We start from the raw sequence: 57,671 nt of genomic DNA, 5'->3' as shown, positions 1-57,671 counted from the left end.
GACATTAAGACGAATATTGTCGGAGACAAACATTTTGACCCACTTGAATCGAATCGGCATTTCAAAATCATGGCATCGGATTATGTTACAACCGTGTTTCTCAGCCCCTTATTTAACCATGTTCACCGCTTGGCCCCGAACATGACCTTCGACATTATTCCCAATAACAATCAATACAACGAAGCCATCGCGAGAGGTGACATTGATTTTCTCATTCAACCGAATCTCTACATGAAAAATGATCACCCCAAAGCACTCTTGTTTGAAGATTCTTATTCCTGTGTCGTTTGGCGGGATAATTCAATCGTTGGTGATACTCTCAGTAATGAAGAGTATTTAAATTTAGGTCATGTGGTCATCAATTTAGGTGAGATGCGAGCACCGAGCTTTGAAGAAGACTTCGCGAAAAAATACGGTCAAGATAGACGCATTGAAGTCTCCACCAGTGACTTTAATACCTTGCCTCACTTAGTTGTAGGCACTAACCGTATCACCGTCATGCAGACTCGTCTGGCTCACATTCATGCTAAAACGCTCCCCATTAAGATCATTGATACACCAGAACCTATTCCAAGCTTACGAGAATACATGCAATGGAATCGCATTCTCGACAGTGACCCTGCACACCAGTGGCTTAGAAGCCTGTGCAAGAAAATACTGTCCATAGAGTCGCCAACATAAAAAAGAGGAGGCAACAGCCTCCTCAAGTTCACAGGAAATCTAGCGGGCTATTCACCTTTAAAAGGCGTAACTAACACCTGTACCATAACTGGTTCCAGAAGATTGATCCGTTACCTCATCTTTCATTATGCGAGTAAACCACGTCGCTTGCTTAGAGAGCGCATAGTCATACCCTAATGTCATCGTAGTACGCTCCAGATCCTTCGCCCAGCTTCGTTCCATTGTACTGTTAGCCAAAGACGCTTTTACCACTCCAGGCCCCACGGGTGAGGACAGCCCAACTTGCAGCATATTAATCTGAAAATCTTGACTGACGCTGGCGCGCGTGCCTTCTACTTTACTCTGACTAACTTGTCCGTAAAATTTATAGGTTTTGACATCATAGGATAAACCTAATTGAGTATTCGAATAATCTTTCGCTGTAAAGGGCGGAGTCGCTTCCGGTAAAGAAGAGAACCCAAGGGGATACGTAAAAGTCGCGCCTTTTATCTCATCCACCGAGATGACAGCCGCAAACGGAAAACCACCCACAGTAACGCTCGCACCGTAACGTTCACCTGTCGTCCCACCCTCATCTGGTGCGGCCATAAGTGAGATGCTCATGCCGGACATGTTAGGCAAAGAATATTGTACGGCGTTATCCCATGCCGAATCAGTGCCGCCCAATCCAGTTGCCATAGGCTGCGCTGGGCTGCCCACAAAAGTATGTAAAAAGCTGGGGCTATAAGTACTTGATGCACCAAAAGGGTTAAAACGAATGGTATTGATAAAGCTCAATGACGTCAGTCGACCTGCTTTGATACTACCCAGAGAACCTTCCAAGCCCCCCCAAGCATAGCGACTGTAGAAGCTTTCATCAGTTAGTCCTCTGGTACTCTCACCTTTGTCAATTTGAATAAAGCTCGATATGCCCATTTTCGCTACTAAGCCAGCAGACAATTTGCTCTGCCCTGACAAACCAATATGAGATGTGTTCATCATATTGCTGTCCACCGACACATTGGCGTCGTCTTGACTACTCAACTGCCGGGACTGAACGCCTAAATTGAATACCCCAGAAAAACTTAACGAAGATGTGTCCGATGAATACAATTCGCCTGCCATGGCACCGCCAGTTACCAAAGCACAGGTAAGGCATATGCCTAGAGGTTTTAAAGCAATACGTAAAGAAGCAAAGTTTACATTAGAATGTTGCGTGACCCTGTTCATAGTTTGGTTTCCATATTGTTATTTTTGTTGAAATGGCTTTGAAGCTAAACAATAAATAAGGAAACTTATCTTTAAAAATCGATTATTCCGATATCTTCTATCTGTTTTTTTATATAAGAACTTATGGGGTTTTATTGTGTCCAATACTGAAGAGATGCTTGCATCTAAGGTTGGTTAGCATCAGCCTTAATGTAAATAAATGAAAATATACTTTATGGAAAATGCCTTTAAACCAATAATCTGGTGCAACTCAACACCTTTTAAAAGCAAACTTACTCTAGTACGAGCCACCAAAGTTCGCATTAGAAAATAATCAGGATTGATTCAATGACAAGCAAACCGTTCCGTTGTGCCGCTTTGTTATGCATCAGCACCGCTTTGGTCGCTTGTAGTAGCTCACAAGAAAGAGTGAATTACGCGGATCTTGCACAGCAAGAATTTGAGAGAACCGAAGTCCAAGCTAACCAATGGCAATCCTTGGATCAAGCGGGTGAGATCAGCTACCTGACGGATTTAATTCAAAGTGACGAACTGAATCAGCTTATTAAAGAAGCATTAGCAGCCAATCCAAGTTTGCAAAAAACGGCCCTAACCCTGCAAGCAAGTTTATGGGAACTGAAAAAATCCCATGGTGCGAACTTACCCTCAGTGGATGCGAGCGTCGGTGTCAATGAAGAAAAAGACAGCGATACCAGTTACTCTGCAAAAATCAGTGTCAGTTGGGAATTAGACTTATGGCAGAAACTCGCTAATGCTGAGTCGGCTTCGGCGAAGAGTCTCGCAAGCGATGAAGCCTTATACCAATCCAGTCAAGACACACTCGTGGCGAGTGTCATGAAGACATGGCTCTCTTTGACCGCCAAACAGCATGCCATTGAAATAGAAACGAAACGCTTAAACTTGTTAGAAGCCAACGAACAACTGATCGTTAAGCGCTTTAAAAGTGGCTTAGACAATTTAGAAGCGTTAGACGAAGCACGCACTTCAACGTCACAATCTCGTGCCTCCCTGGCGCAATATCGAGAAAATTTGGAAATTCAAAAACGTGAATTACAAACCTTGTTAGGACGTAACACGCCACTGATTTTATCCCCCCAACAAGCGTATCCAGAAGTCAGCTATTCCTTATCCGGTTTACCCGAGCAAAACCTACAACGCCGCCCGGATTTAAAATCCGCTTATTTGACCATAGAAGCCGCTGATTTAAATACTCAAGTGGCTTACAAAGATATGCTGCCTTCCATCAGCTTGAGCGCGGCCCTTTCTGATGCGGCAGAATCTCCTAGAATGGCCTTATTTACCTCCCCCATTTGGAGCTTGGCAGCGCAGTTAACACAACCTCTGTATCAAGGAGGTCAATTAAAAGCGGCTGCAGAAGTGGCCAAACTGCAAACGGCACAAGCCTTTCAAGGCTACCGAGATACATTATTAACCGCGGTGAACGAAGTCGAAGATGCATTGGGCCAAGAAAAAGTATTACAACAACGCTTAACCCATATCCGCAATGCGCTGCAAAGTTCGCGCAGCAATTTAACCCAATATGAAACCAAATATCGCAATGGTTTAGTGGAACTGAGTGATCTTATTTCCGCACAAACCACCATGTTTGATCTTGAAGCACAACTTGACGAACTGATCTACGAACATTTAGCAAACCGAATTACCTTAGGGCTGGCATTAGGACTTGGAGTAAAACCAGAATGAAGCATTATTCACGCTGGATCATACTAGCATTATCAATTGTTTTGGCGGTTGCCAGTTACTTTTACATTGACAGCAAATTAAATACCGACAAATTTGTAGGGCAAAGAGGCCATGACCAATCAGGCCGAGGGGGTCCAGATCGAGCAAGAGGCGCGCCAGGTCAAGGTCCACGAGCTGAGACATCGAATCGCCGCGTTCAAGCAGAAGCCGATGGCGAAACGGCGGTGAAAGTGTCCGTCATTAAGGTTCAAGCGGGCGAATACTCCCCCATTATTCAAGGTTCTGCCGTGACCGCACCGCGCTACTCTCTTACACTCACGAGTCAAGTAAGCGGAGAAGTAATTGAAATCTCGCCACAACTGGAAGCAGGAAAACGCGTTAAACAAGGAGACGTGTTAACCGTTTTACGTAATCGCGAATTAAACAGTGCCGTCGCCAGTGCTGAAAAAACCTTAGCCAGTGCAGAGCTCGCGTTGAAAGAAGAAGTTCGACAAGGCGATCAAGCCAAAGCGGAATGGCAAGCGGCAGGCTTTACCGACCAACCCGATTCCGATCTAACATGGCGTATTCCACAGCTAGCCGAAGCCAAAGCCGAAGTTAATTCAGCTAAAGCCGCCCTCATGGAAGCCAGAGATAACTTAAAAAACACCAAAGTGGTGGCCCCATTTAATGCGTTAGTCACAGCACGCAATATTTCACCTGGCTCTTATTTGAGCTCCAGCAGTGACATTGCCACCTTATACAGTACTGACCGTGTAGAAATCACATTGGAACTGGCTAACTCAGATTGGGCAAAATTGCCTGACGCAGACACGCTACTTGCGGGTAATTGGCCCGTCACCGTCAACAGTATTGACAGTCAAGCAAGCTGGTCAGGCAAGGTCATCAGTGTCGGTCAACACATAGACACCTCAACTCGTATGCGTAGTCTAACCTTGGCAGTAGAATCCCCCTTGGATCAAAGCACACCATTATTACCAGGCGCGTTTGTCACCGTTGAACTACAAGGTAAAACGCTACAAAACCTTTGGAAATTACCCAATTCAGCCTTGAGTCAGCGGGGCGATATTTGGTTTATAAACGCAGAAAACCGCCTCGATTATTTCCCTACAACCCCTTTATTCGTTGATGCTCAGTACACCTACATTCTGGTGCCAGATACGATGCGAGACAAACCCTACTCAGTACTAATTAAACCCTACAACAGTTATCAAAAAGGCACCCTAGTTGACGCCATGGAGCAAACTGAAAAATGAGTCCAAATGATCAACAAAGAGGCATCATAGCTTGGTTTGCAGGGAACCCTGTGGCCGCCAACTTACTGATGATTTTTATCATTACGCTGGGGGTAATTAACATAGGTTCGTTAAGTAAAAAAAGCTTCCCGACCCTACCGCCAAATGGTATCGACATTGATGTCAGTTATGACAGTGGCTCGGCCAAAGCGACCGAAGAAAGTGTCACCATTTTGATCGAACAACAGCTGGAAGGTTTAGAAGGCATCGACAATGTCATGTCAACGTCGACCAGCAGTCGCGGTTCCGTCAGTGTTGAGATCAAAGATGGTTATGACCTAGATGAAATCTTTAACAACATTAAAGACAAGGTCGACGAGATCTCCTCCTTCCCGAGTGACGCCGATCCTGCTGTGATCACCAAAGATACCCGCTCTGAATTGGCTATTATCATTCAGCTGTTTGGCGATACGGACCGTCGAACCTTGCAAAAAGCCGCTTATGATTTAAAAACTGACCTGTTACTGGATAAAGAAATCAACTCGGTTTCCATTTCTGGCTGGCGTGATCCCAGTATGCTAATTAAGGTCGATAAAAATCAGCTAGAAGCCTACAATCTGACCTTAGCGGATATCAGCACCGCAATAAACGCTGAATCTGCCAGTGCATCCGTCGCAACACTCAGCAATGAAGACTTATACCTCAAAGTCAGTACCTCAGAACAAGCCTATTTCAAGCAAGAGTTTGCTCGTATTCCGATCAAAACCAACGCAAGTGGTGCCGAACTGACACTCAGCGACATCGCCACTGTCCAAGATGCGTACGATGAAGACGACTTTGTCTTGTCGCGCTTCAATCAACAAAACAGCTTATCACTACGAGTGAATACCATCGGCAAGGATGACATCATTAACACGGTGGAGGCGACTAAAAAGCGTGTTGAAGACTGGCAGGCATCTGGAAAACTGCCTTATAAAGTGGAATTAACCACCTGGAATGACCGCAGTGAATCCATTAACCAACGTCTGGAACTCATGGTGAAAAACGCCTTAACGGGTGTGATTTTGGTGTTTGTACTGCTTGCCATATTCCTCAATATCACCGTCGCTTTTTGGGTGGCGGCCGGCTTGCCATTTATCTTCTTTGGCACCTTGTTTTTAATGGGCACCAGTCAGGTCGATTTAACCTTAAACATGATCACCACCTTTGGCTTTATTCTGGCCTTAGGCATCGTCGTAGATGATGCGGTTGTCGTGGGCGAAAACATCTATTCGGTACGAGCGCGAGACGGCGACACCCTCAACAACACCATCAAGGGCACCATGGAAGTCGCCGTGCCGACCTTATTTGGTGTCTTTACCACAGTGGCGGCTTTCTGGGCTTTGTCCAACATTGATGGTCGTTTGGGGAAAATTTATTCTCAATTTGCTCAAGTGGTGGCCATTTGTTTGGTGCTTTCTATTATTGAATCCAAAATCATTTTGCCTGCTCACCTATCACATCTAAATACCCACAAAGCGCCGGCGAAAAATTGGCTTGCGAAAGTTTGGGGGATGGTGCAAAAAGGCGCTGATGACGGTCTGCAGTTTTTCAGTCATCGAATGTATAAACCAGCCATTGAGTTTTGCCTGAGCCATCGCTATGCCATGAGCTTGGTCTTCATCAGCATGTTTGCTTTGGTGATTTCTATGCCGCTCACCGGTGAGATTCGCACCAGCTTTTTCCCTCGTATTCCGGGCGATACCGTACGAGCATCATTAACCATGTTAAGCGATGCCAGCTATGGTCAAACCGAAAAAGCCTTGATTGAGATAGAGCAAAAAGCCTATCAAGCGGACAAAAATCTTACCAAAGCAGTGAATGCCAAACAGCCCGATCAAACGGATTTACCCAACAGCTATTTAAAAAACATTGAAACCTATACCTCCAGTGATCAATCCGGCAGCTTCCGCGTCGAATTGGTGAATGGTGCGCCCTATTCATTGACTCAGTTTTCAACCGAATGGCAACGTTTAGCGGGCACGCCAGAAGGCATAAAAAGCTTACGCATTCGTAATGGCCAAGACGGCGCGGTGGACGCCTTGAACGTAGAACTCGCCAGTTCCAATGCCACCACCCTTGATGAAGCATTGAGCACGCTCGTCGACGCGTTAAACCAAGTACCCGCTGTGACAGGCATTGAAAAATACGATACGCCACCTGAATCACGCTTAGAACTCAGCTTGAGTGAGCAAGGTCGTTTACTGGGGTTGACCACGTCCGAATTGGCGAGCCAAGTCGCCAGTAACTTTGATGGTACAGAAGTACAGACATATCAAAGAGACAATGACGAAATGGAAGTGCGGATTGGCTACCCAGAAGCGCAGCAAGAGTCACCGGCAGCCATCATGAACACTAAGATTACACTCGACAATGGTTCACGTGTACCCCTAGACACAGTGGCCAAATTGGGACAGATTGAGGTGCAAACTGAGATCATTCGTATTGATGGTAAACGCTCTTACTACCTGTCAGCGGAAGTAGACAAAGACATCATGTCTTCTACCGAAGTGGTGGAATTATTACAGCAATCGGCCATGCCGAACATCAAAAAACAATTTTCAGAAGTGGATTTTAGCTTCTCGGGAGAAGCGGAAGAACAAGCGGAAACACAATCCTCTTTGTTTCAAATGTTTATGTTGGCGTTGTTGATTATCTATGCTTTGTTGGCCATTCCTTTGAAATCCTATAGCCAACCAATCATTATTATGATGGCCATTCCATTTGGTATCATCGGCTCTTTATTAGGCCATTGGATGAATGGACTTGCCTTGAGTATCTTTTCATTAAACGGCATTTTGGCGTTAAGTGGCGTCGTGGTAAATGACAGCCTACTGTTGGTCTCCCGTTACAATGATTTACGCCGAGAGACGATTCACATTCGCCGCGCTATTATCATGGCTTGCCAAAGTCGTTTGCGCGCCGTGTTATTAACCTCGTTTACTACTTTCGCAGGTTTAGCCCCCATTTTGTATGAAACATCACGTCAGGCCCAGGCTTTGATTCCGGCCGCCGTTTCCCTCGGATACGGTATCATGTTTGCGACCTTGATCACCTTGGTATTGATGCCTATCCTCTTGATGATCAAAGAAGATGTGGAAAACGTGATCAAGCGTATCAAAGGCAGAATCAAGCCAAAGTCGGATGCCCCCGTTTCGTTGTAACCTCTTTCCGGTTCGTCCTAAAACAGCGGAACAGATAAACAAAACCCCGATGCTGATAACAGCATCGGGGGTTTTTAGTGGTATCAAGAAAGGTGCTAGAGTTAGACTTTAAAACGTGCCACTAATTCGTCTAGACTGCTCGACAATTCACGCAGAGCACGGCTATTGTCTGACACATCATTTGCTGTCGTCACACTGGTTTCAACCGAATTCTGAATCCCCGTCACATGACTCGCCACATCTTCAATCGCCAGTAATTGCTGCTCCGTCGATGTGGCTACTTGCTGGTTAATGGCATTCATGGTTTTCACTTGCTCTGCAATGCTGTTTAATGAAGTTTGTGCTTCTTGCATCGACTCAACCCCTTCACCAGCAATTTGCTGTCCCGCTTGTGATGCCGCTAACGCTTTGCGAGATTCTGCTTGCAACTGATCAATCATCTCCTGAATTTCATCCGTCGATTGCGCCGTACGTTTCGCCAAATTACGTACTTCATCTGCTACTACAGCAAAACCTCGACCCGCCTCACCGGCTCGTGCCGACTCAATCGCCGCATTCAATGCCAATAGGTTAGTTTGTTCAGAGATGTTGCGAATAACCTCTAGAATGCTGCCAATTTGGTCAGAGTTTTTCGCCAATTCTTCAATGACCTGAGCGGTTTTCTGGCTTTCTGTGGCTAGATTTTCGACGGTTGCTTTGGCTGATGACACCACATTTAGACCAGATGTCACTTCATGTTCAACTTGGTTAGCACTTTCCGCCGCTTGCGCAGCATTACCTGATACTTCACGCACCGAAGCTTCCACTTCATGAATTGCAGAGGCGACCATAGAGGTTCGTTCACTTTGCTCTTTGGCATCAGATTGCATGGTGTTGGCCGAACTTAACATTTGCTCTGAGGCATTATTAAGCTGAGCGCTCGTTTGGCTCACTTGTTTCACCATGTTGTGAATGATGCTAACAAATTTATTGAAACCAGAACCAATATTGGCTAATTCCGCCGGACCTTGATCGCTTAATCTGTGTTTTAGGTCACCGTCACCCTCACCGATTTCGGTTAAGTTATTTGCCACAACTTGCAGTTGCTTAACTAACTTAGTGCCTACAAACAAAGCGGCAAAAACAGTGATCACACTTAAAATGATGCCCATAATAAGCAAGGCGTGTCCCATGGTAGTCACGCCACCAAACACGGCTTTATTTGGAATTTCAGCAACTAAAGTCCAACCCATAGCCGGAATGTATTCGCTGGCCAATACGGCATCATCAGACATAACGATGTTCAAGCCATCGCGCTTCAATAATGTCTTACCGACGTCATCGCCATATAAATCGGTGACTTTGGTGTTCTCCAAAAGAGACTCATCACGGTGAACTTTCAACGTACCATCACCGGATATTAGATAAACAAAGCCACTACCATTAAAGGTAAAGCTGTTTAAATAAGCCGTCATTTTGTCTAAGTTCATACCAAAACCCGCTAAACCACGGCCATTAGTATTTTGGTAGTTCACAAACAGCTTCACCTCACCAGAAGTCTGGCTACGATAGACACTGACATTGCGGTCATCTGTTGATTTAGTAAAATCAAAGAACCAAGTATCGCGCTCTGGCAGTAGCGTTCGTAAAAAGCCATCTTGGTTCCAATATTTAGCCGTTTCACGATCCGCCCAAGAAGCCGTATCCAAACCAAGCTGATTTTTAATGTTGCCCAATAGCTCAATGAGTTTTTCTTCCCCTTTAGGATCAAAACCGTTCTCCGCCCAATCAATGATTAACGGGTTGTTGGCCAGAGTTTGAGCAGTGGCAGCAAGGTTTTCAATTTGGTTTTCAACCTCACTTTTAATTTGTTTGATTTGCGCTGGAAGTTCTGTACCGGTAGTACGCTCCAACATGACGGAACGAGCTTGATAAAAGCTTAACAAGCCCATGGTAATGGTACTGATCAGTACCACAGCGACAAAGGCATAGATGAGTCGAAGTTTTAGTGACACCGAATTGAATCCTTTTTGGTTAGTGAGTTTTAATCTTGACTATTTGGTTAATTATTAAACTAAACGAACAAACTGTAAACTAATATAAAGTTATTTATCCATCCGATTGACCGAGAATAAATATGAAAAAACGTATTTTCACATCCATCAGCATTATTTTAGTCGCCATACAAACATCTTGCACAACAAAAGGGGCTTATGAAGCCTTTCAATATAATCATGCCTCGGCTTGCCGTGAATATCGTGGTCAACAACAAGATGACTGCTTAGCAAATTATAGTCAGTCGTTTGAGGACTACCAAAAAGAACGAACAGGTTACTCAGAATAAGGCCATTCATTTAATAAAAGTGATATTTAAAAAACTTTTTTCAGCGTCATTTTGGATTGATATTCCATAAACACCCAAAGATGAGAAATGTTGTTGCTTAAATGTATAAAACCATTACCCTAAAGAAATATTATTTCTTTTATATGTAAATATTGAGTACAAAATGCACTTAGATAGCATAGACTTGCAACTTCTTGCTTTAATACAAAGTAATGATAGTATTTCGACAGAATCCATGGCGCAACAAGTAGGCTTATCCAAAACCCCTTGTTGGCGACGTATTCAACGTTTAGAAAAATCAGGCTACATCAAACGTCACGTGGCCTTGCTGGACGCTGAAAAATTGGAACTGGGCGTGTCGGTTTTTGTTCAAGTAAAAACCAATCAACATGACGCCAATTGGGCCACCGAATTTGCCCAAGTGGTTTCACAGTTTCCAGAAGTCGTGGAATTTTATCGCATGGCGGGGGAATACGATTATTTACTGCGCGTTTTGGTAAAAGACATTCCAGCCTATGACCAATTTTATAAACACTTAATCAGTGCCACTGCATTAACAGACGTCACTTCCAACTTCGCTATGGAACAAATTAAATGGACCACGGAGTTGCCTTTACCTAAGCCCAAAGACAGCTGAATTAGCTGACCAAGAGCAGAGGTCGAGTCTGTCAACCAGGGCTAAGGACCTTTATATGTCATTGGTAGACTTACCTAATGTCAGTCATGCTGCTGAAGCTTGCAACACACCAACAGCCCCTTTAGATCCAGCGCCTTTGCCTTTGTTAGCAAAAATTCGACAGAGCATAATTGGCGCTCAACAAAACATAATGACGCCTTTCGGTGAACGCAAACTCACTTACGCAGACTACACAGCATCAGGTCGTAGTTTGGATTTCATCGAGCAGGCCGTACAAAAGGCCATGCCTTTTTACGCCAATACCCACACCGAAGCCAACGCTACCGGTATGCAGACCACGACATTTCGAGAACAAGCACGAGCAGAAATTCGTCAGGCAGTGAATGCCTCAGCAGAGGATCTGGTCATTTTCTGCGGCAGTGGCGCCACCAGCGCCATTAACTCACTGATTTCTCAGCTTGGCTTGAGACAGTTAGACGCCACCGAAAAAGCACAAATACGAATTTTTATTGGTCCCTATGAACATCATTCCAATGAGCTGCCTTGGCGCGAACTGGGTATTGCTGTGATTCGCATCAAGGAAGACAAACAAGGTGGCGTGAGTTTGCAGGACTTAGAAAACCAATTGCAGCAGCACCAAGGTAAGCGCCTTATTGGCAGTTTCAGCGCGGCCTCAAACGTCACCGGCATAATGTCGGATCAAGATGCCATTACCAGCGTATTACATGCCTATAACGCACTCTCCTTTTGGGATTTTGCCGCCGCCGCGCCCTATGTGAAGATCGATATGAATCCGGCGCAATCTAAACACCAGCATAAAGACGCCCTTTTCTTTTCGCCACATAAGTTTATTGGCGGCCCAGGCACACCTGGCATTTTAGTTGTCAAAAAAGCCGTCATTAAAAATTCTCAACCTAGCCATATTGGTGGTGGCACTGTGTCTTTCGTCACCCCCAAAGATCATACTTTTTTGCCGATTGGTGAACGTCGTGAAGAAGGTGGTACCCCGGCTATTTTAGAGTCCATCCGTGCTGGATTGGTCTTCAAACTCAAATCCTTGGTCGGTGACGATCTCATTCAACAACAAGAACACAAGTTCGTTGAGCTTATCCATCAACACTGGCAGAACAACCTTTTGATTGAGCGTTTAGGCCATCCTTCTGCTAAGTGCCTATCCATTACCGCGTTTCGCATCAAGACGCCACTTGGTTATCTGCATCATGGTTTTGTCACAGCATTATTGAATGACCTCTTTGGTATTCAGGTACGAGGCGGATGCTCATGTGCAGGGCCCTATGGACATGCCTTATTAAATATTGACAAGTCAAAATCCGAACAGATTCAACAGGCGTTGAAGGCGGGCGAAAAGCTATTAAAGCCTGGCTGGGTTCGCTTTAATTTGAACTATTTTATCAATCAACAAGAAGCCGACTTTATTCTTCAGGCCATCGACTTTATTAGCCAACAAGGACTCACCTTTTTACCTTTTTATGCCTATGATCAGCATAAAGATTTGTGGCGTTTTCAAAACCAAAGGCATGCCCCTATGGGGTTGGATGATCTCTTTCAGTTAGATAATGCGAACACAGAGCAATCGACTCAAAAGGAAACGCCGCAGTCTCAAGGTGAGGCTTATGAGTCCTATTTGGCACAAGCAAAACAGTTAGCCAAGACACTAAAGAACCCAAGCCAATCGGACTATACTTGGCAAGCACAACCGTTTAATCCCGCCTATGAGTCATTGCGAGATTTTGTGTTGGTCACAGACCTACCGGCTTAAAGTAATCGAAACCAGGGACAAAGACTTAGTCCAAAAGTTCCACTGGCGTACCCACACGCAATACGCCTGAGCGAATGACATCGGCCCGTAAACCACCTTTGTGCAGCCAAGCTTTAACCACTTGCGCGGCACTGATGTTGTCGTTCGCTAATCTGCGTCCTAACAAAGAACAAGGCTCGCACAACTCCACACCATAAAATTCCGCGTCGCCAATACGGAAGCGTTTACCAACTAAGTCATTCAAACTGACGCCATGGGTCACCACATTGCGACGCGTATCGGATAGCGTAATGTGTTGTTCAAAGTGTTGATTAAAAGCGTGAATTTCTTCCTGTGCAACAAAAGTGATATTGGGGCCGTCATTGCCTTTTTTACCATAATAACGGTCTCCAACAATGCCCTTTCCTGCATCGACCTTAACCGCCTCAATCGCCATTTGCGCTTGCTTGGCTTTTTTTGCCACAAAAATAGCTTGGATCATATGAAACTTTCCTTTATTTAAACGACACAGACATTCGACGATAAGGAATGTCTCCTTTATAGAAGCGCTCCCCCGAAGCCGTCATACCAAAACGTTGATATAAAGTGCCGGCACTTTCTCTCGCATCACACCAAAAGACCTTAACCCCTGCAGCTTGAAGATCCTCAATAATACGACTTAACACAAACTGTCCTATGCCCTGTCTTTGATAGGCAGCTAAGGTGGCGAATTTTCTTAACCTTGCGACATCTTGCTGAATAAAAATGGACGCCACACAGACCAAGATACCTTGTTGGTAAACGCCATAGTGCTCACCCAAATCATCGTCTTCGACACGGCATTCCTCTAAGGTTTTATCTGGCCATAGTACTTGCTGACGCAAGGGTAAGGTCATCTCGGCATCCATTTTTCGAATGGTCAAAAGTTCTTGTGACACGATAACCACTCCAAATCCTGATAGGGCATCTCCTTTAACGAGGCCAAACGCGATGACAAGGAGCCAAGGTGGAATTCCAATTGATGACCATCAGGGTCTCTTACATACAATGAATCCCCTTCACTTTGGTTTGTCTGCCAAATATCCAGTGTTGGATCATCACGCAACACCGCTAAGGCAGCGGCATCAATATTGAAAGCGTAATGGGTATACTGCTCACTCATCCCTTCTTTTTTATCCAAACACAAGGATAAGCAAAGCCAAGCCTCACCATAAGATAAATAAGCGCCATTTGCCCAACGAACCTCAGCGGTAAATCCCAACTGATTCCCATAGAATTCAAGTGAGCGGGTAAGATCATTCACGGCCAGTGTTAGATGATTAAAGCCTTTTAGAGAGGATTCAACACCTTTGTCATCATAGGCCTTAATCATGGCATAGATCTTAGTCGCTTTCTCAAAGTGATTAAGCTGATGTTTTTCAATCCACCAACGCGCCACGGACATTAAAGTGTCTGGTTGGTCGTTTTTATTGGCAAAAAAAGCATAAAATGACACCTGAACCTTTTCGCCTTTTTGTCGTATTTTTTCTTGGCAAACTGAAAGAATCTTTTGCCTAGTCTCTAAATTCATGTCTTTACTACCTTTTTTAATCTTTTCACTGCTTGATGCTTGCAGCCATAAGTTTCATAAATACTCTCTATGCGATTAAAGTCTGACTTCTTATTCAATTCGCCCCTGCTAGATTAGAGATGCGTAATAAAAATAATTATAAGGAGATCTACCGTGTCAGATCATAGCATTAATGCAGAAAAGTATTGGCAAGCCAACCTCCGGCTCATCCTCGGAAGTCTGGTGATTTGGGCCCTTGCCTCTTATGGTTGTGCCATCCTACTACGTCCCATGCTCTCTGGGATTCATATCGGAGGAACAGACTTAGGTTTCTGGTTTGCCCAGCAAGGTTCCATCCTCGTTTTCATTGCTTTGACTTTTTTCTATGCCTGGAAAATGAATAAGCTAGACGAAGAATTTGGCCTTCAGGAGTAAGTCGTATGGATCAGTTTACTATCAATCTACTTTTCGTCGGCGGTTCGTTCGCGCTCTATTTCGGTATTGCGTTTTGGGCACGAGCTGGATCAACAAAAGAATTCTATGTTGCTGGCGGCGGCGTTCACCCAGTATTAAACGGCATGGCAACAGCGGCCGACTGGATGTCTGCAGCATCCTTTATTTCTATGGCAGGCTTAATTGCCGCGGGCGGTTACGCCAACTCAACCTTCTTAATGGGTTGGACCGGTGGTTACGTACTTCTCGCTATGCTACTTGCTCCTTACCTTCGTAAGTTCGGCAAGTTCACTGTGCCAGACTTCATTGGTGATCGATTCTATAGCCGTACTGCACGTTTAGTCGCAGTGGCTTGTTTGATTACCGCGTCTGTCACCTATGTAATCGGTCAAATGACCGGTGCTGGTGTGGCTTTCTCTCGCTTCCTTGAAGTCGATAAAAACACTGGTCTTATGATTGCCGCTATTGTCGTGTTCTTCTACGCGGTATTGGGCGGTATGAAAGGCATAACCTATACACAGGTTGCACAATATGTGGTGTTGATCATCGCTTATACTATTCCAGCGGTCTTTATCTCCTTACAATTAACAGACACCTTCCTACCTGCTATCGGTCTGTTCTCAACTCATACTGAATCCGGTATGCCGTTGTTGCAAAAACTGGATGAGGTAGTACGTGAACTTGGTTTTAGGGATTACACGGCCGATGTGGACAATAAACTGAATATGGTTCTCTTTACTCTATCCTTGATGATAGGTACGGCGGGGCTGCCTCACGTTATTATTCGCTTCTTCACTGTACCTAAAGTGGCTGATGCACGCTGGTCTGCTGGTTGGGCATTAGTCTTCATTGCTTTGTTATACCTAACAGCTCCTGCCGTTGCGTCTATGGCTCGTTTGAACCTAATGACAACCATCTATCCATCAGGTCCGACTGAGCAACCAATCGAATACGCCGAGCGTCCAGATTGGATTCAAACTTGGGAAACCACCGGTTTGATCAAGTATGAAGACAAAAATGGCGATGGTCGTATCCAGTTCTATAACGATACGCCAACCTATGAAGCGGAAGCGACAGCACGTGGTTGGGAAGGAAATGAGTTAACGGTTAACCGTGATATTCTGGTATTGGCTAACCCTGAAATTGCTAACCTTCCAGGTTGGGTTATTGGTTTGATCGCAGCAGGTGGTCTCGCAGCCGCACTCTCCACCGCCGCGGGCTTATTACTGGCTATCTCTTCTGCCGTCAGCCATGACGTCATAAAAGGCTCGATTAACCCCGACATCAGTGACAAGGGGGAGTTGACGGTCGCACGGATATCCATGTTTGTCGCCATTATCGTCGCCACCTACCTCGGTATGAACCCACCCGGCTTCGCCGCACAGGTAGTTGCTCTGGCGTTTGGTATCGCGGCAGCGTCCATCTTCCCTGCGTTAATGATGGGCATTTTCTCGAAACGCGTAAACAGCAAAGGCGCTGTCTCAGGCATGCTGGCAGGTTTGATTTCCACTTTGGTTTATATCTTCTTATTCCTAGGTTGGTTCTTCATTCCAGGTACAGCTACCCTAGCCAACACACCAGATAACTGGTTACTTGGTATCTCTCCATTGTCTTTTGGTGCCGTTGGCGCAGTGATTAACTTCGCCGTTGCCTTTGCCGTATCATCGATGACAGAAGAGCCACCTAAAGAAATCCAAGAACTGGTTGAAAATGTTCGTTACCCACAAGGAGCAGGCAACGCAGTTGATCACTAACTGACGCTTCCCTGTTCAATATCGAGCCTTGCTTTCCGCAAGGCTCGATTTCCTTATAATAAGAAAATTAAATAAAGGAACACATCCATATGATTTGGGAATTGGTCGCAACTGTTTTTGCTGGTCTTGGCGGTGCTGGTATCGCCTTATTAATTCGTAAACTCTCTAAACAGGCTGCGCCTAAATGGTTAGTGCCAGCGTTTGCAGGTCTCTGTATGCTTGGTTTTCAAGTACAAGGTGAATACGATTGGTACGATCATCAAACGGGTTTATTACCCACTGGTGTTGTGGTCGTTAAGGCGGTTGAAGAAAAAGCCCTTTGGCGTCCATGGAGTTATGTCTTTCCTCAAACCACCCGCTTCATTGCCGCTGATGTCGCCAACTCGGCACAAAATAAAATTGACCCAAATTTAATTTTGGTGGATTTGTACTTTTTTGAACGCCGCTCTACGGCAAAACGAGTCCCACAAGTCATTGATTGCATACAATCGGCTCGAGCAGACTTTACCGATTCATTCAGTGCCGAAACCAATTCAACAACTCAATGGTATCCATTAGAGGATAACGACCCGTTAATCACGGCCGTCTGTAGTTGAAGAATTCCATCACTAGCTTGAATATAATTGCCTTGGCAGAGCTTCTTGCCCAAATCATAATAGGCTCTTTTAGTCTACTGAGTCGATGTTATGACCATTACCGAAAACGAGCGCGATGCCGTCTATAAAACCATCTTTAGCCGACGAGATGTTCGTCGCGAATTCAAGTCGACTCCTATTCCAAACGTAGTCTTAGAGCGCATACTGCTTGCAGCTCACCATGCTCCTAGTGTCGGTTTTATGCAACCTTGGGATTTTATTTTAGTCGCTAATAAAGAGACTAAAGCCAAAATCAAACAAGGTTTTTTACAAGCCCATGCAGAAGCGGCTGAGTTGTTTCAAGGGGAACGCCAGGAAAAATACAAAACGCTCAAACTGGAAGGCATAGAAGAAGCGCCTTTAGGCATATGCGTGACTTGTGATCGTAGTCGAACAGGTCCTGTGGTATTAGGCCGAACAGCGAAACCTGAAATGGATTTATTTAGTTCAGTTTGTGCCATTCAAAATTTATGGCTGGCCGCAAGGGCTGAAAATATTGGACTGGGTTGGGTGAGCATTTTGCATGATCAGGTGCTTCGAGATCTTCTAAAAATACCAGATAACATTGAGATTATTGCTTACCTTTGTATTGGCTACGTAGACGCCTTTCAAGACACGCCGGATTTAGAAAAAGCGGGCTGGTTAACACGTCGTCCTGTTGAATCGGTTATTCATCACGATGTCTGGCAAGAGAAAAATTAGTGAATAAAATTCACCTTTGAGGGTATTTTTTATCGTTTGTCTTCTTTGCTGGCACTTCTTATCATAAACACATCGAAAAAATTCACCATAGACCAGCCAAAAGCGGGTCACTTGATAAAGAAGGAAAACATTATGAACAATTCAAAGTCTGTCTCTGAACTAATCAATAACGTAAACGCTGCTTACCTATCTGACGCTGACGTTCGTATCGCTGTTGCTCGTGCTGAACGCGCTGAATTCATCGTTGCTTCATTCGCAGCCGCTGGTAAAGCCATCAAATCTGTTGTTGCTAAAATCAAAACAAGCCTAGTATCTTCTTCTGCACAACACGCTTAAGATTTGCTAAAAAGAGCTTAGAGTAAGCACTGTTCTTGGGCGTCCTCTCACGACAGTTCATTAGCTTACTCATTACGGAAAAGGCGCTAAAATAATAATTTATGGCGCTTCCCCGCTTCTTCCTGCTTTAATCATTTCCTAGTAATCATCAAACACCGTCTGTCAGCTCATTTTGTTGATTTTTAAGATCGCAAAATTGGTTTATCTGTTGCTGCCATTCATCCTTTACTCCCAAGACAAAAAGAAACTCAACAAAGACAAACAATGGCCCAATGATCAGACCTATGACATCATCCAAAAAAGCGGGTTTCTTACCCTCAAAGTAATGCCCAATAAATTGAAAAATCCAGCCAACAATAAATAAGCCTAACCCACTCACTAACCACACTATGGTCGTTTGTGCGGCAAGATAGTCAGCAATAAACAAACAAAGTATCAAGAGGCCAGACATAGCGAGCCCGACCCAAAAATGTAATAACAAATAAAATAAGCCACTCAGTACCACCGCGATAATTGCTGGCGTAAGAGAGACATCAGAAACGGAAAAACTCGGACGAGATAATAATATTGCAATGGCTAACACAATCATTGGAATACCAATGAAATGCGTGGCGACATTACGTCTATCTTGATGGTAGTAAGCATATTGGGATAAATGCTCCAGTAGGCTCTTCATGGTGTGACCTCTTTTTTTATTATTGTTCAGGATATTAGTTAATCGTATAACTACATTAATAGTCAATACCATTTACTAATACCACAATCCCATTCACCTGCTTTATTGATAACGTACATTGCGAACAAATTCAGCCTTAAGTGTTAACTAGAATAACAAAAGAAAGACGCTAAAACCCTATAATAGAGACATAAAAAAACGGCTTCCGAAGAAGCCGTTTTTTTATCAATATCAAGCACTAAAGCTTAATGTTGATGACCACCTTCACCATGAACATGACCATGCTCTAGCTCTTCTTCAGACGCTTCGCGAACTTCGACAATTTCAACAGCAAAGTTCAATGTTTTACCTGCTAGCGGATGATTACCGTCTAACATCACACCATCTTCTTCAACACCAATAACCGTTACTGGCTGCTGACCACCAGGCGTTTGTGCCATGAACTGCATACCGACTTGGATGTCATCCACGCCTTGGAAATTTTCTGCTGGCACTTTTTGAATCAGTTCTTGATGAATCTCACCGTAGCCATCTTCTGGAGCGACAGATACTGTCAATTTCTCGCCAGATGCTTTGCCTTGAAGCGCTTTGTCCAAGCCATCGATGATATTTTGTGCACCGCTTAAGAACACCAATGGTTCTTGACCAACCGAAGAATCGAGTTGCTGACCTTGATCGTCAGTTAATGTGTAGTGCATGCTCACAACGGTGTTTTCAGAAATTTGCATTGTCTTCTCCAGCTTTATCTTGAATAAGGGAACGAGCGCTTGATACAAGCAAACAATTTTGCGATACACCGCCACAACACGAACCCGAGCGTTAGTTATGATAACGTTCTAATAACATAATCACCAGTTCGTAGATCTTGGTCTTATAAGCTATTTTTAAAGGGCTAGCGCCATCTTTTTTGAGAAAAAACAGAAAAAAGTCCCCTCACTCTATGTAATTAAACCTTTTTCGCTCGAAATTGTGAGATATCCAATGTGTGTGACTGCCCTAACCAACTGACACCTTGGGTGTGATCTAGGTAATCATCACCAGTCAAAGGGTGAACAAAAATATCCAAACTTCGACGATTCATCATTAACCATGGGATAAAGTCGCCAAAGGTCTCAGCTGCAAAAGACAGCTGGCAGCTCCACAACGGATGAGGCCCCACTGGCTTTTGATGAAATCGCCCCACACGAATGTCAAACAGATCAGAGGCCTGCTGGGCTAAGGCTTGTGCCAGTGCTAACTCGGTTTCATCTTGAAAATACAGATGGGCGTGAAAAGCCTTAATCTGAGTATGATCTGGTAACGTCATGCTCTTTCTCCTCAATGTTCGTAAGCAGTTTAACACGACCTAAGTCTTAGAGGATTATCCTAATAAGTGTGTTACATTTTCTCATCAAAGAATAAAACAATGCTTTATATTCAGGTGCTTAGGCCATGACGTTTTTTTGGATTCTATTAGCTATTTTATATGTGATGGGCCTATTTTTTATCGCTCTATGGGGAGATAAGGAAGGTCCTCAAGCAAAGAAGTTAACCAGACATCCCCTGGTTTACAGTCTTTCATTAGCGATTTATTGCACCGCTTGGACATTTTATGGTTCGGTTGGCGAAGCCACTCGCTCCGGTTGGAATTATCTACCAATCCTATTAGGCCCCATTTTATTGTATTTATTCGCTTTTCCATTACTGCGAAAAATGATCACCGTCAGCCACAAGCAAAACATCACCTCCATCGCGGATTTTATCTCATCCCGTTATGGCAAACGCCCTATGACAGCGCCCCTGGTGATTTTGATTTGCATGCTCGCTGTCATTCCTTATATTGCCCTACAACTCAAAGCCATCGGCTCTAATTTTGCCCTGTTCGTCAATCAAGACGAATCATCCTCAACTTTAATTGTCCTGATTGCGACCATATTAATGGGCATCTTCGCCATGCTGTTCGGCACTCGTAAAGTAGAGGTTACTGAGTATCGGTCCGGTATGATGTTGGCCATTGGCGCAGAATCACTTTTCAAATTAATTGCCATTATCGCCGTTGGATTAGTGGTCTGGGTGATGACACAAGACTTAAACTTTTCCACGTTAGAAGGGAAAGTCGATGTGTCTGTTTGGCATCCTGATGCCTTTCTCTCTTTCCCCTTTTTAATGCAAACCTTTATGGCCGCAGCGGCCGTAATCTGTTTACCACGCCAGTTCCACGTCACAGTTGTTGATCATCAAGACAAACGGCAATCGAATATGGCGCGATGGATGTTTCCTTTGTATTTGGCCATCTTTGCTCTCATCATCCCGCCTATCTCTCTCGCCGGCCAGGGTCTATTCGCGTCCAGCGTAAACCCAGATACTTATGTCATTCAATTCGCTTTGGTTTCCGATAATCTGCCCCTACAAATGTTAATTTTTCTCGGCGGCATCTCAGCAACAACAGCCATGACGATCGTCGCGACGTTCGCTTTAAGTATTATGATCAGCAATGATGTCATTCTGCCCATCATGCTGGCTCGCGCCAGCGCACAGCAACAAGCGCTACCTCTGTATCGTCGACGTATTTTGGTGATTCGCCGTTTGGCGATGATGGGGATTTTAACCCTGTCATTCCTCTACTATCAGAAAATGGCCAACCATGAATCGTTATCTGGAACCGGAGTTTTAGCCTTTTCATTGGTACTTCAGTTAATGCCAGCTGTATTCGGCGGTCTTTACTGGAAACGTGGTCACGCTTATGGTGTGTACACAGGTTTGACGTTTGGCTTTATCAGCTGGATCTTACTCATGATGTTGCCATTAACGGGTAACATCGAATGGGGTTTAGACAGTGAGCAATCTCGCTCAGAGGTCATCAGTTACGGCGCTTTCATCAGTTTATTAGCGAACATTTTCGGTTATATTGTTGGCTCTTTACTGTCGACTGAGAGATTAATTGACCGAATTCAAGCAACCGCTTTTGTCAGCCCGACAACAGAACTCGAAAAAGGCTTCTTTAAGCCAAAAAGCAAAGCCACCAACAGTGATTTTTTTGTCTTGCTGGAAACGTTTTTAGGTAAGCAAAAATCACAGCAAGTACTGGACAATTTTGCTCGCGATTATAATCAGAATATGACGCCGAACGACTCCCCTAACCGCTTATTTGTGGACTATTGTGAACGTATTTTAGGGGGCGTATTAGGTGGCTCATCAGCCCGAACCATCATTAATTCCATTTTGATAGACAAACAAATCAAGGTGGAAGAAATGGTGACTTACTTAGACGAAACCACTCAAGCCATTCAATTTAGTCAGAACCTGCTGTTTGTCTCTATGGATAACCTTGATCAAGCCATTAGCGTAGTGGATAAGGACTTACGAATAGTCGCTTGGAACAAGACGTACCGACAACTTTACCCTTATCCAGAAGGCATGCTCAAAGTCGGTTTACCAGTGGAGGAGCTAATCCGCTACAACGCTCAGCGAGGCGAATGTGGTGTGGGTGAAATCGAAGACTTGGTGAACAAGCGTCTCGACCACTTGAAAAAAGGCACCTCTCATCGTTTCTTACGTCGCCGTGCCAATGGTCGAGTGATTGAAATGATCGGAAACCCATTACCAGATGGTGGATTTGTCACCAGTTTCACTGACATCACAGAACACATCGAAAGCCAACAAGCCCTCAAAGAAGCCAACATAGACCTTGAAAAGCGAGTCGAGGCGCGCACAGAAGAAGTACAAAGTATCAACCATGAGCTACTTCAAGAAATAAACCGCCGAAATAAAGCCGAAAAAGCCTTAATGGATGCCAAAGGCGAAGCCGAACAAGCCAATGCATCAAAAACTGAATTCCTTGCTTTAGCCAGTCACGACATTTTGCAACCACTGAACGCAGCAAAACTCTACATGGGCATCCTTAACTCAACGGAATTAGAGGATGACACAGGACATGTGATTCGAAAGCTGTCCGACTCATTAGAGTCCACTGAAGCGCTGATTTCGACCCTGTTAGAAATTGCACGTTTAGATCAAGGTGCCATTCAGCCAACCCTTGAAACCTGTAGCTTAGATAATATTCTTAGGCCCATCATCGCGGAATTTGACGTCATAGCAGCCAGTAAAAATATTCAACTGAGCACGCATATACGCTCCTTCAATGTCTATTCAGATCCGATTTATTTACGTCGCATCATTCAAAACTTTGTCTCTAATGCGGTGAAATACACGGCAAAAGGACGAGTTCTATTGAGTGTTCGACCACGTAAGAACCAAGTATTGTTACAAGTGTGGGATACCGGGGTAGGCATTCCTGATGCAGAGCAAGGTAAGGTATTTGATGACTTTTATCGTTGGGAAAATACTCAAGAACCGGGTATGGGGTTAGGCTTAGGTCTAGTACGTCGCATGCAAAAACAACTGGGACTCGTCACTCAATTACGCTCTATTCCGGGCAAAGGAAGCTGTTTTAGCATTCACATTCCAATGGCAACGAACCAGACAACGCCACTTCCCAAAACGAAAATAGAATCCGAAGAGAAGACACAAGATCACTCCAGTTGTCGTGTCTGGTGTATCGATGATGATGCCAACAACTTAGCCGCCATGGCAAGTCTTTTAGGACATTGGCAATGCGAATGCCACAGTTTTCAAAGTTATGATCAGGCGTTTGCAGCAGAAGGGGAAGCGGAGTTACTCTTGGTGGATTATCACCTAGATGATGATAAAGACGGCCTTAATCTGATTCAAGCCTTGCGAGAGAAAGCCGGTTATTGCATTCCTGCAGCGCTATTAACCGCTTCCAGAGAGCCTGATTTAATTGAAACCTGTAAAGCACAACAGATCAGTTATATGGCCAAACCGGCTAAGCCAGCGAAGCTCAGAGCCTTAATACGCCATGTACAAAAATCCTGAACTTAGCCAAAATAAACACAAACACTAGGCTTTAGTAAGGCCACAACCAGCAAGGACAATGCCGCTTATCGCATCACCAATGCGCATTAAGTCGTCTTCGTCATACCCTTCTTTACCACTTAATGCCAGCACCTGTGCTTCAAAGTCAGCATAGTGTTGAGTGGTCGCCCAAATCATAAAGATCAAACTCGCCGCATCTGTTTGACGCATTTTTCCAGCGTTCATCCAAGCCTCTAACAGCTCAACTCGTGACACAAACCACGGACGTAACTCTTCTTTTAAATAATCGCCGATGTGATTCGCACCACTGACCACTTCCATGGCAAATAATCGTGATGCTACGGGCTTATCAAAACTGTTTTTTAACTTCACTCGGATAAAGCTGTCTATCACTTCTGCCGGATCGTTTTCTACGGTTGCCCGATCAAACAAATCATTCCACCCCATTAGAGTCTGATCTAACACCTGTTTATATAGATTCGCTTTCGATTGAAAATAATAAATAATGTTTGGTTTTGGTAGACCTGCACGTTCCGCAATATGCTGCAAACTAGCACCGTTATAACCCTTCAATCCGAACTCAACCTCGGCGGCATCCAGTATTTTAACAAAGACTTCTTCACGATGATTTTGGCGCTTACTCATAAGGGGTCGTTCCTTAATGTTGATATTCCATAGCAAATACGCCCATTCGTCATGCCCACGAATGGTTTATTTTTAAACGTTATTACTCAGCTAAAAGAGTGGTCAACTCTTCCGCAGTCGACAACTTACCTTCGTCTTCAATATTAGGAAAAACGGCTACTGTGATCTTATCGGCTGTAAGACTTGGTAACCACTCAGTCTTAAAGGTCTCAAGAGAGACTGCCACTGGCTCACAATCATCCCAATCATCAATCGCCCATTGACTAGCAAACTCAGCATCAGGCCATACCATCACACAATCACCATCGTCTGTTTCAACCATGACGAAGCCTTCTTCGTTGCTTAAACTCCAGACTTGCTGAGTGACCTTAGCTTGTTCAATAAAATACGCCAAACGCTCACTGTCTGGTGACACCAATAATTGTACTCTTTGATCCATCGATAATTCTGTCATAGTGTTTTTCTCTTTATCGTTAAGTCTTTAAAAGTAAGCCACTTCATCGCTTGTTAAGGCTCGATATTCTCCCGCGGCAAGCGTTTCATCCAATTGTAAAGGACCAATCTGATCACGATGCAGTTCAGCTACTCGATTGCCCACCGCCGCCAACATACGTTTCACTTGATGATACTTACCTTCTTGAATGGTGAGATAAATGGCATCACTTGCGATACGCTCCACCTTGGCAGGCTGCGTCAATTGACTTTCACCGTTTAACAACACCCCTTTTTCAAGTTGTTGTATCGCCTCATCCAAAATAGGATCCGCTAAATGAACACGATATCGCTTGTCACAAACATGTCGAGGAGAAGTGATGCGATGCAGCCATTGACCATCGGTTGTCAGCAATAGTAAGCCGGTTGTGTCTTTATCCAATCGACCAACTATATTTAATTGTTGACCAAGGTGTGCTGGCAGTAAATCTAATACAATCGGATGTTCAGGGTCTTGATTAGCACAAACGTAACCCGCTGGTTTGTTCAGCAAATAATAGCCTTCTGATGGCCATGCCAGTAATTCAGCATCAAGACAAATTTGATCCGTTTCTTGCACTGTATAATTGGCTTTTTTGACCACGTCACCATTAACGGTTACTCGCCCTTTCGCTGCCGCAATTTTAGCCGCTTTACGGGCAAGTTCAGTCACATGGGATAAATAAAAATCAAGTCTCAATGGTGGGCCTACGCTGATTAAGAAAATACTTCATGGGTGGTTTCAATTTCTTTATAAAAGAAAGTAGAGTTGTGCAGCATGCCATTTGCACTGCGGGTATAACCTGGTACTTCCCCAAATGGAATGTATCCCATGTTGACATACATATCGTGAGCTATGTCATCACTTCGCACTTCAAGGATTAATAGTTGTCTTTGCATCGCAGCCGCCACTCGCTCGACACCTTTCATCAAGGTACTGCCTAAACCATTTTCACGAGCTTGAGTGTGTACCATGAGCTTTTCGACATCACATCGATGCAAAGCATTGGCCTTAGGTGACATGCCGATTTGCACGCTGCCAACCACTTTATCATCTTCTCGCACTAATAAAACTTGGCGAGCATTTTCCAGCAATTCATCATTTACGGACAACCAATAGGCTTTTGCTTCAGGTTCACTCATTGGCGGTAAAAAGCCAATCGGGGCACCGGAATCAACGGCATCAATCAGTAATTCAACAAGGTCATCTAGATAAGGATTAAGGTTATCTACCTTTAATAACTCCAAACGCTTATTTCCTCTGTTTTATATTTGGCGTAATCATACCCGAGAGGCCATATTTTAGGAAATCTTAAGTGTAAAAATCCGCGATTGAGTGGATAAATACACAAAAAAAGCGGCAAATGCCGCTTTTTAAACACGCTGTATTATTTTATACATTTCCCATGTATCGTCCTGGTTTATGATTCACCGCAATGATCATATTTAAAGCAATGGCACCCACAAACGAAATGATAATTAAGCGATAATCCACCACAAAAATAGATGTCATCACTATGGTGCAATCAACCACCATTTGAAATTTTCCCATGGAAATTCCGTGTTTCTCTGCTAAATAACGAGCGAGAATGTTCACCCCACCCAGACTCGCATTGTGACGAAATAACATGAGGAAACCCACTCCCATCAAGAAGCCTCCTGTCATACTGGCATAAACAGGATCAACTGCTTCAAACGATACCAGCATAGGCGTAACGTCCGAAAAAACCGAGACACAGAAAACCGCGACAAAGGTTTTCAATGTGAAATTCCAGCCAAAGTGCCAAATAGCCAATACATAAAATGGTAGGTTAATTAGAAAAAAAGCCTGACCAAAGGTTAACGATGTTGAATACTGAATCAAAAACGCTAATCCAGCGGAGCCACCGGTTAACAGTCCGGCTTGAGTAAACAGACTCACTCCCAGCGCGATGATTAATGTTCCGATCACCATGGCTTGAATGTCTTCTAAGCGGGTATGTTTTTGAACTTTTGGTAACTCTGTTGTGGACATGCTTTTCCTTGAGGTATTTAACTTGATTCGTAATGGGCGGGATTTTAGAGAAAAAGATCAACGAGACCAAGACAAGGAGAGGAAACAAATTCTAGTGATTTGAGAAAAGTGTCCAGTTTTATAGACACTTCATTGAAGCTTTCTTTGAGAAGCGCAAATACGACCTATCACCTTACCAATAACACGCCTTGGTGATACCCAACCAATCCGCTCAGACTGAAGGCTTTTATTATTTTCACCACCAAGCCATAACTGTCCATCCGGCGCGATATGCAATATTTTTTTAACGATATAGCCATATAAGGCATGATCAACCACAACTAGCTGACCAACTTTGAGCTTACGATACCAACGACTAATAAAAACAAAATCGCCATCATGAAGATTTGGGGCCATGCTCTCCCCTTGAACTTTGATGAAGCGCAACATAATTCCTCCTTCATCAATCGATAATATGACAGGAACAGAGCATCAGAAAAGGCATTAGACTTTCCCGATGCTCATAAAACAAATCACCCCTTAAGATCAGGGTAGACAGTGTCCAGCATAGGCGGATAAGGACAAGGTGCTTTATAGGTTGCCACTCCTTTTGTTAACCAAAAGGCTTCAGCAAACTCATTTACCAATGACACCAGTTTTTCGCCCTCTTCACGTTTGATGCCTTGTTTACATTTTGACGCTTGCAACATAATACTGTGGGTCAAATCATGAGCATTCGGCACTTGTTCGAATTGAGGCGCTTTAAAATAATCGCCCCAAATAATACGAACCGCTTCTTTTACCTCAGTGCTCGCTGATTCTTTTTCACCTACTAAACGGGCAATTTGAGCATAATCTGCAACCGTTAATGTTTCTTTGTCTTCGATTTCTTTAATCAGATCCATCAAACGAACACAACTTAACGCTGCCACTAGAGCGGTTGAGGGATCGTAAATTTTGCACGGAATATCACAGTGAGCTTGGGCTGTTTTAAAACCAATCACCTTATCTAACACTTTAACCATATTATGCATCATGGTTTTTATCCTCCTGCTTAGAACCTTTACGACGTAGTACTTGCTTATAAATTAAGCCGCCTACGATCACACTAGCAATGGCTAGCCAAGTTAACATATGAATCAACTCACTAGACCAATGAGCATGGTCGTGACCTGGGTGTGCTAGCACCATTGAACTCATCAGAGCCAAACAGAGACCAGCAACGAGCGATGTAACAGCAGATTTCATATATTTATCCTTATCAATTTAAAGCGAATTTAATGGCGCACCATAGTGGCCTGACTGGTAACAACATTTGTAATAGAACGCATCAGCGCTTTACTTTGAGCCATAACATGTTTGCTATGGCTCTGTGAGAACAGCTCCCATTCAAAACGAATGTGAGTTGCCGTTCTCATAATCAATCCACGTTGGTCTTCATCCATATCTGGACGCACAATGACAGCCTGTAAAAAATTCACCGCGCTTTCGTATTGCGTGTTGGCAGATAGGAAGTCGCCCAGCGCCGTGTAAGACTCAGCGATATTGAGAAAGCTCACTGCCGCGGCCGCCACAACAGACTCAGCGTCTTGATGAAAATCATCGTCAAAGGATTGCTCAACCTGCTGAAGTGCTTGTTGATTAAGCTCGATCGAGTCTGAGTAATCATGGTTTGAATAAGCTTTATTGGCTTGTCTTGTTAAACGTTCCCAGTTTTGCATCGTTTCCTCCGCGACCAAGCAGGTCAATCATTAAGATCTAATGAGAATCATTATCGTAAACAAAACAAAATAAATCCAGCAATTTTGAGAATAAAACTCATTATTAATAATGCTTTTTTCGAAAACGGGGGAAAGACAGGCACAAAAAAGGCCAGCTTATCGCTGACCTTTTAATAACACGTGGACATATTGTATGCGCTAAAAAAACGTTACCACTCAATACCTGGTTGGGCTTTGACACCACCAGCAAACGCATGCCGTTCATTGGCAATCTTACTGTGAGTATCTACAGAATCCAGTAGAACTCGCGGCGCGGTTCGCCCTGTCATCATAACATTCTGATGTGCTGGACGAGAGGCTAAAGCATCGATTAAATCTTGTTCATCTAAATAGCCATATTTGTACATATAAGTGATTTCGTCCAACAAAACGAAATCAATACTCTCATCAGCCAGCATAACCTTAGCCATAGACCAAGCCTGATTCGCCGCTTTTTGCTCCAGTTCAGGATCACGAGTTTCCCAGGTAAAACCATGCCCCATCACATGGAAATCAACGTGCGGATGCTCACCAAAAAAAAGTTGCTCACCAGTGGCTTTACGCCCTTTAATAAACTGAATGACGCCGCATTTTTGACCATGGCCTAATGCTCTCGCCATGGTGCCAAAGGCACTGGAACTTTTCCCTTTGCCATTACCGGTGAGTAAAATCGTGACACCACGTTCTTCTGTTGCAGCAGCAATACGTTGATCCACTACTGCTTTCTTCTTTAGCAGGCGCGCTTGTTGTTTTTCAGCTTCGGTTTGCGTTGCTGTGTTTGCCATTAGCCCTATCCTCTTTTATCTCTTAACGCTTTTTATAAAGTAACCAGCTTGGATAATATAAGTCTTTATGGATTGCAAAGACCCTCAGTATAAAGACTAATGCCACGGCGTAAATCGAGTTAAATTCATGTGAAGGTATGTTTTTTTCTAGTAACACCAACAAGAGCGCCCCCAGAAAAGCGGGCGTTGCATAAAATTCTCTGCCTAACACCAGTGGCGGACGATGACTCAACACATCTCGAATAATGCCCCCTGCAATGCCGGTGATCACTCCCATAGTGATGGCAATCGTTGGCGCAAAACCTAGGTCCAATACTTTTTCCGTGGCCACCACGGTAAACAGAGCCAAACCAAAAGAGTCAGCATAGTGGAAAACGCTCTGTCGATCCTCCATGTAACGCACCGCAAAAAAAGCCGTCAAAGATGATAAAAAAGCGACCCAAAGATAAGAGGTATCACTGACCCAGTAAACATCTTCAACGCCCAACACCGTGTCTCTAATGGTACCGCCTCCAAGTGAGGTTACCATACCCAGAAACACCACACTGAACAAATCCATGTCCTTTTTACCTGATGAGATCACCCCAGTCACAGCAAAAGCCGCTATCCCAAACATACCTAATAGATACAACAACATTGTTTAATTTATCTCTGTCAAACTAAGCTAACTTAGCGATTGCCAAGTGATTTTATGATGATTCGTTTGATTGTTCTGGCGTATGAAGAAACCAGTCCCCTGCGCCCAAACGTTTTAATGACACCCATTCGCCTTGTATGGAAAACTCACTCACACTGGTGAAGTCAACATCAATACGAAAACATTTTGATAAAGGCCATTCACACAACAGACTGACAAGCACTTTAATGACACCTGAATGCGCCACCAGCACACAAGTATCCATTGGCTCATCTTTGACACTAAGCCACCATTGCCATACTCGATCTGCCACTGCTTGCAAAGTTTCACCTTGAAATGGGTTTTCATTGACAATGTCGCTAGCCCAAACATCCATCTCTTGTCGCGGTATCTCGGACCAACACAACCCTTCCCAATGACCAAAATCCATCTCTCTTAAAGCATCAATAGGTTTAGATTGACCATCACTAATGTGATTCGCTAATAAAGCCGCTCGACTTAAAGGACTGTGGTAACAACGAGTTTTAACATTGTCATACTCTAAATTCAGTGACGTTTTTAACGCCTGTGCATGAGTTTGCCAACCCTTCTGCAACGGCACATCCATATCGCCGTAACATAAACCCGCTTTCACATCCGGCCTAGGGTGTCGAATAAGGTACAATTTCACGATGCAAATACCAATAAAGCCGCAATCATAAAGATTTCACCCAGTTGTTCGCTGGCGCCCAAGGCATCCCCATTAAAGCCTTGAATCTTATGCTGTAAATACTGACGTATTGCCAATAAAAACAACGCAGCCAAAACAGCAACCAATACTATTTCCAATAGACTCAAAGACAAAATAGCCAAAATTGCACAGGGCACCAAGGCCACAACCCATTCTTTCATGCCAAATCGTGCAATCATGCTTTTTGCTTTACTATCACCTAACGTGACATAGTCCAGACAATGCATCAAAACAAGCGGAAACATGCGTGCTATTACATGAACCGCACACCAAGAAGTAATTAAATAGATTAAACCTAGGAAGGAATGAGAGGCCGTATTCAACAGCTCACTCAACAACAGCCATTTCAAGGTTAAAGAAAACCAAATGCTCAGAGCGGCATAACTGCCTAAACGAGAGTCTTTCATAATGGTCAGGCGTTGCTCTTTATCCCAACCGCCAACCAAACCGTCACAACTGTCCATCAAACCATCTTCATGAAAGCCGCCTGTTAAAAGCACAGCCGTCAGTAACATGAACAGTGCCTGCAACGTGGTTGACCAATCAAACCATAATGGCCAGGTGCTCATAATCGCGACGACGATCCCAACCCATGGCAAAAAACTCACGGCCGGAAGGTGTTCAATATCATCACGCCAATCCACTCGCACTGGAATACGTGTGTATGTTGCTAAACTGCGTTTAAAACCTTGCCAATACGCGCTGGTTAATACGTTTTTCATACTCTTCTCATACCCCTTAATCAACCCGCCAAGCCTTCAATCGAGATTAAGTTTGATCACTTAAACCGGCACTTTCAAAACTGGCCATTTGTGCCATAAAAACACAGGCACTTTGAATTAAAGGGTAAGACAAAATCGCACCAGAACCTTCTCCTAAACGCAAATCTAAGGACAAAATTGGTTCCGCGTTAAGAAACTCAAGTAAACGTTGATGAGCTTGTTCATTTGATTGATGAGCAAACATGGCGTACGCCTTCACCTGGGGCGACACTTTATGTGCAAACAACAAAGCCACAGAACAAATAAAACCATCAACGACAAAGGCCGTTTGCTGCTTTGCTGCCTGTAGCATAGCGCCAGCCATTGCCAATATTTCAAAACCACCGACTTGCTCAGCAAGGGTTTGTGGGCTCCAGTCTGCCATACACTGACCCGTTTCTTGTTCCGCTCGTAACAAAGACTGCTGGATAATATTTGCTTTGTGAGACACGCCATGGTCATCCAAGCCTGTACCTCGCCCCGCCGTCAGAGTGGCATCATCACCTAATAAAGCCGACATCATACAAGATGAAACACAGGTGTTACCTATGCCCATTTCACCAAACATCAATAGCTGATTTCCTTCTGCTATGGCCTGATCCACCTCCTCAACGCCCGCTTGTAGCGCCATGGCGACTTGCTCAGAGGTCATTGCTGCCGTTTGACTAAAGTCTTGGGAGGCATAGGCTACTTTACGCTTGGCTAATAATGGATGATCGTCCAAATCCACTTTTACACCGACATCAACAACCCGCAATGGCACATTATGCTGCTGACAGAAGACACTCACAGCCGCACCTCCCATCAAAAAGTTCATCACCATTTGTGGTGTCACTTCCTGTGGAAATAAGCTAATACCTTGATCAACTACACCATGATCTGCCGCAAACACAATCATCTTGGCGCGACTGACGTCCGGAATGGTCTTACCTTGAATTCGCCCTAGTTGAAAAGCGATTTTTTCAAGGGACCCTAACGAACCTGGAGGCTTAGTTTTGGTGTCAATCTTATGCTGAAGATCCACATCTAAAGCCGACGAAGGGGCTTGAATTTGAAACGACTGAAACAAGGCCAACTCCTTAACGCTGAGCTTTCACAGCACGCTGTCGAACCACTTCATACAAGCAAACACCCGTTGCGACCGATACGTTCAAACTGGATACCACACCAGCCATAGGCAGCTTAACGAGATAATCACACTGTTCACGTGTTAAGCGTCGCATGCCTTCCCCTTCCGCGCCCATCACAATGGCCGTTGGAATGGTTAAGTCTTGCTCATATATGGTACCCGTCGCTTCGCCTGCTGTGCCGAAAATCCAAATACCTTGGTCTTGCAGTTTTTTCATCGTCCTAGCAAGGTTCGTCACCGCATACACTGGCATGCTTTCAGCCGCACCACAGGCTACTTTACTGACCGTTGCATTGAGCGGCGCAGAATTATCTTTTGGCATAATGACAGCGTGAGCGCCAGCGGCGTCAGCACTTCGCAAACAAGCACCAAGGTTGTGAGGGTCAGTCACACCATCCAGAATAATGACCAATGGCGTTTCATCCAACCCTTCAACATAAGCGTGCAAATCGGCTTCGTTGCCTGCTTTTGTCATCGTGGTATAAGCCACAACACCTTGATGTACGACTCGTTCTTTGGTTTTGGTAAAAAGTTGATCCAAGTCGCGACGTGGCACCAAGCTGTAACGCACCTTGTTCGTTTTGCATAACGTCATTAATCGTTGTGTTTTCTTGTCGTCACGACCTTCTTGAAAACGCACTTCTTTAATGCGATCAGCTTGTTGTGACAGGGCATTTTCTACGGCATGAATACCGTATATCCATTCTAAATCGGACATGTTTTATTTCATTCTCTCTATATCAGCATTTAATCGACTATTGGTTAGTCTCGAGATCGTGGTTTCGCATTGCTTTTTTTCGCTTTGCTGACCTTTTTCGCTTTTTTAGGCTTCTTCGCACTGTTTGACGACGTTTTTGTCTTAGCAGCGGCTTGAGCCGTTTTCTTTTGTCTAATGCGCTTTCCCTTCGAAGGAGTACGACGCTTTTTACTCTTCGGTTTATCTGAGTCTTTGTCTTTCGCGCCTTCTTTCTTGCTTCCTGCTCCCTCTTCCGAACTGTTTTTTGCCTTTGGTTTAGAACGGCCACCTAATTCAATCGGAGGCAGTTGCGCCAATTGCATTTCTAATTCAGTCAGATCATCACGCTCAACCTTCTTACGTGGACGTGAAGCTGATTCATCTAATGTCAGATCAATCTTACGCTGCTCTAAATTGACGCTAGCAACTCGAACTTTCAAACGATCACCAAGACGGAATACACGACCAGTGCGCTCACCAATAATGGCTTGATGCTCGATATCATGAACAAAATAATCTTGGCCTAAACCAGAAATATGAATCAAACCATCTACGAACAATCCCTGTAACTCAACAAACAAACCGAAAGACGTCACCGCGGTGACCACACCCTCAAAAGCATCACCTAGATGTTGCTCAACGTATTGGCATTTAAGCCAAGCTTCAACATCGCGTGTGGCTTCGTCAGCACGTCGTTCTGTCAGAGAACAAGAATCGCCTAAACCATCCATATCAGCATGGTCATAGCCGTAAATTTTCTTCTCTTTTAATAAAGGACTGCCGGCAACACGATGTGCTTGAGTAACATTCGGTCGACCTTCACCACGAATCAAATAACGAATCGCCCGATGAACCAACAAGTCAGGGTAACGTCGAATCGGCGAAGTAAAATGGGTATAGGCTTCGTAGTTCAAACCAAAATGGCCCATGTTATCGGCTTGATAAACCGCTTGTGACATAGAACGCAACATCATGGTTTGAATGCTTCGCGCATCCGCTCTGTCTTTAATTTGCTCAGCCACCATAGCGTAATCCGCTGGGGTCGGTTTTAAACCGCCAGTAAGCTCTAATCCAAGCAACCCAAGATAGCTGCGCAAAGTCAGTAGTCGATCTTCTTTTGGCCCTTCATGAACACGGAACAAAGCGGGTAAATCCGCTTTAATCAATAATTCCGCCGTCGCTACGTTCGCACACAGCATGCACTCTTCGATCAGCTTATGAGCGTCATTACGTTCGACCGGCACTATGTGTTCGATCTTCGAATGCTCATCAAACACCATACGGGTTTCAACAGTATCAAACTCCATCGCTCCTCGTTCTCCACGAGCCATTTTAAGCACTTGATATAGACCGTTTAGATCATCGATATGCGAGACGATACTTTGATAGCGATCACGCAAAGCTAGGCCTTCGTCTTCTGGCTCAGCGGCAATCATTTTAGCCACTTTGGTGTACGTCAGGCGGGCATGGGAACGAATCAAACCTTCATAGAATTTAAAGCCGCGCATCTTGCCTTTTGTGGTCAGAGAAATCTCAGCCACCATGGCAAGTCGGTCAACATCTGGGTTCAATGAACACAAACCATTGGAAAGCACTTCCGGTAACATTGGAATCACTCGGCCAGGGAAGTAAACCGAATTACCTCGTACAATGGCCTCTTCGTCTAGCGCGGTGTCTTTTTTAACATAATGAGACACATCTGCAATGGCGACAAACAGCTTCCAGCCACCTGGTGTTTTTTCACAATATACCGCGTCATCAAAGTCACGGGCGTCTTCACCATCAATGGTGACAAAAGACGTATCGCGTAAATCGACTCGATGCGCTTTGTCTTCTTCCGCCACTTCAGAGGTAAAGTGTTTAACTTGTTGTTCAACGGCAGCTGGCCATTCGTTAGGAATTTCATAACGATGCATGGCCACTTCAATTTCAACACCCGGCGCCATGAAGTCACCCAGCACTTTCTTTACAAGACCTTTTGCTGATTGTCCACGCTCGGCGTAGGAAACAATCTCAACCAACACATATTGGCCATGTTTAGGCGACAGTCCGGAATCTTTACTAATCAGAATGTCTTGCGAGATTCTAGGGTTTTCTGGTGTCACAAAAGCCGTCTGGCTTTCTTCATAGTAACGCCCGACTAACTGAGTGTGCTTTCGTTCCAAGACCTCAACGACAACACCATCTAAACGGCCTTTTACACTGCGACCAGACAAACGAACCTTGGCTTTGTCACCGTCCATTACGTTCATCATCTGACGAGCAGATAAAAAGATGTCGTCATCGCTGGCACGCAGTAAAAAGCCGTGCCCTTCTTTATTGCCTTGTACATACCCTTCGATGAAGTCACTTTCTAAAAGTGGCTTATATTCATTATTGGCATTACTGGTCAGCTGGCTGTCGCGACACATGGCAATTAAACGACGACGCAATGCCTCTATCTCATCTTCCCCTTTAAGAGAAAATAAGTCGCACAGTTGTGGATGACTTAAAGCGGTATTTTGTGTGGCGAGAAATTCTAAGATGTATTCACGACTAGGCACCGGGTTATCGTATTTTGATGCTTCGCGCTGCGAGTGTGGATCGTTAATTTTTTTACTCAATGTATGTTTATCCTTGGTTTTTTTAGTAAGACATCCTGTTATAAATCACCAATATGAACATCTTACGATTGAGAATGTGGTTTTGGCTTTGGCAACATGCCCTTTATAAGCCCACATAAGTTACCCTCATTATAGAGTATTCTTAGGGAATACTCTCTATAAAAGCCTTGTTCTCTCTATTATCTGCACACTGTGGAAAGGTTATTTTGTAATTCGACAACAAAACGTAAAAGAAAGCCTTGTTTTGCCGAACATCAAGTCAGATTTTGTTGTGTCAAAATGGCCATACATAAAAAATATGACTTTTTTCTGTTTAATTATTCAGCAAAACCAATGAATAGATCGAATAATTCGATCTATTCTGCCTCTAATTTCATTGGCGATGACGCTCTAAATTCATTTCGGCCATCACTTTGGTGGAAATTTCTTCCACCGACAAGGTGGTAGAGTTTAAGAATGGAATGCGCTCCTGACGATACAAAGACTCTACTTCCTCGATTTCATAGCGACATTGTCTGAAAGAAGCGTATTTACTTTGCGCCATGCGGCCAGTACGAATTTCATGCAATCTCTGTGGATCTATGGTCAGTCCAAACAGTTTTTTCTTGTGAAGTTTTAAGACTTTAGGCAAACCAGCAGAGGAAAAATCGTCTTCCGTTATCGGATAGTTTGCCGCGCGAATTCCGTACTGCATGGCCAAATATAAACTCGTTGGCGTTTTGCCAGAACGAGAGACACCAAGCAAAATAATATCCGCTTGATCGAAATTTTTGATGGATGCCCCATCATCATTCGCTAACGCATAGTTAATGGCGTCTATACGCCCATCATACACCCCCGCTTTCATACCGTGAGCTTTTTGAGCCGAAGGCTGCGCTTTGACCCCCAATGCCTGTTCAATGGGCGACAGCATTTCACCAAACACATTATAACAATGGCATTGGCAAGACTGCACTATGTCACTAATCGCTTGGTCTGAAATGGTATAAAAAACCAATACTGATGCACCCTGTGCAACGTCTAAATCAATTTGTTGTTTTAGACCATTTGCTTGGTCCTTAGTGCTCAAAAAAGGCACACTTTTGGTCATAATGTCGACATCAAAAAAAGACAACATAGCAGAACCAAACACTTCGGCGGTGATCGCCGTTCCATCGGAAACAAAATACACTTTCATGTCATTTTTACTCATTTTGTTGTTATCTAACGACATCCGTTTTTTCGATTGAAATAAAACTACATCGAATAATCGATTTTATTCAACGTATCCCAGCTACATACAATGGACCCAGAGTTAAGGTTTTGACAAGCCCTGAAGTGGCCTTGTCGCCAACGCTCTCGCTTGGCGGGCAACTCTTACATTTCGCCCCCAAATGATTTTTATTGATTCAATAATAAAAACACTCAACCATCGGAGTCTCTTGTGAGCAAATTTATTAAGTGGTTTAAAGATCTTCGTTTAGAAGATGTCGGTCAAGTAGGCGGTAAAAATGCCTCCTTGGGAGAAATGATTTCTAACCTGACAGACCTTGGTATCCAAGTACCAAATGGTTTCGCAACCACTGCTTATGCCTATCAAAGCTTTTTGGTTGAAACGGGGTTAGAAGACAAAATCCACCAGACTCTAGACAGTTTGGATGTTGATGACGTTCATGCTCTCGCCGAAACGGGCGTCAAAATTCGTCAATGGATTGAAGACGCGTCTTTTTCTGACGAATTCAACCAAGAAATTGAACAAGCTTTTGCCGTGCTGTGTGAAGACAATGCCGAAGGTACCTCCTTTGCGGTTCGTTCTTCTGCCACTGCGGAAGATTTACCCGACGCTTCCTTTGCAGGTCAACAAGAAACCTACCTTAACGTAATCGGTTTAGCGGACATTAAAGCGTCCATCAAACGTGTCTTTGCCTCTTTGTTTAATGACCGTGCGATCTCCTACCGCGTACACCAAGGTTTTGAGCATCAAGGCGTGGCGCTGTCTGCCGGTATTCAAAAAATGGTTCGCAGCGACATTGGCGCTTCAGGTGTCTTATTCACTTTGGATACCGAATCCGGTTTCGACGAAGTGGTCTTCATTACTGCCGCATACGGTTTAGGCGAGATGGTCGTACAAGGTACCGTCAACCCTGATGAATACTATGTTCATAAACCCACATTAGACTCCAATCGACCAGCAGTCGTTCGTAAAAGCCTGGGTAGCAAAGCTCAAAAAATGGGGTACGCCGAGGCCGGTAGTGAAGAGTTTGTTAAAGTGGTTCCCGTTGCCCTTGACGATCAAAATCGCTTTGCCTTGAGCCATGAAGAAATAGAAGATTTGGCACGACAAGCTTGCATTATCGAGAAACATTACCAACGTCCGATGGACATTGAATGGGCCAAAGATGGTATCGATGGAAAACTGTACATAGTTCAAGCTCGACCTGAAACGGTGCGCAGTCAAACCAGTGCTCAAAGTATGGAACGATACAGTTTAAAAGAAACCTCTAACGTAATGATTACGGGGCGTGCCATTGGACATAAAATTGGCACAGGTGCGGTTAAAGTATTGTCATCCATTACTGAGATGGACCGCATTCAACCCGGAGATGTTCTCGTCACAGACATCACAGACCCAGATTGGGAACCCATCATGAAGCGTGCCTCGGCGATTGTCACCAATCGTGGTGGTCGAACCTGTCACGCAGCGATTATTGCACGTGAATTAGGCATTCCAGCCGTCGTTGGTTGTGGTGATGCGACCGAAGTCTTGAAAAATGACCAGCAAGTAACCGTTTCTTGTGCGCAAGGCGATATGGGCTTTGTCTATCAGGGAGCATTGCAGTTCGATGTGATTACTTCTGAAGTGGGCAACATGCCAGACTTACCGGTTAAAGTCATGATGAACGTTGGTAATCCAAACCGCGCTTTTGATTTCGCAATGCTACCAAATGCCGGCATTGGTTTGGCGCGTCTCGAATTCATTATCAACCGTATGATTGGCATCCACCCAAAAGCCTTATTGAATTACGCTGACATGGACGCGCCGCTAAAAGAAGAGATCGATCATCGTATCGCCGGCTACCAGGGGCCAGTCGAATTTTATGTCGACAAGCTGGTAGAAGGCGTAGCGACACTGGCCTGCTCTTTTTCTCAGAAGCCCGTCATTGTTCGTCTTTCAGACTTTAAATCCAATGAGTACCACAACCTAATTGGTGGACCATTATTCGAACCAGATGAAGAAAACCCAATGTTAGGCTTCCGCGGTGCGGCTCGCTACATTGACGACTCATTCCGTGATTGCTTCGCCATGGAGTGTGAAGCCATTCGCCGAGTTCGTAATGACATGGGACTGACCAATGTACAGATCATGATTCCATTTGTACGTACTTTAGAAGAAGCGCAACAAGTCACCGAATTGCTTGCCGAACAAGGCTTAGCACGCGGCGAAAATGGCCTCAAAGTCATCATGATGTGTGAATTGCCGTCTAACGCTCTGTTAGCTGAGGAATTCCTTGAATATTTTGATGGTTTCTCTATCGGCTCCAACGATTTGACCCAATTAACCCTTGGACTGGATCGTGACTCAGGTTTGATTGCTGACAAATTCGACGAACGCAACCCTGCGGTGAAAAAGCTGCTAAAAATGGCCATTTCCGCTTGTCGAGAGCAAGGAAAGTACGTGGGTATTTGCGGTCAAGGACCATCGGATCATGCGGATTTCGCAGACTGGTTGGTCGCTCAGGGGATCGAAAGTGTGTCTCTTAACCCTGATACCGTCGTCGAAACTTGGTTGCACTTAAATGAAGTCATTGAAAATGCGTCGTTAAATAAAGACGCTGTGTAAACTTTTACCTGCCACCTCATTAACAGAGTACATGACAGGTACCAACTGCATCTTGGTAGGTTTTCCTATTAAGTCAGAATGCCGTTTAATCGCGGTTAGTGACCTTATTGTTGTCACACTCTCGTTTAAGCCCTGCTATGCAGGGCTTTTTTTATACTCTAAACATGCATCAAACAAGGTCATTTTGACTGGCCGGAGTAGCTCGCGGCTGCGGAGGGACCGAGTTTAATTCTCCCCTATCTAGGCTAAATAAATCCTCCCCTAATAAGCGCTGTGAAACCGCTTGAATATGTTCTGGGTCATCTTTCGTTGTTCGCGGCACACAATAAACATACTTTAAATAGGCAAAAAATTTATTACACAACCTTGAACTCATCTGCCAACCTTGCGATACCTTGTTTAAACATTCTCTTAATTCATGCTGATTGTTAGCGTGTTGCACTAAACCATCAATGTTGTAGCAGGCATCGCCCAAAGTGATGACAGGCTTTCCAAGCAAAAGAGACTCCATACCCACAGTTGAGTTAATGGTAATGACCACTTGCGACTTAGACATCAATTCAGGGGTAGCATTTCCATTTGCAAATACAGCGATCGGGTCTTTTTCATACAATGTTACATAATGCTTATGCCATGTAGGGTGTTCTTTAAAAACCACCTTTAATTCGGGATCCCCCAAGGCTTTCACGGCAGATATGACGTGGTCATACAAACTTTCCATGGATTTAATCCAACTTGAATAACAGACGATTTGTGTATCATGCGGCACCTGGAATGGCACAAAAACAAAACGTTTAGGCAATTCAATGGCGTCAAAACGGTTGCGTTTTTTAATGCTGGCTCTAGGAACAAGATCGGGAGCAGAAAACACATACCGATTTTCTGGGTCAAAGTTTCGGTAAAATGCAGGGTCTCGACTCAATGAAGAAGCAAAATTAACGCCCTTTGGGTCCAAACTAACAGTCTTAGGCAACAAACCATTCTCAAAGTAAAATACCTTAATTCCCAAAGTTTTAGCGGCCATGACAACCGTAACATTGGGTAATTTTTTACCATTCCAAACAACTAGATACTCAGGCTTAATTTTGGTAAGCAAAGCTAGGTACTTAGCAAACCTAAATCGCTCTGAAACTAATAAAATCGTCTTATAAATATTGATTACAAAAGTATTCTGCCATACCTTTGTGCCGTAAGCCTGTTTGCGCTCCAATTGTTGTTGCACTACTTGCTTTAAATTAACATTAAATGATTTGTGTAGAAAGGTTAGTGATCGCCAATCAGGCTTTCCCATTTGATAAAATTGACCATTCAAATCTAGGTGTTTTAACAAGGTTTTGTAGTACCTCGCGTGAACATTTCGACGAGAAATAAATAAGTAGCTCATAAAGACTTGCCCAGCCCTCTTAGCAGTTTCTTAAAAAGGCTATTACAGATGCCCAACTCAAATACTAAGCATAATACTCGACAAAACATAAATGAAGAAGCTATTTTCCAATGATTGAGTCATTGAGAAACAGCCCCAAACTCTCATGATTTAAAACAATATTTGCCCAACATCTTCTAAATTCACGGATGTAACCTTGCTAAATCGCCACTTTGGTGATTTATCTTTATCGACCAATAAGGCTCTCACTCCTTCAGCAAAGTCTCCTTTGTGACACAAAGCGGTGATGAGCTTTAACTCAGACTCAAATACCTGATGTAAATTTGACTGTCGATGCGCCTCCAGCTGACGAAGAATGACGTGAGCCGATAACGCACTACCGGAAAGAAAACTTTGCTTGGCTTTATTCAGCCAAGCCGTCTCAGGTTGCCACTGCCTAATTTTTTGATCTATTTCCTCAATAGAGCCAGCCATTAATGATGCTATTTCGACGGCATGTTCTTTCACATGATTATCTACATGATTTAAGGGACTTAGCAGTTGAGACAAAGATGAGATAACCTGCTTAAGGCTTACTAACGAACGCGCCTTATCTCGACCATCCCAATGAACCTTATCAAGACTCTCCAATAGCGCATTTTTTGACTCTTGTGAGACAAGTACGTTGGCCATCTCTAATGTCATTGCATCCAAGCAACTCAAATGACATCCGGTCAATGCGATAAATCGCGCCCAAGTAACGTCTATTTGATTAAGAAAATAACTTGCCCCAACATCAGGGAATAAGCCAATAGCAATTTCAGGCATGGCCAAACGACTCGCCTCAGTCACCACTCGAATATCCGCCGCCATAAATAATCCCATGCCGCCGCCCATCACAATCCCTTGTCCCCAACAAATGACAGGTTTTGGATAAGTATGAAGGCCGAAGTCCAATGCATATTCTTTCTCGAAATAATCCTCTACGATGGCTGGATTAGGTGTCTTAGCCACAACCGATTCATAGACCTCCACCACATTCCCACCAGCACAAAACGCTCGTTCGCCTTCGCCTTCTAACCACACGGCCACAATGGCCTCATCATCTTTCCAAACTTGCAACTGCTGTGACATCAACTCAACCATTTGCAAACTCAACGCATTCAACGAAGTGGGCGTATTAAGTCGAATGATGCCCAATTTATGCGAACCTTTCAGTGCCTTTTCAAAAACACGAATGGGGGCTTCCATGCTTTCATTTGTGAGCTGAATTTCCTGCATCCTATGGCCTCATCATTTTTATTATTAAGATAAGAAACAGCTTAACAATTCATCAAGGTTGCTTCTATGAATACCTAAAAAACCAACGCCCTATCTCAAATAGCCATTATTCAATAATGAATCAATTTAGTAATCCACTGCTTCCCCTAAACCCAGCACCAAGATTTTAATAACATCAGTTCATTTTATGACTCAGCAATGATGGTTTAAAACGAACCAAGCTCATGCCCGCCAATGCTACAAAGGCTAAAATGACCCAGGAACCTACGATGACGCCGCTCCATCCACTGTATTGCCAGAAAGGGTCTAGATAAAATCCCCCCAGACTTGCTCCCAAATAATAGAACACAAGATACAAAGAGGACGCGCTGGCTTTTGCGTGTTTAGCATGACGACTGACAAAACTACTGGCCGTTGAATGGCATAAGAAAAAGCCAAAACTATTAATCAACAAACCGATCAAAATCATCCATATAGAACCGCCCAGAGTCACCAAAGAGCCAATCATAAAAATACCGGTCCCCAGCACCAAAATATTGGCCTGAGCGTAGCGTTTTGCCAGCTTACCTGAAATAGCAGAACCTAGGGTGCCGGATAAGTAGGTCAAAAACAGTAAACCCACAAATTTAGGCGATAAGTGATAAGGCTCAGCTTCCAACACAAAGGTAACGTAACTGTATTGATTGATAAAAATAAAAAAACTAAAACCACCAATCAGGTAACAAGTTAGCAAACGACGATTATGCAAATGACTTTTGATATTTTGCAAAATCAGACCCACACGCAGTGGTTTCGATTCAAAATGCTGAGAGGAAGGTAAAAGAAAGTAAAAAGCCAACAAGCAAACCAGACTGATGACCGCCATCACTGAAAACGTCGCTGAATAACCAAGCCATTCACCAGTAAAGCCTCCTATTAGGCGACCACCAATTCCTCCTAAGGTATTACCACTGATGTACAGTCCGACTGCCATCATTAAAGCATCCGGTGTGTATTCGTCTCCTAAATACGCCACTGCGATGGCCGGTAATCCGGCCAAGAAGAAGCCCTGTAAGGCTCGTAATGCAAGCAGCTGTTCATATTGCTGAACCTGAGACAAACACGCCGTCGTTAAGGTAATCCCCACCATGGTAAAAACCATGATGCCTTTTCGCCCTAAAGCATCCGAAATCGGCCCGTAAAATAATAATGAGATCCCCAAAGTCAACGTCGTAATGGTAAAACTGGCGCTAGCCTGCAAGGGACTAATCGAAAAGGTTTTTGCGATCATTGGCAACAAAGGCTGAGTAACATACACATTGGCAAAAACCATAAAAGAGCCAATCACCAACGCCAGTGTACCTCGCCAAAATAAACGACTCCCCACTTCAATCACACTCACCTCTCCCTAATCTAAGCCCAACAGAAAGGTCACTATACGCTGAGGCAATTTATCAATAAAATATATCTAATTGATCTAAGCCATAAGAGTTACTGATGGAAATAAAACCACTTCGCTATCTTGTCAGCATTGCAGAAACTGCCAGCTTTACCAAAGCCGCTCATCAGTTGGGAGTCGCTCAACCAGCCGTTAGTATGGCCATCAAAAAACTGGAGCAAGAACTAGGCTTAACCCTCATTCATCGAGCAGATCGCAATGTCTGCTTAACCGACGAAGGCAACAAGCTTTATCAACACGCGAAAAGAATTATTCGGGCAACCGATGAAGCCATACTAGAAATGTCAGAATTGAAAGGACTCACTCAAGGCGAAGTCAGAGTTGGCATTCCCAGCATGCTTGGTTCATATTATTTCCCTCCCATTCTGATGGCCTTTCGCAACCGTTATCCCAGCATAGCCCTTAAAGTCATCGAAGGGGGCACTTGGCAATTGCAAAAAATGCTGGAAAAAGGCGAATTGGATCTCAGTGTTATTGTGGCTGAGACCTTGCCAGCCAACCTACAGGCAGAGCATTTATTAGAAGAAGAAATGCAAGTCGTTGTGGCTGAGGATCACCCATTTAGTGAGCTGAACAAGGTCACCCCGGCTGAGTTTTTTAATGAAGAACTGGTGATGTTCAAAGAAGGTTTTTTCCACCGCCGCATTGTTGACAAACTCGCTGAGAAAGCTGGGCTCAAGCCAAACATAGGATTTGAAACCAACTTGATCCCGCTCATCAAGTCCATCACCAGACAAGGCTTTGGTATTTCGACTATGCTGTCCATGGTAATCGAAGACGATGATCAACTGATTACCCGATCATTTGATCCTCCCATTTGGTTAGATTTAAACATTGCTTGGCGAAAAGATGGCTACTTATCCCAAGCCAATCAGGCGTTTCTGGAATTTGTCTGCCAGCAAGGAAAATCTGTCTCATGAACTTACAAACTTCATGATGATTTCGCACATTAAACTACAGACAAAATGGCCTATAATGAAAGCCAATCGTTTTTGTTTGAGAGGTCTATATGATTACCAATGATTTTTGGTTAGAACGCTGGCAAACAGGTCGTATTGGCTTTCACCTAGAAGGCGTTAATCCCAAGTTAATGGATTATTGGCCAGTTCTTACCAAACAAAGCAAGGTACTTGTACCCCTTTGTGGTAAAACCAATGACATGATTTGGTTGGCGGAACAAGGCTATCAAGTGACTGGAGTAGAATTATCCTCTCTTGCCATTATTGAGTTCATTGGTGACAACGATTTAACCTATGAAACGCTTCAACAGGACAGTCTCAAGATCCACACCATTAATGAACTACCGATTAGACTCATCGAAGGAGACTATTTCGATTTTCATGAACATGACTTTGACGCTTGCTATGACCGAGCGGCCATGGTCGCGATGCCTCAGAATTTAAGAGAAAAATACGTTCAACACACCCTACAAAGGCTGTCACAAAAGGCTTTTTTATTGCTCATAACACTACAATATCAAGGCGGTAAAAAAGGCCCACCATTCTCAGTTGCTGAGGAAGAAGTCATTCAACTTTGGGGCTCTGATATCAAAAAGCTGGCATCAGAAAATCTTATGGAAACCAATCCAGACTATCGCGACGGAAGCTACACTTCATTTGAAGAAAGCGTTTGGCACATTGATCAAAATTAAGTCAACTTCCTTATCAGCAAAGGCTGTTTACCTGAGTGGTTTTCTGGGATAATGCCGCACATTATATAAGGCAAAATTATGACAATCTCATAATGCCCAGCGATTCACCTAGCAAGAGCAAACCATGATCAAACGACACAAAACCGCCCAGCATTTATTTTCATATCCAGCTTATTGGGCTGAATGCTACGGCGTATCTCCTTTCCTCCCCACGACTCGAGAAGAAATGGATGCCTTGGGGTGGGATAGCTGTGATGTCATCATTGTCACAGGGGATGCCTATGTTGATCACCCAAGCTTTGGCATGGCGGTGCTGGGTCGCTTATTAGAATCAAAAGGTTATCGAGTTGGTATCATAGACCAACCGAACTGGCGGAACACCGAGGACTTTATGCGTCTTGGCCGCCCTAACCTGTATTTTGGTATTACTGCGGGCAACATGGACTCCATGATTAACCGCTACACAGCAGATCTAAAAGTACGCAACGATGATGCTTATACCCCTTATGGAGAAGGCGGTAAGCGTCCAGATCGTGCGGTCATTGTGTATTCGCAGCGCTGCAAAGAAGCCTTCAATGACGTACCGGTCATGATTGGTGGCATAGAAGCCAGTTTACGTCGAATTGCTCAATATGATTACTGGAGCAATGAGGTACGTCGTTCAGTATTGATCGATTCCACTGCCGACATTTTATTATACGGCAACGCTGAGCGGGCCATGTTAGACGTTACTCATGAGTTGGCCATGGGCAAAACCCTAAACCAGCTCAAAAACATACGCGGTACGACGATTGTTAGGGATACACCACCAGGCGGCTTTACTGAGATTGATTCAACACGAGTTGATTGGCCAGGTCAGGTCGACAAGATCTACAGCCCTTATGAATACATTCCTGAAGGCAAATGCCAAACCGAAGAAGACCAAGATGTGATGCCCATACGAGTCATACCGGCACCACTTCGTCGAGGCGAAAAACTGGACCCTGAAAAAACGTATATCCGCCTACCTTCTTTTGAAAAAGTATCGAAAGATCCAGTTTTGTATGCGCATACATCCCGTATTTTGCACTTAGAGTCCAACCCGCATAACGCGCGGGCCTTAATTCAAAAGCATGGCAAAAAAGAAATTTGGGTAAACCCACCGCCAATCCCATTAGAAACAGATGAAATGGACGGTGTATTTGACTTACCTTATGCTCGAGTACCGCATCCAAAATACCAAAAAGCCAGAATTCCGGCTTACGACATGATCAAAACCTCCATTAACATTATGCGAGGTTGTTTTGGTGGCTGTACTTTTTGCTCCATCACTGAGCATGAAGGTCGCGTCATTCAGTCCCGCTCCCATGAATCCATTCTAAATGAAATCGAAGACATCAAAGCCAAAGTACCAGGCTTCACAGGTCATATCTCCGATCTAGGTGGACCAACATCAAACATGTACACCTTGAACTGTAATGATGATGAGGTTCAGGCTTCGTGCCGTAAACTGTCTTGCGTTTACCCTACTATTTGTTCCAATTTAAACACAGATCATAGTCCTACGACTCAGTTATACCGTAAGACACGTGCTATCGAAGGCATTCATACCGTCTCGATTGCCTCAGGCCTACGCTATGATTTAGCCGTAGAAGACCCTGAATACGTTCGGGAATTGGTAACACATCATGTGGGCGGACTGCTAAAAATTGCTCCTGAGCACTCAGAGGCAGGTACCCTTTCAAAAATGATGAAGCCAGGCATGGGAACTTATGACCGCTTCAAACGAATGTTTGACAAATACTCCAAAGAAGCAGGCAAGAAACAGCATCTGATTCCCTATTTCATTGCCGCTCACCCAGGCAGCTCAGATGAAGACATGATGAATCTAGCGGTTTGGCTGAAAACAAACGACTTTAAACCAGATCAGGTACAAAACTTTTATCCTTCACCAATGTCACTGGCAACGGCCATGTACCACTCTGGTAAGAACCCGTTAAAACAAGTGACCTATAAAAGTGAAGACGTTTATACGCCAAAAGATTATGAACAACGACGCGTTCAAAAAGGTTTTTTACGTTACCATGATTCAAGTAACTGGCAAGGACTTCGCGACACCCTGATCAAAATGGGTCGAGCAGACTTAATCGGTCATGGCGACAACAAACTTGTACCGCCAGCTGAGCAAGACAAACGCGTTCCTCGACGTCCTAAAAATGCCAAACCAGGCCAAAAAACGGGCGCATCGCATACCTCAAATCGCCCAACAATTAGTAAAAATGCCGCCGCTGAAAAAGCCCGCAATAAGGCCAATAAAAATAAGTCGGGGGCAAGACCGCTAACAAGTAATCAGCAGAACAAAAAACGCCCTTCCAGTAGAGCAAAATAAAAAATCCCCTAGGGCTCGCTAAAGCCCTAGGGGATTTTTAACTGGTCTATTCACGTTCTAATGGGCTAACGCTTTTCTTCGTTGACGACGACAAGCTAACGCCAACTCCATAGCAGAGATAAAAATCAAGGTATAACCAAGCGTCTCAATACCTTCCTCTACTATGTTTTTTACCACACGCATGTACGCATCACCCATTACCGCTTCCCAAAATGAGCCACGCCCCATCAAACGAGAAAACCCTAAGATGGTCACAAATCCAGCTAGAAACGTACCGAAACTAGCGTGTTTGGCGTATTCCGTCATAGAAGGGTAAATGGCTCTAATTTTCCCCCAAAGGAACACCAGAACACACCCAAGAATGAACAAAACGACCATTTGCCAAGCTCCGTCAAACACATAATGATCAAGCAGAGAATCGGACTCTCGAACAAACATCATCGCCATCAGCGCGGCTAACAAGGTCGTGGCGATTTTCATCGGCTCGGAGTGGCGAGAAACGTATAAAAACAACATACAACTCAAGAAAGACATCACATCTTGCAAATGCTCTGTCACTGAATGCTCACTGTATTCAGCTGCCGATAACATGTCATAACCTTCCAAAGAAATGAGCTGAGCTACCACTGACACCAAAAGCAGATAAATAAAACCACGTAAAAATAACATTATGTACCCCACAATAGATGCTGAGATACTAATGAAAAAAAAGTGAAAATTCGACGTAACACACTTAAATGACACGGTTATTACTATATTCATCCTTTAATGATTTCATTTATATACAAAAGGGAATAAAACAGTAAATAGTGAACTCTTACCCATAAAAAATCCCCTGCGATGAAACAACGCAGGGGATTTTTAAAACCACATTGAGCCTATTTTTTCTTAGGCGCAAATGGATTATCAGAAGACTTGAACTCAAAAATAATGGGAGTACCCGTTATTTTTAAAACCGAGCGAAACTTATTTTCTAAATAACGTTTATAGCTGCCAGGTAATGAGTTCACCTGATTTCCATGCACAACGATACGCGGAGGGTTCGATCCCCCTTGGTGAGCATAACGTAATTTTATACGACGACTGTTCACCATAGGTGGCTGATGTTCAGATACCGCATCTTCTAATATGCGTGTCAGACGATTGGTAGACCATTTCGCGTAGCAAGACTCATAAGTCGTTTCTATGGTGTCATACAAGTCACCCACAGCCGTACCATGTAAAGCCGAAATATAATGAACTTTTGCGTATGGCACAAAGCCTAATCGACGCTCAACTTCACTTTTAATGTGTTCGCGCTCATCTTTTTGCAGGCCATCCCACTTGTTAATGGCAATGACAACACCACGACCCGCGTCTAAAACATAGCCGATCATATGAAGGTCTTGCTCAACCAAATCTTCGTGTGAATCAATGACTACAATCACCACATTGGCATCTTGGATAGCTTGAAGTGTCTTCACAATAGAGAATTTTTCCACTGCTTCCTTCACGTGCTTACGTCGACGAATACCCGCGGTATCAATCAGGGTATATTCTTTGTCATGACGTAAATAAGGAATGTAAACACTGTCACGTGTTGTGCCCGGCATGTCATAAACGACCACACGGTCTTCACCCAACATACGGTTCACCAAAGTGGATTTACCGACATTTGGACGGCCAACCACACCTATACGAATACCACGAGAGTCCAAGTCAATTTGATTTCGCGCTTCTTCAACTTGCTCAGCAAAAGGCAACATCACGTGATCAATTAACACGTGCACCCCTTTACCATGGGCGGCCGCAATAGGCTGTAACTCACCGAATCCTAATGAATAAAAATCCGCCAAAGCAATGTCTTCATTAATGCCGTCAGTTTTGTTCACAACCAAGGTCACAGGCTTGCTAGAACGACGAAGGTGATTCGCGATCATTTCATCAGCAGGATTCAAACCATGGCGCCCATCCACAAGAAACAACACAGAGTCCGCTTCTTCTATTGCCAACAAAGACTGACGGGCCATTTTTTCATCAATGCCCTGCTCATCACCACTGATACCACCAGTATCAATCACAATAAACTCATGGCCACCGACTTTGCCATCACCGTATTTACGGTCACGGGTTAGGCCAGGATAATCTGCCACCAAGGCATCACGCGAACGCGTTAGCTGATTAAACAAAGTGGATTTGCCAACATTGGGTCTACCTACCAATGCAATTACTGGTATCATTTTTTTACCTTTATAAATAGAAAGTGGCCGCCATCCCAATTTAGCGATGGCAGCCCCTTACAAAATCACAATTGTTCGAACTTAACCTCAATACGTAAGAGAAGTCACATCCGAGTCTGGTGTTAATATGAACAGCTGCTTTTTATGAGCTAGCATGCGACTTCCTGATGCCACATTTTTTTCATTGGCCAACTCTCGAGCCATCACAGCACCCGTTCCCAAATCGATTAAATGCACATAACCTGCGCGATCCATTAATGCCACATAATCACCAAAAAATTCAGGTGAAATTAGGTCTCTATCCAATAAATCTGAATTATTCCATACTTCAGAGCCATTCTTAGCGTTTAATGCAATCACGTTACTTTTCATATCAACAGCAACTAATAATTCGCCTTTCACCGCCACACCAACGGTACTAGCAATATTACGTTGCCAAAGTGGTCGACCTGTTTCTAATGCCAACGCCACAAGCGTGCCGTTATAGGCGACAGCATAAACCACATTGTCTTTCACCACTAAGCGACCATCGACATCACTTAGGCGTTCAATTTCATAACGTCCTTCTGGCTTGCCAGCAGCATACGACCAAAGCTCCTCACCCGACTGAAGGGAGAATGCTTTCACCTGACCATCTGCAAAACCCGCAACGACTTTACCATTCGCAATGACCGGTGAGCTCGTACCGCGCACCGTCAAAGCCGGCAAGTCTTGTTTGGCACGCCACAATGTATTGCCCGAGTCGGCCTCTAAAACATTCAACCAGCCGTCTGCCGTTTGAATGGCGATCTTACCCGCTGCGTAAGCCGCTTCCGATAACACTTCCGAGCTCAAACGCTTTTCCCAAAGAACCGACTGATTGGTTAACGACACCGCCACTAGCTGCGCATCATAAGTGCCAAAATAAATTGAGTCACCCTGCAATGTCACACCTGAACTAGGAGCATAGTCTGTCTCAATTTCATTTATTTCGTCACCATCTGCTTGGTTCAAGGTATAAAGTGTGCCCTGATCCGTAACAAAATAAAGCTTATCATTCTCAGCAACCAGACTGAAACGCTCACTGGTTTCACCAAAGTTACCATCCACACTGGTTCGCCAATTTTTATGAAGATCGACTTCACTCGAAAGACTCGGCAAATCGGGTAAATTAGGGCGAGCATTGGAACACCCTTGAATAATAACGGCAGATAATAACAGCAGAAAAAGAGACTTTTTCATTATTAACCTTTTACTAAGTCCTGAAGTTTAATATCAAGCAGTGGATGATTCACACCAGCTCCGAGCGCTTCACTGGCTTTTTCATAAGCCGTTCGAGCGTCATCACGCATCCCTTGTTGCAAGTAAATATCACCAATCACTTCTTGCTGCTGAGCAAGGTACTCAGGCTCTACGACCAATTGAGCACGACTCATCGCCGCGTCGAAATCGCCTTTTTGCAATAGCAAACGAGCAATTCTCAAATTCGCAATGGCCACAAACGACGCATCTTCAGTTTCTTTTATCGCCAACTCTAACGCACTAATCGCGTCATCATAGTTACCTTGTTCTGCATCAACACGGGCCAAAAACAATTGGCCAAACATGGCATAACCTGTATCACTGTAATCTTCAGACAACTGCTTTGCGATAAAGCTCACTGTCTTCTGATTATTTTCATCGTCCAAATTGGCGGCGGCTTCTACTAGGTTTTGATACAACGCAGAGGCTTCACTTAAATGTGCTTCTTGACTATTTTTCCACGCTTGAAAGCCAAAATAACCGCCTACTGCAACCGCGACTGCCACAACCAAGGCCGTGCCGTTTTTCTTCCACCAAGCCTTAAACGCTTCGATTTGTTCTTCTTCCGTCTTTAATTCAGACACTTTTTACTTCCTCATACAAAGCCTGCCAACAAGCAGGATAAGACTTAATTTAAAAAAGGTTATAGCGACGCTAAATAGCTTGGCAATTCGTCTATTGAGCAGGACGCCTGTTCGCCGGTTCGCATCTGTTTCACCTGACAGATACCTTGATCGACTTCATCTTGCCCGATAATCACCGTCATTGCCGCACCAGAACGATCGGCTTTCTTCATCTGGTTCTTAAAGTTACCGCCGCCACAATGACGCAATACAACCATAGTTGGATTCGCTTCACGTATTTGTTCGGCTAACACACTGGACGCCAACTCAGCCTCTTCGCCTAAGCTGATCATAAAAACGTCTGTTTGATATTTCGCTACTTCAGGAACCAAATCAAGCGTTTCCAGTAACAAAATTAAGCGCTCAACGCCCATTGCAAAACCAACCGCAGGGGTGGCTTTACCACCCAACTGTTCGACCAAACCATCGTATCGGCCACCTGCACAGATCGTTGCTTGGGCACCCAAATGTGTCGTTACCCATTCAAATACCGTTTTGCCATAATAATCTAAGCCTCGAACCAGGCTATTATTAATCACGAAAGGGACGTTATTGGCCGTTAAAATCGCCTGTAAACGATCAAAGTGAGCACGAGATTCTTCACCGATAAAGTCATCCAAACTAGGGGCTTTTTTCAGTATTTCTTGTGTCTTGGCATCTTTTGAATCCAATATACGCAACGGATTCGTCGTCAAGCGGCGTTGACTGTCTTCATCCAACTGATCTTTATATTCAGTCAGATACGTCACCAAATTCGTTTTAAACGCTTCGCGCTCAGCAGCCAAACCGATGGTATTAAGCTGCAGTTCAACATGCTCGATCAACCCTAATTGTTGCCAGAGCTTTGCAGATAAGACGATCAATTCCGCATCAATGTCAGCACTGGCCATTCCAAACGATTCAACACCGATTTGATGAAACTGACGATAACGCCCTTTTTGTGGACGTTCATAACGGAACATGGGGCCGGTATACCAAAGACGTTGTACTTGATTAAACAACAACCCAGCTTGATCTGCTGCACGCACACAACTAGCCGTACCTTCAGGTCGCAAAGTAAGAGACTCACCATTACGATCGTCAAAGGTATACATTTCTTTTTCAACAATATCGGTCGTTTCACCAACACCACGTTTAAATAATTCCGTGTTTTCAACAATAGGGAAACGAATTTGTTGATAGCCGTAGGATTTAACCACATCAGCCACAGTCTTCTCTAAGTAGAGCCAGACGGACGATTGATCTGGAAGGATGTCGTTCATCCCTCTGATCGCTTGAATTTTACGAGCCACAATGGATCCTTAATTTTTTACAATGATATTAGCCATTTCCTGTTCTTTTAGAACGGCTTTCTCACGAATCTTCTTCTCTAAATCATCCACTAGGGAAACATTTTTGGTTTTACTGTCAGGTTTACCATCTTGGTAAATCAAATTATTTGGCGTACCGCCCGTCAAACCTATGTCAGCTTCTTTTGCCTCACCTGGACCATTTACAATGCAACCTATTACGGCAACATCCATTGGAATGGTGACGTCTTCCAAACGCTCTTCCAGTTCATTCATGGTTTTAATCACATCAAAATTCTGACGTGAACAGCTTGGGCAGGCAATAAAGTTAATGCCGCGACTGCGCAATTTTAAGCTACGCAGCATATCCCAACCGACCTTAATCTCTTGAACTGGGTCTGCCGCCAACGACACACGCAGGGTATCGCCAATACCATCCATCAATAACAAACCTAAGCCGATAGACGATTTCACTGTACCTGAGCGTAAGCCACCCGCCTCTGTAATCCCTAAATGCAATGGATTATCAATTTGGGACGCTATTTTACGGTAAGCCTCTACCGTCATGAAAATATCTGATGCTTTTAAGCTCAATTTGTATTCGTGAAAGTCCAATTCATCAAAATATTGAATTTGACGAAAGGCTGACTCAACCAACGCATCGGGGGTCGGTTCACCGTATTTTTTCTGCAAGTCTTTTTCAAGAGAGCCCGCGTTAACGCCAATACGAATCGGAATATTTTTATCACGGGCACAATCAACGACCGCGCGCACTCTGTCTTTATTACCAATGTTGCCTGGATTGATACGCAAACAATCCACACCATATTCAGCGACTTTCAAAGCGATTTTATAATCAAAATGGATGTCAGCGACCAATGGAATAGAGACTTCTTCACGAATTCGTTTAAACGCTTCGGCCGCCTCCATAGAAGGAATGGATACTCGAACAATATCAGCGCCAGCATCGGCAATCGCTCTTATCTGAGCAACCGTAGCATCAACATCACAGGTTTCTGTATTCGTCATACTCTGAACACTGATTGGCGCACCACCGCCAACCGGCACATCACCCACCATAATTTGGCGTGACTGACGGCGTTTAATAGGTGATTCAAAATGCATAAATGTCTCTACTTGAGCTCAAAACGAGCCAAATCTTTACGAACATAAGATGAAAAATCAAACTCTTGGCCTTTGTATTTCAAAGAGGAAACCCCTCTTGAATAACCAAACACTACTCGATATGGAGCCTCTCCCGATAGATTCAACTCACTACCAGCCGCTTTTACACCAGAGAATAGAATTTTGCCTGTATTATCACGAATCTCGGTCCAACAGTCTTCACTAAAAGCAATCTGCACATCATCCAGATAAAAAGGTGGTGCTGGTGTTTCGTCAATGTCTTTTACTGGCTCTTGGCTCGCCTTCACCACATCTTCTGGACTAACACCCGCCTCTTCTAATAAAGCGACGGTTTCTGGAGACAAGCCTGTTACCACTTGATCATCAGACAGACCTTGAGAATCTGCTGCAGGCGCTGGAGGCGTTTCAACAATAGTGGCTGCTGGAGCAGGCTGTTCGTTAGCCTCTTCAACAGGTTCAGCAGGCTCTGCTGCCACCACGTCAGGCACAGAGTCCGCTGACTCAGATTGAATGGCTTCCGAGCGCTCTACTTGAGTGGCTACCGCATCACTTGTTGCCGCATCATCTGAACTTTGAGAGGGCCACCAAAATACAAAAAACACCAAGACTGCGACAATGACCACAGACACAAAAATAACGATTGGATCACCCAGATGAGACTGTTTGTGAACAACCGTATCAACCGGTTCAATACTCGGTTTGGAAACTTGCTGCTGCTCATCAAACGCACTTAGAACGTTTGTTGCATCTAGCTCCAACAAACGACTGTAACTTTTGAGGAAACCTCGTGTGAAGGTAATCGAACGGAAGAAACTGAAATTATTCTCTTCCATCGCTTTAACTTGATCTTGTGTAAGTTTTAACTCAGCCGCGACATCCTTCTCTTCATATCCTAACGCCAGACGCTTTTCTCTTAGGGTTTGGCCAATATTCATGGTGAATGCTTGCTGGGCCAGTTCTTCCTCGACGGGCGCTTGTTGTTCATTAAGTGCCGCTTCAACACTGGATTCTACATTTTCCGTTGCCGTGACGTTTTCCGTGGATGCGATTTGTGGCTCTTGTTCTGATGTATTGTCTGTTTGGCCAATGTCTGTTTCGAAAGCGTCTACTGTTTTTTCTTGTTCAAAAGGAGTGTCAATTTGTTTATCAGTTGTCATGTCAATACCTTGAGCCATTGAGGCATGTAAAATCACTCGCATACGAGTACTTTGCCGCGTCATCCTCGTGTCGATGTATATACTTGGACAAACATTTGAACTCATCAAAATGCGCCCATCCTAGAGCAACATTTTCAAAAGTTTGGATATTATTAAAAATTATGCGAGCTTTGTCATTATTACCCTGTATTAAAACAAGATTGAGCTCAGTCAGCAAACCTATAACAGGCAATTCTGCTATTTCTTTTGCTTGATCTAAGTGCTTTTCAGCCTTTTTTACATCTTCCTGACGTAAAGCACATCGAGAAAGATTTATTTGTACAGATTGGCGCTTTGGAAAAGAAAAATCATTTGCCTGCTGAAAAATAGAGCATGCTTTCACCCACTCTTTTTTCGTTCCCAATATCACACCATAATTATTAAGCAAAAAGCCGTCATTGGGATAATATGACAAGCCCATCTTTGACACTTTTAACGCGCTTTCTATGTCTTCAACACTCAACCAATACAAGCTTAATAGGCGCCAATATTCACGCCCATGGGCACCAGTTGAAACATTCTCTAACTGCTCTTTCGCAAGAGACCACTGACCTAACAGTAAATGCGCTTGCGCTAAAGACAAACGTTTTGAATCCGTTAAAGGCACCACAGGAAAAGAAGAGGTATGATGGGAGCAAGCACTTAGCCACAACCAACTAAGCACCCAGAGCAATTTACACTTAAGCATACAGACATCCTTGTCTTATTCTCAACTAACCAGTAGAGGCAAATCCGTTACGCCCTCTATTGTTTTCATCTATATTATTACTGACTCACTTCTCTAAGCTCAATGTACTTCTGGCTACGACGAGTCTTATCGTGAAAGTCACCCACCAATTGACCACAGGCCGCATCAATATCATCACCACGAGTGGTTCGTACTGTCACCGTATAACCCGCATCCGCTAAAATCTTCTGGAAGCGACGTGTGCGGTTGTTTGACGGCTTTTCATAACCTGAGTGCGGGAATGGATTAAATGGAATCAGATTAATCTTACACTCTAAATCCTTCAGCAGTGCCGCCAATTCATGAGCCTGCTCTTCATTGTCATTCACACCAGACATCAAAGTATATTCGATGGTGATGTGACGCTTATCTGGCAAGTTAGCTAAATAGTGCTGACAAGCTTCCAATAATTCGGCAATGGGGTATTTACGATTGATTGGCACCAACTCATCACGCAATGGATTAGTTGGCGCATGCAAAGAAATCGCCAACGACACATCAGTACGCTTAATCAATTCATAGATTTTAGGCACCACACCCGAAGTACTCAGCGTCACTCGACGCTTTGACAAGCCATAAGCATTGTCATGCATCATTAGAATCATCGCATCGACCACAGGCTCGAAGTTCATCAACGGCTCACCCATACCCATCATCACCACATTGGTAACACGGCGAGGACCATTCGGATCCATCGGACCAAAAGATTTGATCGCGATCCAAACTTGCCCAATGATTTCCGCCGGCGTTAAGTTACGATTAAACCCCTGCTTACCAGTAGAACAAAAACTGCAATCCAATGAACAACCAACCTGTGACGAAACACACAGAGTGGCTCGATCGCCATCTGGAATCAGAACCGTTTCGACACAATCATTTTTGCCACCTTCCGTGCGAATAATCCACTTACGGGTACCATCTTTGGAAATATTTTGCGACACCACCTCTGGCGCACGAATTTCACAAATTGCCTCCAACTTTGCTCGTAACGCTTTACTGACATCCGTCATTTCATCGAAACTTTCCGCCCCTTTTTGATGAATCCATTTCATCACTTGTGTGGCACGAAATTTTTTCTCACCGATGGATTCAAAGAATTCAATCAGTTTGGTTGGTGATAAACCCAGCAGGTTTACTTTTTTGATGTCAGTCATAATTCCAGATCGCTTGCTATTTATAGCATTAAGTGTAAACGAAAAAAGCCTCTGAAAAGATTTTTCTTTTCAGAAGCCTCTGTAAAAAAGCGGGCCAAGGCCCGCCTTTTCAAATGCATTGAGCGAATCGCTCA

54 protein-coding genes and 1 pseudogene (1 of these 55 only partly in view) are annotated in these 57,671 nt (G+C 44.1%); 17 read left to right on the top strand and 38 right to left on the bottom strand.

Annotated features, from left to right (window positions below; all coding sequences use genetic code 11):
* Window positions 1–681: the 3' portion of a LysR family transcriptional regulator gene (locus OA79_RS08265; protein ID WP_063332746.1), read on the top strand. The gene continues 234 nt to the left of window position 1, outside the view; only the last 681 of its 915 coding nucleotides appear in the window; its start codon lies off the left edge, out of view; its stop codon occupies window positions 679–681.
* 57 nt (window positions 682–738) lie between these two features.
* On the opposite strand, the gene OA79_RS08260 is transcribed toward OA79_RS08265, so the two are convergent.
* Complete coding sequence (locus OA79_RS08260; protein WP_063332745.1) at window positions 739–1,890, bottom strand: porin; 1,152 nt, start codon at window positions 1,888–1,890, stop codon at window positions 739–741.
* 327 nt (window positions 1,891–2,217) lie between these two features.
* On the opposite strand from OA79_RS08260, the gene OA79_RS08255 reads away from it, so the two are divergent.
* Genes OA79_RS08255 through OA79_RS08245 form a run of 3 tightly spaced genes read left to right on the top strand, consistent with a single transcriptional unit; the run spans window position 2,218 to window position 8,032 of the window.
* The gene (locus tag OA79_RS08255) at window positions 2,218–3,594 is read left to right on the top strand and encodes a TolC family protein (protein ID WP_063332744.1); all 1,377 of its coding nucleotides are present in this window, start codon (window positions 2,218–2,220) and stop codon (window positions 3,592–3,594) included.
* Complete coding sequence (locus OA79_RS08250; protein ID WP_063332743.1) at window positions 3,591–4,850, top strand: efflux RND transporter periplasmic adaptor subunit; 1,260 nt, start codon at window positions 3,591–3,593, stop codon at window positions 4,848–4,850. Before OA79_RS08255 ends, OA79_RS08250 begins: the two co-directional genes overlap by 4 nt.
* A complete protein-coding gene (locus OA79_RS08245; RefSeq protein ID WP_063332742.1) occupies window positions 4,847–8,032 on the top strand; it encodes an efflux RND transporter permease subunit in 3,186 nt (1,061 codons plus the stop codon). The genes OA79_RS08250 and OA79_RS08245 overlap by 4 nt, the downstream gene beginning before the upstream one ends.
* 101 nt (window positions 8,033–8,133) lie before the next feature.
* Here the strand turns inward: OA79_RS08245 and OA79_RS08240 are convergent, their stop codons facing one another.
* Window positions 8,134–10,026 carry a methyl-accepting chemotaxis protein gene (locus OA79_RS08240; protein WP_063332741.1) on the bottom strand — a complete coding sequence of 631 codons (1,893 nt, stop codon included), beginning with the start codon at window positions 10,024–10,026 and terminating at the stop codon, window positions 8,134–8,136.
* A gap of 122 nt (window positions 10,027–10,148) precedes the next feature.
* Between OA79_RS08240 and OA79_RS08235 the strand changes: the two genes are divergently transcribed.
* The 3 genes from OA79_RS08235 to OA79_RS08225 all read left to right on the top strand — a co-directional run bounded on the left by OA79_RS08235 (window position 10,149) and on the right by OA79_RS08225 (window position 12,772).
* Window positions 10,149–10,355: a hypothetical protein gene (locus OA79_RS08235; RefSeq protein WP_063332740.1), complete on the top strand. Its 207-nt coding sequence runs from the start codon at window positions 10,149–10,151 to the stop codon at window positions 10,353–10,355.
* A gap of 163 nt (window positions 10,356–10,518) precedes the next feature.
* Window positions 10,519–10,992 carry an Lrp/AsnC family transcriptional regulator gene (locus tag OA79_RS08230; RefSeq protein WP_063332739.1) on the top strand — a complete coding sequence of 158 codons (474 nt, stop codon included), beginning with the start codon at window positions 10,519–10,521 and terminating at the stop codon, window positions 10,990–10,992.
* Between the two features lie 55 nt (window positions 10,993–11,047).
* Window positions 11,048–12,772, top strand: a complete 1,725-nt coding sequence (locus OA79_RS08225) for an aminotransferase class V-fold PLP-dependent enzyme (RefSeq protein WP_082825422.1) — start codon at window positions 11,048–11,050, stop codon at window positions 12,770–12,772.
* A 25-nt stretch (window positions 12,773–12,797) separates the two neighbouring features.
* On the opposite strand, the gene OA79_RS08220 is transcribed toward OA79_RS08225, so the two are convergent.
* From OA79_RS08220 to OA79_RS18350, 4 genes and pseudogenes are all read right to left on the bottom strand, one after another.
* Complete coding sequence (locus tag OA79_RS08220) at window positions 12,798–13,253, bottom strand: MOSC domain-containing protein (protein WP_063332738.1); 456 nt, start codon at window positions 13,251–13,253, stop codon at window positions 12,798–12,800.
* 13 nt (window positions 13,254–13,266) lie between these two features.
* Entirely contained in the window at window positions 13,267–13,689 is a 423-nt protein-coding gene (locus OA79_RS08215) for a GNAT family N-acetyltransferase (protein WP_231908834.1), read from the bottom strand.
* Window positions 13,671–14,123, bottom strand: coding sequence for a VOC family protein (locus OA79_RS08210; RefSeq protein WP_063332788.1), 453 nt, complete (start codon window positions 14,121–14,123; stop codon window positions 13,671–13,673). The genes OA79_RS08215 and OA79_RS08210 overlap by 19 nt, the downstream gene beginning before the upstream one ends.
* A 6-nt stretch (window positions 14,124–14,129) precedes the next feature.
* Window positions 14,130–14,321: pseudogene (locus tag OA79_RS18350) on the bottom strand (DUF6500 family protein); the annotation flags it as partial.
* Window positions 14,322–14,474: 153 nt separating this feature from the next.
* Between OA79_RS18350 and OA79_RS08205 the strand changes: the two are divergent.
* The 5 genes from OA79_RS08205 (at window position 14,475) to OA79_RS08185 (ending at window position 18,180) form a co-directional block, all read left to right on the top strand.
* Window positions 14,475–14,735, top strand: coding sequence for a DUF4212 domain-containing protein (locus OA79_RS08205; protein ID WP_063332737.1), 261 nt, complete (start codon window positions 14,475–14,477; stop codon window positions 14,733–14,735).
* A 5-nt stretch (window positions 14,736–14,740) separates the two neighbouring features.
* Entirely contained in the window at window positions 14,741–16,507 is a 1,767-nt protein-coding gene (locus tag OA79_RS08200; RefSeq protein ID WP_063332736.1) for a sodium:solute symporter family protein, read from the top strand.
* An 89-nt stretch (window positions 16,508–16,596) separates the two neighbouring features.
* Complete coding sequence (locus tag OA79_RS08195; RefSeq protein ID WP_063332735.1) at window positions 16,597–17,103, top strand: hypothetical protein; 507 nt, start codon at window positions 16,597–16,599, stop codon at window positions 17,101–17,103.
* 90 nt (window positions 17,104–17,193) lie between these two features.
* A complete protein-coding gene (gene bluB, locus OA79_RS08190; protein ID WP_063332734.1) occupies window positions 17,194–17,844 on the top strand; it encodes a 5,6-dimethylbenzimidazole synthase in 651 nt (216 codons plus the stop codon).
* Between the two features lie 132 nt (window positions 17,845–17,976).
* The gene (locus tag OA79_RS08185; RefSeq protein WP_063332733.1) at window positions 17,977–18,180 is read left to right on the top strand and encodes an RSP_7527 family protein; all 204 of its coding nucleotides are present in this window, start codon (window positions 17,977–17,979) and stop codon (window positions 18,178–18,180) included.
* A 148-nt stretch (window positions 18,181–18,328) separates the two neighbouring features.
* Here OA79_RS08185 and OA79_RS08180 read toward each other — a convergent pair whose 3' ends face one another.
* The 3 genes from OA79_RS08180 to OA79_RS08170 all read right to left on the bottom strand — a co-directional run bounded on the left by OA79_RS08180 (window position 18,329) and on the right by OA79_RS08170 (window position 20,162).
* Entirely contained in the window at window positions 18,329–18,856 is a 528-nt protein-coding gene (locus OA79_RS08180; protein WP_063332732.1) for an Mpo1 family 2-hydroxy fatty acid dioxygenase, read from the bottom strand.
* 245 nt (window positions 18,857–19,101) lie between these two features.
* On the bottom strand, window positions 19,102–19,584 hold the full coding sequence (locus OA79_RS08175; RefSeq protein ID WP_063332731.1) for an FKBP-type peptidyl-prolyl cis-trans isomerase: 483 nt from the start codon (window positions 19,582–19,584) through the stop codon (window positions 19,102–19,104).
* Between the two features lie 218 nt (window positions 19,585–19,802).
* Entirely contained in the window at window positions 19,803–20,162 is a 360-nt protein-coding gene (locus OA79_RS08170) for a DOPA 4,5-dioxygenase family protein (RefSeq protein ID WP_063332730.1), read from the bottom strand.
* 125 nt (window positions 20,163–20,287) lie between these two features.
* On the opposite strand from OA79_RS08170, the gene OA79_RS08165 reads away from it, so the two are divergent.
* The gene (locus OA79_RS08165; protein WP_063332729.1) at window positions 20,288–23,731 is read left to right on the top strand and encodes a PAS domain-containing hybrid sensor histidine kinase/response regulator; all 3,444 of its coding nucleotides are present in this window, start codon (window positions 20,288–20,290) and stop codon (window positions 23,729–23,731) included.
* 24 nt (window positions 23,732–23,755) lie between these two features.
* Here the strand turns inward: OA79_RS08165 and OA79_RS08160 are convergent, their stop codons facing one another.
* The 17 genes from OA79_RS08160 to ppsR form a co-directional block, all read right to left on the bottom strand.
* Window positions 23,756–24,376 (bottom strand): TetR/AcrR family transcriptional regulator, encoded by a 621-nt coding sequence (locus OA79_RS08160; protein ID WP_063332728.1) that lies wholly within the window; start codon window positions 24,374–24,376, stop codon window positions 23,756–23,758.
* An 82-nt stretch (window positions 24,377–24,458) separates the two neighbouring features.
* On the bottom strand, window positions 24,459–24,830 hold the full coding sequence (locus OA79_RS08155) for a DUF2750 domain-containing protein (RefSeq protein WP_063332727.1): 372 nt from the start codon (window positions 24,828–24,830) through the stop codon (window positions 24,459–24,461).
* Window positions 24,831–24,857: 27 nt separating this feature from the next.
* Window positions 24,858–25,547, bottom strand: coding sequence for a pseudouridine synthase (locus tag OA79_RS08150; RefSeq protein WP_063332726.1), 690 nt, complete (start codon window positions 25,545–25,547; stop codon window positions 24,858–24,860).
* A 17-nt stretch (window positions 25,548–25,564) separates the two neighbouring features.
* Complete coding sequence (locus OA79_RS08145) at window positions 25,565–26,095, bottom strand: GNAT family N-acetyltransferase (protein ID WP_063332725.1); 531 nt, start codon at window positions 26,093–26,095, stop codon at window positions 25,565–25,567.
* A gap of 145 nt (window positions 26,096–26,240) precedes the next feature.
* Window positions 26,241–26,861 carry a YitT family protein gene (locus tag OA79_RS08140; protein ID WP_063332724.1) on the bottom strand — a complete coding sequence of 207 codons (621 nt, stop codon included), beginning with the start codon at window positions 26,859–26,861 and terminating at the stop codon, window positions 26,241–26,243.
* Window positions 26,862–26,990: 129 nt separating this feature from the next.
* Window positions 26,991–27,290, bottom strand: coding sequence for a S24/S26 family peptidase (locus tag OA79_RS08135; protein ID WP_063332723.1), 300 nt, complete (start codon window positions 27,288–27,290; stop codon window positions 26,991–26,993).
* A gap of 83 nt (window positions 27,291–27,373) precedes the next feature.
* Window positions 27,374–27,877 carry a superoxide dismutase, Ni gene (sodN, locus tag OA79_RS08130; RefSeq protein WP_063332722.1) on the bottom strand — a complete coding sequence of 168 codons (504 nt, stop codon included), beginning with the start codon at window positions 27,875–27,877 and terminating at the stop codon, window positions 27,374–27,376.
* Entirely contained in the window at window positions 27,867–28,088 is a 222-nt protein-coding gene (locus OA79_RS08125; RefSeq protein WP_063332721.1) for a hypothetical protein, read from the bottom strand. The genes sodN and OA79_RS08125 overlap by 11 nt, the downstream gene beginning before the upstream one ends.
* A 29-nt stretch (window positions 28,089–28,117) precedes the next feature.
* A complete protein-coding gene (locus tag OA79_RS08120) occupies window positions 28,118–28,561 on the bottom strand; it encodes a tetratricopeptide repeat protein (protein ID WP_013796931.1) in 444 nt (147 codons plus the stop codon).
* A gap of 209 nt (window positions 28,562–28,770) precedes the next feature.
* Window positions 28,771–29,385 carry a cob(I)yrinic acid a,c-diamide adenosyltransferase gene (gene cobO, locus OA79_RS08115; RefSeq protein ID WP_063332720.1) on the bottom strand — a complete coding sequence of 205 codons (615 nt, stop codon included), beginning with the start codon at window positions 29,383–29,385 and terminating at the stop codon, window positions 28,771–28,773.
* A 22-nt stretch (window positions 29,386–29,407) separates the two neighbouring features.
* The gene (locus OA79_RS08110) at window positions 29,408–30,022 is read right to left on the bottom strand and encodes a trimeric intracellular cation channel family protein (RefSeq protein ID WP_063332719.1); all 615 of its coding nucleotides are present in this window, start codon (window positions 30,020–30,022) and stop codon (window positions 29,408–29,410) included.
* 52 nt (window positions 30,023–30,074) lie between these two features.
* Window positions 30,075–30,692: a histidine phosphatase family protein gene (locus OA79_RS08105; protein ID WP_063332718.1), complete on the bottom strand. Its 618-nt coding sequence runs from the start codon at window positions 30,690–30,692 to the stop codon at window positions 30,075–30,077.
* Window positions 30,689–31,474 carry an adenosylcobinamide-GDP ribazoletransferase gene (locus tag OA79_RS08100; RefSeq protein ID WP_063332717.1) on the bottom strand — a complete coding sequence of 262 codons (786 nt, stop codon included), beginning with the start codon at window positions 31,472–31,474 and terminating at the stop codon, window positions 30,689–30,691. Before OA79_RS08100 ends, OA79_RS08105 begins: the two co-directional genes overlap by 4 nt.
* 46 nt (window positions 31,475–31,520) lie before the next feature.
* Window positions 31,521–32,582, bottom strand: a complete 1,062-nt coding sequence (cobT, locus tag OA79_RS08095; RefSeq protein WP_063332716.1) for a nicotinate-nucleotide--dimethylbenzimidazole phosphoribosyltransferase — start codon at window positions 32,580–32,582, stop codon at window positions 31,521–31,523.
* Window positions 32,583–32,592: 10 nt separating this feature from the next.
* Window positions 32,593–33,360 (bottom strand): 23S rRNA (guanosine(2251)-2'-O)-methyltransferase RlmB, encoded by a 768-nt coding sequence (rlmB, locus tag OA79_RS08090; RefSeq protein ID WP_063332715.1) that lies wholly within the window; start codon window positions 33,358–33,360, stop codon window positions 32,593–32,595.
* A 44-nt stretch (window positions 33,361–33,404) separates the two neighbouring features.
* Window positions 33,405–35,981, bottom strand: a complete 2,577-nt coding sequence (rnr, locus tag OA79_RS08085; protein WP_063332714.1) for a ribonuclease R — start codon at window positions 35,979–35,981, stop codon at window positions 33,405–33,407.
* Between the two features lie 373 nt (window positions 35,982–36,354).
* On the bottom strand, window positions 36,355–37,173 hold the full coding sequence (ppsR, locus tag OA79_RS08080) for a posphoenolpyruvate synthetase regulatory kinase/phosphorylase PpsR (RefSeq protein ID WP_231908833.1): 819 nt from the start codon (window positions 37,171–37,173) through the stop codon (window positions 36,355–36,357).
* Window positions 37,174–37,404: 231 nt separating this feature from the next.
* On the opposite strand from ppsR, the gene ppsA reads away from it, so the two are divergent.
* Entirely contained in the window at window positions 37,405–39,801 is a 2,397-nt protein-coding gene (ppsA, locus tag OA79_RS08075) for a phosphoenolpyruvate synthase (RefSeq protein ID WP_063332713.1), read from the top strand.
* 169 nt (window positions 39,802–39,970) lie between these two features.
* On the opposite strand, the gene OA79_RS08070 is transcribed toward ppsA, so the two are convergent.
* The 3 genes from OA79_RS08070 to OA79_RS08060 form a co-directional block, all read right to left on the bottom strand.
* The gene (locus tag OA79_RS08070) at window positions 39,971–41,131 is read right to left on the bottom strand and encodes a capsular polysaccharide export protein, LipB/KpsS family (protein WP_197465374.1); all 1,161 of its coding nucleotides are present in this window, start codon (window positions 41,129–41,131) and stop codon (window positions 39,971–39,973) included.
* A 204-nt stretch (window positions 41,132–41,335) separates the two neighbouring features.
* A complete protein-coding gene (locus tag OA79_RS08065; protein ID WP_082825420.1) occupies window positions 41,336–42,445 on the bottom strand; it encodes an enoyl-CoA hydratase/isomerase family protein in 1,110 nt (369 codons plus the stop codon).
* 175 nt (window positions 42,446–42,620) lie between these two features.
* Window positions 42,621–43,820, bottom strand: coding sequence for an MFS transporter (locus tag OA79_RS08060; protein WP_063332712.1), 1,200 nt, complete (start codon window positions 43,818–43,820; stop codon window positions 42,621–42,623).
* Between the two features lie 101 nt (window positions 43,821–43,921).
* Here OA79_RS08060 and OA79_RS08055 point away from each other — a divergent pair, with 101 nt between their 5' ends.
* The 3 genes from OA79_RS08055 to OA79_RS08045 all read left to right on the top strand — a co-directional run bounded on the left by OA79_RS08055 (window position 43,922) and on the right by OA79_RS08045 (window position 47,902).
* Complete coding sequence (locus OA79_RS08055) at window positions 43,922–44,803, top strand: LysR family transcriptional regulator (RefSeq protein ID WP_063332711.1); 882 nt, start codon at window positions 43,922–43,924, stop codon at window positions 44,801–44,803.
* 89 nt (window positions 44,804–44,892) lie between these two features.
* On the top strand, window positions 44,893–45,534 hold the full coding sequence (locus OA79_RS08050; RefSeq protein WP_063332710.1) for a thiopurine S-methyltransferase: 642 nt from the start codon (window positions 44,893–44,895) through the stop codon (window positions 45,532–45,534).
* Window positions 45,535–45,658: 124 nt separating this feature from the next.
* A complete protein-coding gene (locus OA79_RS08045) occupies window positions 45,659–47,902 on the top strand; it encodes a YgiQ family radical SAM protein (RefSeq protein WP_063332709.1) in 2,244 nt (747 codons plus the stop codon).
* 57 nt (window positions 47,903–47,959) lie between these two features.
* On the opposite strand, the gene OA79_RS08040 is transcribed toward OA79_RS08045, so the two are convergent.
* The 9 genes from OA79_RS08040 to rlmN all read right to left on the bottom strand — a co-directional run bounded on the left by OA79_RS08040 (window position 47,960) and on the right by rlmN (window position 57,537).
* The gene (locus OA79_RS08040; RefSeq protein WP_063332708.1) at window positions 47,960–48,571 is read right to left on the bottom strand and encodes a hypothetical protein; all 612 of its coding nucleotides are present in this window, start codon (window positions 48,569–48,571) and stop codon (window positions 47,960–47,962) included.
* A gap of 209 nt (window positions 48,572–48,780) precedes the next feature.
* Window positions 48,781–50,121, bottom strand: coding sequence for a ribosome biogenesis GTPase Der (gene der / locus OA79_RS08035; protein WP_063332707.1), 1,341 nt, complete (start codon window positions 50,119–50,121; stop codon window positions 48,781–48,783).
* Window positions 50,122–50,208: 87 nt separating this feature from the next.
* Window positions 50,209–51,342 (bottom strand): outer membrane protein assembly factor BamB, encoded by a 1,134-nt coding sequence (gene bamB / locus OA79_RS08030; protein ID WP_063332706.1) that lies wholly within the window; start codon window positions 51,340–51,342, stop codon window positions 50,209–50,211.
* Between the two features lie 2 nt (window positions 51,343–51,344).
* Window positions 51,345–51,986, bottom strand: coding sequence for a YfgM family protein (locus OA79_RS08025; protein WP_063332705.1), 642 nt, complete (start codon window positions 51,984–51,986; stop codon window positions 51,345–51,347).
* A 59-nt stretch (window positions 51,987–52,045) separates the two neighbouring features.
* Window positions 52,046–53,317: a histidine--tRNA ligase gene (gene hisS / locus OA79_RS08020; protein WP_082825419.1), complete on the bottom strand. Its 1,272-nt coding sequence runs from the start codon at window positions 53,315–53,317 to the stop codon at window positions 52,046–52,048.
* A gap of 9 nt (window positions 53,318–53,326) precedes the next feature.
* On the bottom strand, window positions 53,327–54,439 hold the full coding sequence (gene ispG, locus OA79_RS08015) for a flavodoxin-dependent (E)-4-hydroxy-3-methylbut-2-enyl-diphosphate synthase (RefSeq protein ID WP_063332704.1): 1,113 nt from the start codon (window positions 54,437–54,439) through the stop codon (window positions 53,327–53,329).
* 8 nt (window positions 54,440–54,447) lie between these two features.
* Complete coding sequence (locus OA79_RS08010) at window positions 54,448–55,617, bottom strand: RodZ domain-containing protein (RefSeq protein ID WP_231908832.1); 1,170 nt, start codon at window positions 55,615–55,617, stop codon at window positions 54,448–54,450.
* Window position 55,618: 1 nt separating this feature from the next.
* The gene (locus OA79_RS08005) at window positions 55,619–56,239 is read right to left on the bottom strand and encodes a hypothetical protein (RefSeq protein ID WP_231908831.1); all 621 of its coding nucleotides are present in this window, start codon (window positions 56,237–56,239) and stop codon (window positions 55,619–55,621) included.
* 182 nt (window positions 56,240–56,421) lie between these two features.
* On the bottom strand, window positions 56,422–57,537 hold the full coding sequence (gene rlmN / locus OA79_RS08000; RefSeq protein ID WP_063332701.1) for a 23S rRNA (adenine(2503)-C(2))-methyltransferase RlmN: 1,116 nt from the start codon (window positions 57,535–57,537) through the stop codon (window positions 56,422–56,424).
* Between the last annotated feature and the right edge of the window lie 134 nt (window positions 57,538–57,671).

Origin of the sequence: Marinomonas sp. TW1 (assembly GCF_001625355.1) — a bacterium.
In the GTDB taxonomy this organism is placed as follows: domain Bacteria; phylum Pseudomonadota; class Gammaproteobacteria; order Pseudomonadales; family Marinomonadaceae; genus Marinomonas.
This window is presented reverse-complemented; position numbering and strand designations above follow the sequence as displayed.

What these genes read in the sequence shown, in the direction of transcription:
- OA79_RS08260 (WP_063332745.1), bottom strand. Translation starts at nt 1,890, where the DNA reads ATGAACAGGGTCACGCAACATTCTAATGTAAACTTTGCTTCTTTACGT.
- OA79_RS08255 (WP_063332744.1), top strand. Translation starts at nt 2,218, where the DNA reads ATGACAAGCAAACCGTTCCGTTGTGCCGCTTTGTTATGCATCAGCACC.
- OA79_RS08250 (WP_063332743.1), top strand. Translation starts at nt 3,591, where the DNA reads ATGAAGCATTATTCACGCTGGATCATACTAGCATTATCAATTGTTTTG.
- OA79_RS08245 (WP_063332742.1), top strand. Translation starts at nt 4,847, where the DNA reads ATGAGTCCAAATGATCAACAAAGAGGCATCATAGCTTGGTTTGCAGGG.
- OA79_RS08235 (WP_063332740.1), top strand. Translation starts at nt 10,149, where the DNA reads ATGAAAAAACGTATTTTCACATCCATCAGCATTATTTTAGTCGCCATA.
- OA79_RS08230 (WP_063332739.1), top strand. Translation starts at nt 10,519, where the DNA reads ATGCACTTAGATAGCATAGACTTGCAACTTCTTGCTTTAATACAAAGT.
- OA79_RS08225 (WP_082825422.1), top strand. Translation starts at nt 11,048, where the DNA reads ATGTCATTGGTAGACTTACCTAATGTCAGTCATGCTGCTGAAGCTTGC.
- OA79_RS08220 (WP_063332738.1), bottom strand. Translation starts at nt 13,253, where the DNA reads ATGATCCAAGCTATTTTTGTGGCAAAAAAAGCCAAGCAAGCGCAAATG.
- OA79_RS08210 (WP_063332788.1), bottom strand. Translation starts at nt 14,123, where the DNA reads ATGATTAAGGCCTATGATGACAAAGGTGTTGAATCCTCTCTAAAAGGC.
- OA79_RS08200 (WP_063332736.1), top strand. Translation starts at nt 14,741, where the DNA reads ATGGATCAGTTTACTATCAATCTACTTTTCGTCGGCGGTTCGTTCGCG.
- OA79_RS08195 (WP_063332735.1), top strand. Translation starts at nt 16,597, where the DNA reads ATGATTTGGGAATTGGTCGCAACTGTTTTTGCTGGTCTTGGCGGTGCT.
- bluB (WP_063332734.1), top strand. Translation starts at nt 17,194, where the DNA reads ATGACCATTACCGAAAACGAGCGCGATGCCGTCTATAAAACCATCTTT.
- OA79_RS08185 (WP_063332733.1), top strand. Translation starts at nt 17,977, where the DNA reads ATGAACAATTCAAAGTCTGTCTCTGAACTAATCAATAACGTAAACGCT.
- OA79_RS08180 (WP_063332732.1), bottom strand. Translation starts at nt 18,856, where the DNA reads ATGAAGAGCCTACTGGAGCATTTATCCCAATATGCTTACTACCATCAA.
- OA79_RS08175 (WP_063332731.1), bottom strand. Translation starts at nt 19,584, where the DNA reads ATGCAAATTTCTGAAAACACCGTTGTGAGCATGCACTACACATTAACT.
- OA79_RS08170 (WP_063332730.1), bottom strand. Translation starts at nt 20,162, where the DNA reads ATGACGTTACCAGATCATACTCAGATTAAGGCTTTTCACGCCCATCTG.
- OA79_RS08165 (WP_063332729.1), top strand. Translation starts at nt 20,288, where the DNA reads ATGACGTTTTTTTGGATTCTATTAGCTATTTTATATGTGATGGGCCTA.
- OA79_RS08160 (WP_063332728.1), bottom strand. Translation starts at nt 24,376, where the DNA reads ATGAGTAAGCGCCAAAATCATCGTGAAGAAGTCTTTGTTAAAATACTG.
- OA79_RS08155 (WP_063332727.1), bottom strand. Translation starts at nt 24,830, where the DNA reads ATGACAGAATTATCGATGGATCAAAGAGTACAATTATTGGTGTCACCA.
- OA79_RS08140 (WP_063332724.1), bottom strand. Translation starts at nt 26,861, where the DNA reads ATGTCCACAACAGAGTTACCAAAAGTTCAAAAACATACCCGCTTAGAA.
- OA79_RS08135 (WP_063332723.1), bottom strand. Translation starts at nt 27,290, where the DNA reads ATGTTGCGCTTCATCAAAGTTCAAGGGGAGAGCATGGCCCCAAATCTT.
- sodN (WP_063332722.1), bottom strand. Translation starts at nt 27,877, where the DNA reads ATGATGCATAATATGGTTAAAGTGTTAGATAAGGTGATTGGTTTTAAA.
- OA79_RS08125 (WP_063332721.1), bottom strand. Translation starts at nt 28,088, where the DNA reads ATGAAATCTGCTGTTACATCGCTCGTTGCTGGTCTCTGTTTGGCTCTG.
- OA79_RS08120 (WP_013796931.1), bottom strand. Translation starts at nt 28,561, where the DNA reads ATGCAAAACTGGGAACGTTTAACAAGACAAGCCAATAAAGCTTATTCA.
- cobO (WP_063332720.1), bottom strand. Translation starts at nt 29,385, where the DNA reads ATGGCAAACACAGCAACGCAAACCGAAGCTGAAAAACAACAAGCGCGC.
- OA79_RS08110 (WP_063332719.1), bottom strand. Translation starts at nt 30,022, where the DNA reads ATGTTGTTGTATCTATTAGGTATGTTTGGGATAGCGGCTTTTGCTGTG.
- OA79_RS08100 (WP_063332717.1), bottom strand. Translation starts at nt 31,474, where the DNA reads ATGAAAAACGTATTAACCAGCGCGTATTGGCAAGGTTTTAAACGCAGT.
- rlmB (WP_063332715.1), bottom strand. Translation starts at nt 33,360, where the DNA reads ATGTCCGATTTAGAATGGATATACGGTATTCATGCCGTAGAAAATGCC.
- ppsR (WP_231908833.1), bottom strand. Translation starts at nt 37,173, where the DNA reads ATGAGTAAAAATGACATGAAAGTGTATTTTGTTTCCGATGGAACGGCG.
- OA79_RS08065 (WP_082825420.1), bottom strand. Translation starts at nt 42,445, where the DNA reads ATGCAGGAAATTCAGCTCACAAATGAAAGCATGGAAGCCCCCATTCGT.
- OA79_RS08055 (WP_063332711.1), top strand. Translation starts at nt 43,922, where the DNA reads ATGGAAATAAAACCACTTCGCTATCTTGTCAGCATTGCAGAAACTGCC.
- OA79_RS08050 (WP_063332710.1), top strand. Translation starts at nt 44,893, where the DNA reads ATGATTACCAATGATTTTTGGTTAGAACGCTGGCAAACAGGTCGTATT.
- OA79_RS08045 (WP_063332709.1), top strand. Translation starts at nt 45,659, where the DNA reads ATGATCAAACGACACAAAACCGCCCAGCATTTATTTTCATATCCAGCT.
- OA79_RS08040 (WP_063332708.1), bottom strand. Translation starts at nt 48,571, where the DNA reads ATGTTATTTTTACGTGGTTTTATTTATCTGCTTTTGGTGTCAGTGGTA.
- der (WP_063332707.1), bottom strand. Translation starts at nt 50,121, where the DNA reads ATGATACCAGTAATTGCATTGGTAGGTAGACCCAATGTTGGCAAATCC.
- bamB (WP_063332706.1), bottom strand. Translation starts at nt 51,342, where the DNA reads ATGAAAAAGTCTCTTTTTCTGCTGTTATTATCTGCCGTTATTATTCAA.
- ispG (WP_063332704.1), bottom strand. Translation starts at nt 54,439, where the DNA reads ATGCATTTTGAATCACCTATTAAACGCCGTCAGTCACGCCAAATTATG.
- OA79_RS08010 (WP_231908832.1), bottom strand. Translation starts at nt 55,617, where the DNA reads ATGACAACTGATAAACAAATTGACACTCCTTTTGAACAAGAAAAAACA.
- rlmN (WP_063332701.1), bottom strand. Translation starts at nt 57,537, where the DNA reads ATGACTGACATCAAAAAAGTAAACCTGCTGGGTTTATCACCAACCAAA.